This is a genomic window from Bacteroides sp. AM07-18 (assembly GCF_003602695.1).
GTDB classification, from domain to species: Bacteria; Bacteroidota; Bacteroidia; order Bacteroidales; family Bacteroidaceae; genus Bacteroides; species Bacteroides uniformis.
This window is the reverse complement of sequence record NZ_QTLM01000001.1, coordinates 563,325-620,995: the sequence shown is the minus strand read 5'-3', so window position 1 is coordinate 620,995 and position 57,671 is coordinate 563,325. Positions and strand designations below refer to the sequence as shown.

Below are 57,671 nucleotides of genomic sequence, written 5' to 3'. Positions count from 1 at the left end.
TGTCAGATGTAGGGCATGAGGACGAAATTTGTCGATGCTTGCCTGAAAGTTGAAAGTCGGTACCCGACTGGCGGTATTGATGGTACCGTTCAAAATAACAGAACCATTGGTGTCATCCAAGGCGACTTTTCCCGTGAAGCCTCCCTGCTTGTATTCTCCATCCAGGGTGATATTTTCGTAATTGTAGTCGCTGTAATCAATGGAGGCAACCAGCCCTTTCAGCAGTACGGATGGGTATTGGTTTTCGTAATGGCTGCTGTTGACATCCAGATTGAAAGTTACTTTACCCAGTTTTTTGTTACCCAGCATCTTGCCCAGCTCAAACTCTTTGGTTTTCACTGCACCGGAATAGGCAAAATAACCTTTATCTTTGTTAGAACTTAGTTTTACGTCAGTTTGGATGGTTCCGATGTCAGTGCGTACTTGTCCGTAAGTTACGAGGTCTGTGAAGTAGCCCGATACTTCTCCACGGAAGGAAACCGTTCCTAAGTGTTGCAGGACGGGAGGTACTCCATTATAGTTCTTGCTGAAATTCCGGACAAAGAAGGCAATTCCTTCCGGGGCTGCGTACAAATTGGACAAATTGCCGAATATATAAGCATTTTCCGGATGGGAAAGGTCTTGTAGTGATACGTCTCCCCTCAGATAAAAATGATTTCCGACAGAGACGGAAAGGTGCGGGCAATTCAGTTGATTGACAGTGCCGTCTGTCTGTACCTCTACTTGCAATTTTTCCTTAAAAGAACCAAAAGCCGGAACAAAAGCCGATAAATCCTGCAAGGCGATTTGAGAGGGCAGCAAATGGAATGAGAAACGGACATCTTGGGCAAGATTGTCAAACGCCCCCAGACTGTCATAATCCATGTGTATAGTATCCATTGCCAAAGAGGTGTTGGGGAGGTCGATGGCGAAATTTTCGATTTTCATCCGTTGGTCATTACCGATAACCTTTAGGCTTAGTTTCTTCAATTCAAATCCGGAATGTTCTTCTTCGATGCTCAGACGCTTGATGGCAGCATTGATAGAATCATTTTGCAATGCTTTTAGGGAGATGTTTGCAATAATGTTACGCAAGCGGAGATGCTGTGGATTGAACTTTCCCGGAGTCTCTTTCTCGGACAGCACATCATATGAAACCTTTCCGCGGCGTATCAGTAAGGAATTGATACGGAGATCCAGGTTGTTTTTCTTTTGAACCGTATCTTTGGATGCGAATGCGTCGAGTACAAACTGAAAATTAGGTTTATCCTTGGGAGTCTGCTTGTTCAGATTGATGTTAAAGCCGAACAATTGTATGTTACTGATGGATATTTTGCCGCTGAATAGGGGGAGAATATCGAATTTGGCAGAAAGACGGGTCACCTTCAGCATTTCCTTGCCGGACTGGTCGTCCAGGAGCAGATCGTCGATGATGATGCGGTTCAGCAATCCTATGTTTATTCGCCCAATGGAAATCTTGCTGTCCAGTATGGAAGCCAGTTCATTGGCAACAAATACAGACATTTGTCGCTGAACGGATGGAATGTTTAGCAACAATATGGTACCGATATACAATCCCAATACAATACCGAGTACCCAGCGTACTGTTTTTTTTAGCTTTCTGATAGGCGGTTAATTTTTATAATCAGCCAACAAAAATATGAAATAATACGTTATGAATCGTACTTTTATCACTACTTTTGCAGCGTTTAAACGTAAATAAACATTATGAGTACAATAATCTTGGGAATAGAATCTTCTTGTGATGACACTTCTGCAGCTGTCATCAAAGATGGTTATCTGCTTTCGAATGTGGTGGCCAGCCAAGCTGTGCATGAAGCATACGGCGGGGTAGTGCCTGAACTGGCTTCCCGCGCGCACCAACAAAATATAGTTCCGGTAGTGCATGAGGCATTGAAACGCGCCGGAGTAACCAAAGAGGAATTGAGTGCTGTGGCCTTTACGCGTGGACCGGGATTGATGGGGTCGTTGTTGGTGGGGGTATCTTTCGCCAAAGGGTTTGCCCGTTCATTAGGTATTCCTATGATTGATGTTAATCATTTGACTGGTCATGTGTTAGCTCATTTCATTAAAGCAGAAGGTGAAGATAATGTGCAGCCGGAATTTCCTTTCCTCTGCTTGCTGGTTTCCGGTGGAAACTCACAGATTATCTTGGTGAAAGCCTATAACGATATGGAAATTTTGGGGCAGACCATTGATGATGCCGCCGGTGAAGCCATTGACAAATGCTCGAAGGTAATGGGATTGGGATATCCGGGTGGTCCGATTATTGACAAACTGGCTCGGCAAGGTAATCCTAAAGCCTTCTCGTTCAGCAAACCGCATATTCCAGGGTTGGATTATAGTTTCAGCGGACTTAAGACCTCGTTTCTTTACTCTCTGCGCGACTGGATGAAGGACGACCCCGATTTCATCGAACATCACAAGACGGATTTGGCGGCATCGCTGGAAGCTACCGTAGTAGATATCTTGATGGATAAGTTGCGCAAAGCCGCCAAGCAATATAAAATAAAGGAAGTGGCTGTTGCCGGAGGTGTTTCTGCCAATAACGGATTGCGTAATGCTTTCCGTGAGCATGCCGGGAAGTATGGTTGGAAAATATTTATTCCGAAGTTCAGCTACACAACGGATAACGCTGCCATGATTGCCATTACCGGATACTTCAAGTATATGGATAAGGATTTTTGTCCGATGGAAGCACCTGCTTATTCGCGTGTGACTTTAGGATAATATATATAATAAGGTATGAAGCTGGAAGAAAAGGTAGGAGAGTTGCTGAAAGCAAAGAAATTGTCCCTTTCCACCGCAGAAAGTTGTACGGGCGGAGGAATTTCCGCTTTGATAACTTCCGTTCCTGGCAGTTCGGAATACTTTAATGGTGGTATAGTGGCGTATTCCAATGAAATAAAGATGTCTTTGCTGCATGTATCTGCCGAAACATTGGAAAAACATGGAGCGGTAAGTCGTGAAACTGTTACAGAAATGGTGAAAGGTGCGATGAAAACGCTGAAAACAGATTGTGCAGTGGCTACTTCCGGTATTGCAGGTCCTGGAGGTGGGACTCCGGAAAAACCGGTGGGTACGGTGTGGATAGCCGCTGCCTATAAAAATGAAATCGTTACCATGAAGCAGGAGGGAGACGAGGGAAGAAAGGGAAATGTGGAAAAAGCAATTCAAAATGCCCTTTTGTTGCTTTGTGAGAAGCTGAAATGAGGAAAAAATGCTATCATACAGTGAATTATTTTAAGAAAAACTTGTTTGGTAACGATAAAAGTGCTTACTTTGCGCTCTGTTTGAAATAGGCAAAAAAGAAAACTATAAAATTAAGATAGAAATGTCAAAGATTTGTCAAATTACCGGAAAGAAGGCCATGATTGGCAACAATGTTTCACACTCAAAGAGAAGAACAAAGAGAACCTTTGATTTGAACTTGTTTAACAAGAAGTTCTACTATGTAGAGCAGGATTGCTGGATCAGCCTTAGCATTTGCGCTAATGGTTTGCGCATTATTAATAAGAAAGGACTGGACGCTGCTTTGAAAGATGCGGTAGCTAAAGGTTATTGTGATTGGAAAAGCATTAAAGTTATTGGCTAAAGTAGAGGAGAATACTGATTATGGCAAAGAAAGCAAAAGGTAACAGAGTACAGGTGATTCTGGAATGCACAGAACACAAGGATAGCGGTATGCCGGGTACTTCTCGTTATATTACGACGAAGAACAGAAAGAATACCACAGAGAGATTGGAGTTGAAGAAATACAATCCGATTCTGAAGAGAGTGACAGTACATAAAGAAATTAAATAATAAATCTATAACTTATGGCAAAGAAAGCGGTAGCAACCTTGCACGAAGGAAGCAAAGAAGGACGTTCTTATACAAAGGTTATCAAAATGGTGAAGTCTCCTAAGACTGGTGCTTACATCTTTGATGAACAGATGGTCCGTAATGAAGATGTTCAGAACTTCTTTAAGAAATAAGATAAATACAGTGGCTGTAAAGCGCTGATGACTTATAAAGATCCCCCTTGTCGGTATTTCCGGTAAGGGGATTTCTTTTTAAAAAGAGGACGAAGTTTTTAATATTCGTCAGTTTTGTTATATCTTTGCTGAAAATGCGAAGATAGGCTGCACCTCGGCATAAAAAATGAACGGGTTCATTTTATTCTGCATCCGGTTTGCACTATCTTTGCAGGGAATGCGAAAATAGGTTGCATAAAAATAATTAGTGTATGGGATTTTTTAGTTTTTTCTCCAAGGAAAAAAAGGAAACATTAGATAAAGGATTATCTAAGACCAAAGAAAGTGTGTTTGGCAAGATTGCGCGTGCCGTGGCAGGAAAGTCAAAAGTTGATGATGAAGTATTGGATAATCTGGAAGAGGTGTTGATAACTTCGGATGTGGGCGTGGAAACGACACTGAAAATTATTGAACGTATCGAAAAGCGTGCTGCAGCCGACAAATATATGAATGCCACTGAGCTGAATCATATTTTACGTGATGAAATCGCAGCGTTGCTTACAGAGAATAATTCGGAGGATGTGGATGACTTTGAAGCACCGATTGCGAAGAAACCATACGTCATTATGGTAGTGGGCGTCAATGGTGTAGGGAAGACTACTACGATTGGCAAACTGGCTTATCAATTCAAGAAAGCCGGAAAGTCTGTTTATCTGGGTGCTGCCGATACTTTCCGTGCTGCTGCTGTGGAGCAGTTGGTGATATGGGGTGAACGGGTAGGTGTACCTGTTGTAAAGCAGAAAATGGGTGCTGACCCGGCTTCTGTCGCTTTTGACACACTGAGTTCCGCAACTGCCAATAATGCCGATGTGGTAATTATAGATACAGCAGGACGCCTTCATAATAAAGTCGGTTTGATGAATGAACTGACGAAAATCAAGAATGTGATGAAGAAGGTTGTTCCTGATGCTCCGAATGAGGTGTTGCTTGTGTTGGATGGCTCAACCGGACAGAATGCATTCGAACAAGCCAAGCAGTTCACTCTGGCAACGGAGGTTACGGCAATGGCTGTTACAAAGTTGGACGGAACAGCCAAGGGTGGCGTAGTCATCGGCATTTCAGACCAGTTTAAAATTCCGGTTAAATATATTGGATTGGGTGAAGGAATGGAAGATTTGCAGGTGTTCCGTAAAAAGGAATTTGTTGATTCACTGTTCGGGGAGAATGCATGAAACGGAAGACTATAGATATCATCACTTTAGGATGTTCTAAAAACCTGGTGGATTCGGAACATTTGATGCGTCAGTTGGAGGAAGTGGGATTCCATGTGACACATGATGCGGAAAGACCGAAGGGACAGATTGCCGTAATCAATACTTGCGGTTTCATCGGTGACGCCAAGGAGGAATCCATTAATATGATTCTGGAATTTGCGCAGGCCAAGGAGGAAGGAAACTTGGAGAAGCTTTATGTAATGGGTTGCCTTTCGGAACGTTATCTGAAGGAATTGGCCGTTGAAATTCCCCAGGTGGATAAATTCTATGGTAAATTCAATTGGAGAGAGTTGTTGCAGGATTTGGGAAAGGCCTATCATGACGAGCTGCACATAGAGCGCACATTGACCACTCCCAAGCATTATGCCTATTTGAAGATATCCGAAGGGTGTGACCGTAAATGTTCTTATTGCGCTATTCCCATCATTACGGGACGGCATGTGTCGCGCCCGATGGAGGAGATACTTGACGAGGTGAAGTATTTGGTTGCACGGGGTGTAAAGGAATTCCAGGTTATAGCCCAGGAGTTGACCTATTACGGAGTAGATTTATATAAGAAGCAAATGTTGCCCGAGCTTGTTGAGCGGATTTCGGATATTCCCGGAGTGGAGTGGATACGCTTGCATTATGCCTATCCGGCACATTTTCCGGCTGATTTATTCCGTGTGATGCGCGAGCGTGACAATGTATGCAAATATATGGATATTGCCCTGCAACATATCAGTGACAATATGCTGCAAAAGATGCGTCGCCATGTGACGAAGGATGAGACGTATAAGCTGATAGAACAATTCCGTGAGGAGGTTCCCGGTATTCATCTCCGTACTACACTGATGGTGGGGCATCCAGGAGAAACTGAAGCCGATTTTGAGGAGCTGAAAGAGTTTGTCCGTAAAGTGCGTTTCGATAGAATGGGGGCTTTTGCGTATTCGGAAGAAGAAGGGACGTATGCCGCTGCTGAATATGAGGATTCTATTCCCCAGGAAGTGAAACAAGCGCGCTTGGATGAGTTAATGTCTATTCAACAAGGCATTTCAGGGGAGTTGAGTGCGGAGAAAGTAGGCAGGCAGATGAAAGTAATCATTGACCGGCTGGAAGGCGAATATTATATTGGACGTACAGAATTTGATTCTCCCGAAGTGGATCCTGAGGTTTTGATTGAGCGTGGAGACAGGGCGTTGCATATAGGTAACTTTTACCACGTAGAGATAGTAAATTCCGATGATTTCGACCTTTTTGGACGAATAATTTAAAGATTTTTCCTTATCTTCTTGCATATGTGAAGAAGATTTGCTAATATAGCACCGTAGTTCAATTTAAAGGCTTACATTTTGAATAACAAAGAGTTTACTTCTGAATTGTCGCGGAGGTTAGGGTACACATTGAAAGATACTTCTGAGCTGGTTGCTTCATTGCTGGCAGATATGACACGGCAGTTGGAGGAGGGGAATATTATCTCTATACAAGGGTTCGGTACATTCGAAGTGAAAAAGAAGGCAGAGCGTATATCTGTGAATCCGACTACAAAGCAACGTATGCTGGTGCCTCCCAAATTGGTGTTGACCTATAAGCCGAGTACATTGTTAAAGGATAAGTTTAAGTAACCGGCTTTTAAAAAATCTCCCGTATTATGAATGAGAAACTGAACATACAAGACCTGATTGACACGCTGGCTGAAAGGCATGGCATGAGCAAGAAGAATGCGGATAGTTTTGTGAAAGAATTCTTCCAGCTGATTGAGGAGTCTTTGGAGAAGGACAAATATGTGAAGATACGAGGTTTGGGGACTTTCAAGCTGATAGATGTCGGGAGTCGTGAAAGCGTTAATGTGAATACGGGGGAAAGGTTTGAGATACAAGGGCATACAAAAGTGTCGTTTACACCGGAATCGGCTTTGAAAGATATTATCAATAGACCATTTTCGCATTTTGAAACTGTAGTTTTGAATGACGCTACGGTGCTTGAGGACACCCTGCAGGAAAATGACAGTGAAGATGATGAAGATACTGAAATCAAAACTCCGGAACAAGAGGTGGAGGAGAAGGTTGCCTTAGTGGAAGAAGCCACGATAGAAGAACCTTTGGTGGAAACTGTAGTCGAAGAGCCGTTAGTTGAGCCCGAACCGGAAGTTGAAGAGGAGAAACCGGAAAAAACTGAACCTGAAGCAATGCCTGAAAATATAGTTGCTGTTGAACCGGAACCGTCTGAGCCAGTGATAAAAGATACGGCAGATTCTTCGACTATGAAATATTTTATAGGCATCGTTGTATTTGTAGTGTTGTTGTGTGGTGGTGCCGTAGCTTTCATGTATTATCCGGACTTGCTTGACAAACTTACTGCAAAGCCTCTTGTAGAAGAGGTTGCAGACTCGGATGTGAAGGAATCTGTTACTGAAAAGGTGGATGTCCCTGCCGGTCAAGACAATATTGCCTTGACAGACAGCATTGTTTCAAAAGATGTTGTAGTTCCTGCCCGGACAGATATTGTGGCAGAAATTGTTGCTACAACAACTCCTGCGCTTACAACAACTCCAAAGGAAAATGTACAGGCACAGTCTCCCGCTCCTAAAAAAGAGCAGAAAAAGACAGTTGCACCGTTTGAGCCGGATTCTGTGGGGTATACGATTGTGGGAACAGAAACCACTTATACCATCAAGGAAGGGGAAACGCTGACTAGGGTAGCGCTTCGTTTTTATGGGACAAAAGCTCTTTGGCCTTATATCGTGAAGCATAATCCCGGCGTAATCAAGAATCCGGATAATGTACCTTATGGTACCACTATCAAGATACCGAAATTAGCCAAGAAGCAGTAAAAAATTACTGCTTCTTTTTTGTTAAATACTAAACTCTATGAAAGTAGTTTAATCTAAAAGGTTTCGCATAGTTTTTTAATAAAAATTAGTTGGTATGGTTAATTTATTCCCGTACTTTTGGGAGCGAAAAAAATAATTGCCGGTTCAAAACCGGATAAATGAAGAAATTAAACATTAAAAAATAGATTGATTTATGGCTGAAACAATTGACATCCGCGAACTGAATGAGCGGATTGAAAGACAAAGTGCTTTCGTTACCAATCTTACCACAGGTATGGACCAGGTCATTGTAGGACAAAAGCATCTGGTAGAGTCGTTGTTAATTGGTTTGTTGTCCGATGGACATGTGTTGTTGGAAGGTGTGCCCGGTTTGGCAAAGACTTTAGCTATCAAGACGCTTGCTTCGTTGATTGATGCGCAATACAGCCGCATTCAGTTTACGCCTGACTTGTTGCCTGCCGACGTAATAGGTACAATGGTTTACAGCCAGAAGGATGAAACGTTCCAAGTAAAAAAAGGTCCGGTCTTCGCAAACTTTGTTTTGGCTGATGAAATCAACCGTGCTCCGGCCAAAGTACAGAGTGCTTTGCTGGAAGCCATGCAGGAACGTCAAGTTACTATCGGCAATGAAACTTTCGGGTTGCCCAAACCATTCCTGGTGCTTGCCACACAGAATCCTATCGAGCAGGAAGGTACTTATCCGCTGCCCGAAGCGCAAGTGGACCGTTTCATGCTGAAAGTCGTAATAGACTATCCGAAGCTGGAAGAGGAGAAACTGATTATCCGTCAGAATATCAATGGTGATAAATTTGAAGTGAAGCCCATTTTGAAGGCAGACGAAATTATTGAAGCTCGTAAAGTGGTTCGCCAGGTGTATCTGGATGAGAAAATAGAAAAATATATTGTTGATATTGTATTTGCTACCCGTTATCCGGAAAAATATGATTTAAAAGAACTGAAAGACATGATTGGTTTCGGCGGTTCGCCCCGTGCTTCCATCAACTTGGCCTTGGCTGCCCGTAGCTACGCGTTCATCAAGCGTCGCGGTTATGTCATTCCGGAGGATGTGCGCGCTGTGGCACACGACGTACTTCGCCACCGTATCGGCTTGACTTACGAGGCGGAAGCCAGCAATATGACATCTGATGAAATCGTCAGCAAGATACTGAACAAGGTTGAAGTGCCCTAACGCATAATAGAGGTTTTCGTAAACTTGAGGTTTACAATCCTATACCTGAGGCTTAGCGTCGTAAACCTTAGGGTTGAGTACCGAAAACCTCACCCCTTTTCATAGGGAAGTTTCTGTTATAAACTAAATTGCGCTTGTGTGCTTAAATGAGATTATTAAAATAAATCAATGGAAACAACAGAACTTTTGAAGAAAGTCCGTCAGATTGAGATAAAGACGCGCGGATTGTCCAACAATATCTTTGCCGGGCAGTATCACTCTGCCTTCAAGGGTAGAGGTATGGCATTCTCCGAGGTGCGCGAGTATCAGTTTGGCGACGACATACGCGACATTGACTGGAATGTGACCGCCCGCTTCAACAAGCCTTACGTCAAGGTGTTTGAGGAGGAGCGCGAATTGACAGTGATGTTGTTGGTAGATGTTTCCGGTAGTTTGGAATTCGGTACGGTAAAGCAGATGAAGAAGGATATGGTGACGGAAATTGCCGCTACACTGGCATTCTCTGCCATTCAGAATAATGACAAGATTGGTGTCATCTTCTTTTCGGACCGGATTGAGAAGTTTATTCCGCCCAAGAAGGGACGTAAGCATATACTTTACATCATCCGCGAACTGATAGATTTTCATGCGGAAAGCCGGAGGACGAACATCCGTTTGGGATTGGAATATCTGACGAATGTGATGAAACGCCGTTGCACGGCATTTGTCTTGTCCGACTTCATCGACCAGGAAAGTTTCAAGAACGCCATGACCATTGCCAATCGTAAGCATGACCTGGTTGCCGTTCAGGTGTACGACCGTCGTGTGGAAGAATTGCCACCCGTGGGACTGATGAAGATTAGGGATGCCGAGACGGGACATGAGCAGTGGATTGACACCTCCTCGCGTGCCGTGCGCCGTGCCCATCATGATTGGTGGGTGAACAAGCAGGCGGAATTGAATGAAACGTTTACCAAGAGTAATGTCGACAATGTGTCGGTACGTACCGACCAGGATTATGTCAAGGCATTGATGAATTTGTTTGCGAAACGAAATTAATCGGAAAATGAAAAGATATTTATTTCTGATAGCGTTATTGATAGCATGGTCGGGAAGGGTAGTAGCCCAGTCGGTAACGGTAGATGCTACGATTGACTCTTTGCAGATTCTTATTGGAGAGCAGGCAAAGATAAAGCTTCAAGTATCTCTGGATGCCGATAAGCGTGCCATATTCCCGGTATATACCGATACGCTGGTGAATGGGGTTGAAATTATTGATGTGGCCAAGCTGGATACGCAACTGCTGAATGATGGCCGGCGTGCATTGATAACTCAAGAGTATACAGTTACCTCTTTCGACTCGGCTCTTTATTATCTGCCGCCTATGGAAGTGACAGTGGATAATGAGAAGTATCGCTCCAAAGCGTTGGCCTTGAAAGTATATTCGGTGAATGTCCCGTTAGACCCGGAGAATCCGGAACAGTTCTTCGGTCCCAAAACAGTGATGCAAGCGCCTTTTGCCTGGGAAGACTGGTATGGTCTTATGGCTTGTGGTGCGCTGATTATCCCGATAGGGATATTACTTGTCTATCTGATAATGCGCTTCTTCGACAATAAGCCTATTATCCGTAAGGTGAAGGTAGAACCTAAGCTGCCTCCCCATCAGTTGGCTATGCAGGAGATAGAACGTATCAAGAATGAGAAGGTATGGCAGAAAGGGGAACCGAAGGAATATTATACGGAATTGACTGATGCTCTTCGTACATATATAAAAGACCGCTTTGGTTTCAATGCTTTGGAAATGACTTCTACGGAAATCATAGATAAGTTGCTGGAAATGAAAGATAAGGAAGCAATATCGGATTTGCGTGAATTGTTCCAGACTGCTGATTTGGTGAAATTTGCCAAGCATAATCCATTGATGAACGAAAATGACGCTAACCTGATTAATGCCATTGACTTTATTAATGAAACCAAGGAGAAAGAAGAGGAGAATGCCAAGCCGCAGCCTACTGAGATTACCATTATCGAGAAACGTTCTTTGCGTACCAAGATTTTGCTGGGAGCGGGTATTGTGGTGTTGGCTGTAGCTCTTGCCTGTTCATTGATATATATCGGATTGGAGTTGTATAATTATTTTGCTTAATGCTGGAAAAGTGACTTCAATCGGATATACATGAGTGAAAAATGAAGGATGTTTGGAGCGAAGCTGAATTGTAAATCGTTAAATCGTACATAAATATGGTTTTTGCCAATATTGAATATTTATTTTTGCTGCTGTTGCTTATACCTTATATAGTATGGTATATTATGAAGCGGAAGAGTAGTGAAGCTACGCTTCAGATTTCGGATGCCCGTGTGTATGCCCATACCCCTAAAAGCTATAAGAACTATTTGTTGCATGTACCGTTTGTATTGCGGATAATTGCCTTGATACTGATTATTCTTGTTTTGGCACGTCCGCAAACCACCGATAGCTGGCAGAACAGTGAGATTGAGGGTATTGATATCATGCTTGCTATGGACGTTTCTACCAGTATGCTGGCCGAAGACCTGAAACCTAATCGGTTGGAAGCGGCGAAGGATGTGGCGGCAGAGTTTATTAACGGACGTCCGAATGACAATATAGGTATAACTTTGTTTGCTGGAGAAAGCTTTACGCAATGTCCGTTGACAGTAGACCATGCCGTATTGTTGAACTTGCTTAAAGATATGAAGTGTGGGCTGATTGAAGACGGAACGGCAATCGGTATGGGTATTGCCAATGCCGTTACCCGTTTGAAGGATAGCAAGGCAAAGTCGAAAGTCATTATTCTGCTGACGGACGGTGTCAATAATAAAGGTGATATTTCTCCTTTGACGGCTGCTGAAATAGCCAAGAGTTTTGGCATTCGCGTTTATACTATTGGGGTGGGAACCAATGGTATGGCTCCTTATCCTTATCCGGTAGGTGGAACAGTGCAATATGTCAATATGCCCGTCGAAATTGATGAAAAGACTTTGACACAGATTGCCGGAACAACGGAAGGTAACTATTTCCGTGCCACCAGCAACTCGAAGTTGAAGGAAGTGTACGAGGAGATAGACAAGCTGGAGAAAACAAAATTGAATGTAAAAGAATACAGCAAGCGCCAGGAAGAGTACCGCTGGTTTGCGTTGGCTGCTTTCTTGTGCGTATTACTGGAGGTACTGTTACGCAACTCTATATTGAAGAAGATACCGTAAAAACGGAGAATGTCTTTTAGTGTATCAGTCATTGCGTAGCCAAATTGTAAATTGTAAATTGTAAATTGCTAAATTGTAAATAAAAAGATGTTTCGATTTGAAGAACCTGCATATTTATACTTGTTGCTGCTGCTGCCTTTATTGGCGGCCTTCTACTTATACTCCAATTATCGGAGGAGGAAAGCCATTCGTAAATTTGGTGACCCTATACTGATGGCACAGCTAATGCCGGATGTTTCCAAATACCGTCCGGATGTGAAGTTTTGGTTGGTTTTTGCGGCTATTGGGTTGTTCACGGTACTGCTGGCACGTCCGCAGTTTGGTTCCAAACTGGAGACGGTAAAACGCCAGGGAGTGGAAGTGATGATTGCGTTGGATATATCCAATTCCATGCTGGCACAAGACGTACAGCCAAGCCGCTTGCAGAAGGCAAAACGGCTGGTGGCGCAGTTGGTAGATAAGATGCAGAATGACAAGGTCGGTATGATTGTTTTTGCAGGTGACGCATTTACCCAGTTGCCTATTACGAGTGATTATATTTCTGCCAAGATGTTTTTGGAGTCCATCGACCCTTCGCTGATTTCCAAGCAAGGTACGGCAATTGGAGCTGCAATAAATCTGGCTGCCCGGAGTTTTACACCTCAAGAAGGGGTGGGACGTACTGTTATTGTCATCACCGACGGTGAAAACCATGAAGGTGGTGCCGTAGAAGCTGCTAAGGCTGCTGCAGAGAAAGGTATCCAGGTCAATGTATTAGGGGTAGGTATGCCTGAGGGTGCCCCCATTCCAATAGAGGGTACTAATGATTATCGTCGTGATCGTGAAGGTAATGTAATCGTTACTCGCTTGAATGAGCAGATGTGTCAGGAAATTGCTCAGGCAGGAAATGGTATTTATGTGCGCGTAGACAATACCAATGGTGCACAGAAAGCGATTAGTCAGGAAATCAACAAGATGGCAAAGGCAGATGTGGAAACACAGGTGTACACGGAATTCAATGAACAGTTTCAGGCAGTGGCATGGATTATTCTGCTGTTGTTACTGACTGAGATGTTGATATTGGAGCGCAAGAATCCTCTGTTCCGCAACATTCATTTATTCTCTAATAAGAAATGATGCGTATGTTACAGAAAAAATATATTGGAATAGTTTTGCTGCTGTTAGTGGCAGCTTCAGCTTCTGCACAGAAGGCGGAACGCGATTATATCCGTAAGGGAAACCGTTTTTTTAAGGATAGCGTATATGTGGATGCAGAAGTGAACTATCGGAAGGCTTTGGAGGTAAACCCGAAGTCAACGGTTTCCATGTTCAACCTGGGAAATACATTGACCCAGCAGAACAAGCTGCAGGAAGCGATGGAGCAATATGTGGGAGCTACCAAGATAGAAAAGGACAAATCGAACTTAGCACAGATTTATCATAATATGGGAGTCATCTTTCATTCTCAGAAGGATTATGCAAAGGCGGTAGAAGCCTATAAGGAGTCGTTACGCAATAATCCGAAAGATGATGAAACGCGCTATAACCTTGCTTTGGCACAGAAACAATTGCAAGACCAGCAGCAGAACCAGGATCAGAATCAAGATCAGGATAAACAGGACCAACAGAAGGAGCAGGATAAACAGCAGGATCAGCAGAAAGACCAGCAACAGAATCAAGACCAGCAACAACAACCTTCTCAGCCGGAAAAGAAAGATAATGAGATGTCTAAGGAAAATGCCGAGCAGCTGTTAAACTCTGTCATGCAAGACGAGAAGGATGTGCAGGATAAAGTGAAAAAGCAGCAGGTACTTCAAGGAGGTCGTCTGGAAAAAGATTGGTAACAAACATAATAGGAATAATATATGAGAAAAATAGTTTTCTTATGGATAGCACTGATTGCAGTCAGTATGAATGCCTTTGCCGATGGCAAGGTATCGTTTACTGCGTCCGCTCCTGACGCTGTGGCGGTAGGAGACCAGTTCAGACTGTCGTATACGGTGACTACACAAAAGGTAAGGGACTTTCGTGCTCCTTCTATGAAGGGATTTGATGTGTTGATGGGGCCCAGCCGCTCGCAACAGAGTAGCGTGCAGATGATTAATGGGCAGACGACTTCAACCAGCAGTATTACATTCACTTATATTTTAATGGCGACTGCAGAAGGTGATTTTACTATTCCAGGAGCCACTATCACTGCTGATGGTAACCAAATGGTTTCGAATTCTGTACAAGTAAGGGTTCTTCCGGCAGATCAGGCTGCTAATGGAGCTTCTGGAAATGGTGGCAAACAGAGTGAGGGCACTGCCAGCCGCGCTTCTTCCGGGACATCTGTATCGAATAGTGATTTGTTTATTACAGCTACTGCCAGTAAGATGACGGTGTATGAACAAGAGGCTTTTCTGCTGACATACAAGATATATACCTTGGTGGACTTACGTATGTTTGATAATGTGAAATTGCCTGACTTCAAAGGATTCCATTCTCAGGAAGTAGAATTGCCTAATGACAGAAGATGGGGATTGGAGCATTATAAAGGTAGAAATTATCAGTCTACAATCTATCGTCAGTTTGTGTTGTTCCCGCAACAAGCCGGTAAACTGACAATTGATGCAGCACGTTTTGACGCTTCTATAGCCAAGGCTACACAAGTATCCGATCCGTTCGAGGCGTTTTTCAATGGAGGAAGCAATTACGTAGAGGTGAAAAAGACTATTTTGACTCCGCAACTGACAATTGACGTAAAGCCCTTGCCGGCAGGTAAGCCAGCCGATTTTTCGGGAGGAGTGGGAGAGTTCAATATAACTTCTTCTATCAATAGTACAAATGTCAAGACCAATGATGCTGTTACTGTCAAACTTGTCATTTCTGGTACTGGTAATCTGAAATTGCTTTCTAATCCGGAAGTTAAATTCCCCGAGGATTTTGAAGTATATGATCCGAAGGTGGACAATAAATTTCGTCTGACAAATTCGGGCCTCTCCGGTAGTAAGGTCATTGAGTATCTGGCAATTCCTCGTAATGCGGGAACTTATAAGATTCCTGCCGTAAAGTTCAGTTATTTTGATATTAATTCCCGTTCGTATAAAACGTTGACTACGGAAGAGTATGAATTGCATGTGGAAAAGGGAGCAGGCAATGCTGCTCAGACTATTGCAAACTTTACAAGCAAGGAAGAACTGAAAGTATTGAACGAGGATATTCGTTTTATCAAGCAGAATAACGTAACTCTGTCTCCCAAAGGTGATTTCTTCTTCGGTTCGTTGACGTATTGGTTACTTTATTTGATACCGGGTATTGCATTCATTACATTCTTTATCATCTATCGTAAGCAAATAGCAGCCAATGCAAATGTAGCAAAGATGCGTACCAAGAAAGCCAATAAAGTGGCGGTGAAACGTATGAAGCAAGCTGGTAAATTATTGGCTGAGAATAAGAAAGATGCGTTTTATGATGAGGTTTTGAAGGCTCTTTGGGGGTATATCAGTGATAAACTGAACATTCCGGTATCCCGTTTGTCTAAGGATAATATCGAAGAGGAACTTCGTAATTATGGTGTGAATGATGCGTTGATAAAGGAATTCCTCGATGCATTGAATAACTGTGAGTTTGCCCGCTTTGCTCCGGGTGATGATAACCAGGCTATGGATAAGGTATATTCAGCTTCTTTGGAAGTTATCAGTAAAATGGAAAACTCGATAAAACATTAATCAGGAGGAAATGGTAATGAATAAAATATTGTTTTTTACTCTTAGTCTAGTGATGGCAATTACTGCCTATGGGCAGAATTCTGCATCTGTAGATACATTACAGACTGCTAGTGACTCTACATCCGTCGGTTCACATGCGGAATTCTCTGCTGCAAGGCAAGAAAGCAATGTGACAAAGGTTGAAGGTGACAGCGCTTATATACGGAATGATTATGCTTCTGCCATTCAAATATATGAGAATCTGTTAAAGAAGGGAGAGGCTGCAGAGGTCTATTATAATCTTGGCAACAGTTATTATAAGGCAGATGATATAGCAAGAGCTATATTGAATTATGAGCGTGCCTTGTTGTTGGAACCTGGTAATGCTGATATTCGTGCAAATTTGGAGATAGCACGTTCTAAGACAATCGATAAGGTAATCCCAGTTCCTGAGGTTTTCTTTGTATCTTGGACTAAATCGTTGATTAATTGTCTTAGCGTAGACGCATGGGCTAAGTTGGGGATTGTGTTCTTTGTACTATTACTCGTTTCGTTCTATCTCTTTTTCTTTTCAAAACAGATTATGGGAAAGAAAGTGGGATTTATTGCAGGAATAGTATTCCTGGCTCTTGTTATATTGAGTAATGTGTTTGCTGCTCAGCAAAAAGGCGAACTGATGGAACGTAACGAAGCTATAGTGTTGGCACCTAGTGTCACAGTGCGTAGTACTCCCAGTGAAAGTGGTACAAGTCTGTTCATTCTTCATGAGGGACGTAAAGTTGAGATAAAAGACAACTCTATGCGTGAATGGAAAGAAATTCGTTTGGAAGATGGTAAAGTAGGGTGGATTCCAGCTTCTGCCATAGAAGGTATTTAAATTTTCCCTGTATTCTAAAAACAGCTCGTATAAACCCGATAATTCTGCTTTATACGAGCTGTTTCTGTCTATTTTTAGGAGCTTTTTCTCTGTACTTATAATTCTGCATACTTGAAAATGATTATTTTTTGGAGAGGCAATATTCTTTTTGAAAAAAGATAAAGAAATAGTTTGTTTTATCCTTTTTTTTCCTTAAGTTTATAGCGTGATAATAAAAAGTACAGAGTATTAACCATTAAATTTATGAATATGAGAACAATAACATTTAATGAATTACGTAAGATTAAAGACTCATTGCCTAGTGGTAGTATGCATAGAATAGCCGATGAACTTGGACTGAATGTTGACACTGTAAGAAATTTTTTCGGTGGACACAATTTTAAGGAGGGGAAAAGTGTTGGGATTCACTTGGAACCTGGACCAGATGGTGGATTGGTTATGATTGATGATACTACTGTTTTAGAGCGAGCTTTAAAAATTTTAGATGAAATGGCAGGTAAGACTGAAGAAGCTGTTCGAGCTTAAGAAGAGAAAGTTAGATAGAATCCCAATTGCTGACAACAATTGGGATTTCTTGTTTGTTTTAATCTCAAAATCAATGATATATGGAAGATAAATTAGTTACTTTGGCAATCTTAACGTACGCGAAAGCTCAAATATTGAAAAATGTTCTTGAAAATGAAGGTATTGAGACTTATATTCACAATGTAAACCAGATACAACCGGTTGTTTCTTCTGGCGTACGTGTACGTATTAAGGAGAGTGACTTACCTCATGCTCTGAAAATTACTGAAAGCTCTGCGTGGTTATCTGAAGAGGTAGTGGGGGGGAAGTCACCTAAACTGGAGAAGGTTAGTAATAAAGTGCTGATTCCAGTGGATTTTTCCAATTACTCTTTGAAGGCTTGCGAGTTCGGTTTCAATTTCGCTCAGAATATAGGTGCAGAAGTTGTTTTACTACATGTTTATTTTACTCCTATATATGCAACTTCTTTGCCATACGGAGACGTATTTAACTATCAGCTAAGTGATGAGGAGAATGTAAGGAGTATCTTACAAAAAGTTCATGCTGATTTGAATGCATTATCTGATAAAGTAAAAGAGAAGGTAGCTTCCGGCGAGTTTCCAGATATTAAATATACTTGTGTCTTGCGTGAAGGTATTCCTGAAGAAGAGGTACTCCGCTATACCAAGGAATATCGGCCACGCATTATCATAATGGGAACTCGTGGTAAAAGTCAGAAGGATATTGATTTGATCGGCAGTGTAACGGCTGAAGTGATTGAACGTAGCCGTGTACCGGTATTGGCCATTCCTGAAAATACTCCATTCAAGCAATTTTCTGAAGCTAAGCGTATTGCATTCATTACTAATTTTGACCAGCGTGATTTAATAGCTTTTGATTCGCTAATAAATAATCTGAAATCATTTAAGTTTTCAGTGTCTCTGATACATCTTTCAGATGTTCAAAATACATGGAATGAAATAAAACTGGCTGGTATTAAGGAATATTTTCAAAAACAATATCCACAATTGGAAATACACTATGATGTGGTAAAGAACGATAATTTGCTTAGTAGTTTAGACAGTTATATCAAGAGTAATCATATTGATATTATAACATTAACTTCTTATAAAAGAAATATATTTTCGCGCTTATTTAACCCTGGCATTGCCAGAAAGATGATTTTCCATTCTGATACACCATTGTTGGTAATTTATGGAAGACCGAATTAGGTGTTGAATATGGATAATATGGTTTCTGTTCAATATCAGCATTATGTTTAATATAGCGCTGGAATAATTTAATCTAATTTTAATTTCTTCTCTCCCTCACTTAAGAAATAACATTCTTTACTTAATGATATAACAATAATAAAAGCCTAATTAATAATTTAATTAGGCTTTTATTATTATGAAAGTATTACATCAACTTTTCAATTTCTTCGAATTCAGGGCCCATTTGCAAATTATAATACACTCTATACAGACCATTTAACCACAAATCTTTTTGATCAGGTTTCAGTTCTCTTGCCTTTTCATAATAAGGTTTTGCCTTTTCATAGAAAGTCTTCAGAGTAGCCTGGTCTTCTTTATACTTCGGATCATTAATATCTGTAGTTGCTTTTTCTGAGAAATCTTGTGCTTGTAAGCAGTAAATCAAGCCTAAATTAGAGTATGCTTCTGCATAATTAGGATCTACTTCTATAGTTTTTTTATAGAATTCAATAGCTTTATCATAGTCCTTCATATTGTGATAAAGGTAGCCTTTTACATACAAATAGAATGTATTGTTAGGATCTTTAGCCAACATATCATCAGCAAACTGCATAGCTTCGTCATATTTGTTGTTATTGCTATAATAATCAATCAAGTGACCGAAGAAGAATGAATGTTCAGGATATTTCTGGATACCTTCTTTTAAAGAAGCAATCCATTTAACAGTATCACCTTCAGCTTTCAATGCAGTAGAGATAAATTCCATAGCGTATTTCCCAACCTCTTTATCATCTTGTGCATAAGGAGCATACTTCAAAATACTAGGATAATCTTCCATCTTAGCAGCTGCTAAACTTGCATAATATGCTATTTGGGGTAATACAGTATCTGTTTGTAACAGATTTTCCTTTTCAAACATCGGGTTGATAGCAATATCAATGTATGTTGCAAAGAAATCTAATGCTTTTTTATTGTCTTCATTGGCTGCATCGCCTTCTTTCTGTGAGGCCAAATTAAAGAATTGGATACCGCCATTGATCAGATTACCGCGTTCTGCTAAAATTGTAGCAGAATTAGATTTTCTATATTTATTCTTGATTTTGCCCTTTTCATTGGGAATTTGTGCCAATTCGTCACATTTGAAGTAGAATTTACACATGTTCAATGCGCTATTATATACCTGAAGAGTGTCATAAGGTTTTCTCAGATAGGCATTTTCCATTTCTTTCTCACTTCTTTTTCTTTGGATAAGACCTGCTACATCCCACGTTTCGGCATTGTCCTTTGTTTCGGGATTGGTTAAAGCCTGATTTATCAGTTCCTCTGCTTTGGCAAAGTCAGGATTTACTCCGTTAGCAATACTTTTAGCCTCTTTTACGTTCTTTTCTTGGGCGAAAGTAAAGCTTGCGACAAGTAGTAAAACCATTGAAAATAATACTCTTTTCATGATTGTAGAAAATTTAAATTAATATTATGTCTATTCTTCATTTTCATTGTTTACCTCGTTCTGAGGGCTTTCAAGGGTATTTTCTTCCCCCTCCTCTATAAGTTCCTCTTCATTTTCTGAAGTGACTTTACATACAGAGCCGATTTCGTCATTACGTTTCTCAAGGTTGATTAGACGCACACCTTGTGTAGCACGTCCCATGATACGAACATCGGCGACTTTCAGACGGATGGTAATACCGGATTTATTAATAATCATCAAGTCATTTTCATCTGTAACAGACTTGATAGTTACTAATTTACCCGTTTTATCGGTGATATTCATTGTTTTCACACCTTTACCTCCACGATTGGTCTTGCGATAATCTTCAATATCCGAACGTTTGCCATATCCTTGTTCCGATACAACCATAATTGTTTCCGCTTCAGGATCTTTGATGCATATCATACCTACTACTTCGTCTTGACCGTCTTCATCCAATGTCATACCACGTACACCGGTGGCAGTACGTCCCATAACGCGCACAGCACTTTCATGGAAACGAATGGCACGTCCGTTACGGTTGGCAATGATGATTTCATTGTCACCGTTTGTCATACGCACTTCGATTACACGGTCGTCTTCACGGATAGTGATAGCATTTACACCATTTTGGCGAGGACGTGAATACTGCTCAAGCAATGTTTTCTTAATGACACCATTCTTAGTACAGAACAATACATAATGGCTGTTGATAAATTCTTGGTCGTTCAAGTTCTTCACGCGCAAATAGGCGTTTACAGCATCGTCAGAGTCGATATTCAACAAATTCTGGATGGCACGACCTTTCGAATTCTTAGTACCTTCGGGGATTTCGTATACCTTCAGCCAGTAACACTTACCTTTCTGTGTAAAGAACATCATGGTATTATGCATGGTTGCAGGATAAATATGCTCTACAAAGTCTGCATCGCGGGTTTCGGTACCTTTGGAGCCTACCCCACCACGGTTTTGCGCACGGAATTCGCTCAGCGGTGTGCGTTTGATGTATCCCATGTGCGAGATGGTGATAATCATTTCATCATCTGCATAGAAGTCTTCCGGATTGAATTCTTCTGATGAATAGACAATTTCCGAGCGACGTTCGTCACCATACTTCTCTTTTACTTCAATCAGTTCATCTTTAATGACTTTGCGGCAGAGTTCGTCATTGACAAGGATTTCTTCCAAATAAGCAATCTGCTTCTGAATTTCCTCATATTCGGCGTGCAGCTGGTCTTGCATCAATCCTGTGAGCTGACGCAAACGCATTTCAACAATGGCACGTGACTGAATTTCACTGAGTTGGAATCGCTCCATCAAACCTGATATAGCATCATTCGGGGTTTTAGCAGCACGGATAATCTTGATTACTTCGTCGATATTATCAGATGCAATGATTAATCCTTCCAGAATATGTGCACGTTCTTTGGCCTTGCGCAAATCATACTGAGTACGGCGGATGACTACGTCGTGTCTGTGCTCAACGAAGTATTTTATCAAATCCTTCAGATTCAGCAGACGTGGACGGCCATGTACCAATGCAACATTGTTCACACCAAAAGATGTCTGCAGCATTGTCATCTTGTAGAGCTTGTTGAGTACAACGCTGGCATTTGCATCACGTTTTACATCAATAACGATACGCATACCTTCACGGTCGGATTCGTCATTAGCATTGGCAATACCTTCAATTTTCTTTTCGTTGGCCAAATCGGCTATATTCTTAATCAATTCAGCTTTGTTGACACCATAGGGAATTTCTGTCACAACGATTTTATCGTGCGTCGAACCAGTCTCAATTTCGGCTCTAGCACGCATTATGACACGTCCGCGTCCCGTGAGATAGGCTTCGCGAACACCGCTCATACCGTATATATAGCCTCCGGTCGGGAAATCAGGAGCTTTGACATACGTCATCAGCTCTTCTATATCGATGTCATTGTTTTCGATGTATGCAATACAAGCATCAATAACCTCAGATAGATTATGGGTCGGCATATTGGTAGCCATACCTACAGCGATACCAGATGCACCATTTACCAAAAGATTCGGAATACGGGCCGGCATGACGGTAGGCTCTTGCAAAGAGTCATCGAAATTGTTCTGCATGTCAACAGTCTCTTTCTCAAGGTCTGTCATCATGTCTTCACCAATTTTTCGCAAACGACACTCTGTATAACGCATGGCAGCAGCGCTGTCACCGTCTACTGAACCGTAGTTACCTTGTCCATCTACCAACATGTAACGCATTGCCCAAGGCTGAGCCATACGTACAAGAGCTCCGTAAACGGACGAGTCGCCATGAGGGTGATATTTACCTAATACTTCACCTACAACTCTGGCTGATTTTTTATAAGGTTTGTCGGAGGTATTTCCTAATCCCATCATTCCGAAAAGAATTCTTCGGTGAACGGGTTTAAAACCATCTCTAACATCCGGAAGGGCACGTGAAACAATGACCGACATAGAGTAGTCAATGTACGATGACTTCATTTCCTCCTCGATGTTAATCTTTATAATTCTGTCTTGTTCAAGCATTTAAAAAGATTATTAATTATACATTTTCGGGTTCGTGAAAAACCACGCTAAAGTACTGCTTTTTTACGATATACAAAAGTTTTCCTCCATAAACTTTGTTGCCTGCAATATAAATATGGAAGTACTCCCTCCATTCCTCACCAAATTGCTATTAATATATAAGGTATAAAGTGGAAAAACAGATTTGAAATTTATGGCACGGGATTTGTATACTATTAAATCAGTTAAATATGATACGCTGAATTAATAAATGCGTATCTTTGTCGTGGATAACCTTTTTAATTGAGGAGAATTATAAAATATGAACAATCAATTTTCACAAAGAGTTTCAGACATAATTACTTATAGCAAGGAAGAAGCCAATCGATTGAGAAATCGCTATATTGGTCCGGAACACCTTCTGCTCGGCATGCTGCGTGATGGCGGAGGAAAAGCTATTGAAATATTGTTGAAACTTGATATAGATTTAAAACGAGTAAAAAGTCGTCTGGAGGGTTTCCTAAAGGATGCCGAGGACGATACTCTCTTGCCGGACGCTGAAGTGCCCTTGTCCCCGATGACGGCTAAGATATTGAAGATGTGTATGCTTGAAGCGCGTTTGCTGAAAAGTGCAACTGCCGATACGGAACATGTATTGCTGGCTATCTTGAAAGATGGCGACAATCTTGCTGCAACTGTTTTGGAAGAACACCGGGTGGATTATCAGGCTGTATTTGAACAGCTTTCGATGAAATCGACCAATCCGAATGCGGGAATGGGATTCACCGAGGATGATGAAGAGGATGAAGAAGATATGAATATGTCCCGCTCCTCCCGTACTGGGGGAGCTGGTTCGGCTTCGGCTGCACAGGCTGCATCCAGAAAGCCGTCCAATGATACTCCTGTGCTGGACAATTTCGGCGTAGACATGACGCGGGCTGCCGAAGAAGGCAAGCTGGACCCGGTTGTGGGTCGCGAACGCGAGATTGAACGTCTGGCGCAAATCTTGAGCCGCCGTAAGAAGAACAATCCTGTGCTTATCGGTGAACCTGGAGTCGGAAAATCTGCCATCGTAGAGGGTTTGGCATTGCGTATTGTGCAAAAGAAAGTTTCGCGCATTTTGTTTGAAAAGCGCGTGGTGATGCTTGATATGGCCTCTGTGGTGGCGGGAACAAAATACCGTGGTCAGTTTGAGGAACGTATCCGCTCTATCATCAACGAGTTGCAGAAAAATCCGAATGTCATCCTTTTCATCGATGAAATCCATACGATTGTAGGTGCCGGTGCTGCTGCCGGTTCCATGGATGCTGCCAATATGCTGAAACCAGCTTTAGCGCGTGGTGAAATCCAGTGTATTGGAGCTACCACTCTCGATGAATACAGAAAGAATATCGAGAAAGACGGTGCTTTGGAACGTCGTTTCCAAAAGGTGATTGTAGAGCCTACCACAGCTGAAGAAACGCTTCAGATATTGAAGAATATCAAGGAGAAGTATGAAGACCATCATAACGTGAGCTACACGGATGAAGCCCTGGAAGCATGTGTCAAGTTGTCAGCACGCTATATAACCGACCGCAACTTCCCGGATAAAGCTATTGATGCTTTGGACGAGGCGGGTTCGCGTGTGCATTTGACGAATATTAATGTTCCGAAAGAAATTGAGGAACAGGAAAAGCTGATTGAAGAGGCACGTAGCCTGAAGGCTGAAGCTGTAAAGTCACAGAATTTTGAGCTGGCTGCCAGCTACCGCGACCGTGAGAAGGAACTTTCTGTCCGCTTGGAGGAGATGAAGGTTGAGTGGGAAGCCCGTTTGAAGGATGACCGCCAAACGGTAGGTGAAGAGGAAATAGCCAATGTTATTTCAATGATGTCCGGTGTACCCGTACAGCGCATGGCGCAGGCAGAAGGACTTAAACTGGCCGGAATGAAGGAAGAACTACAGGCGAAGGTGATAGCTCAAGATGCTGCGATAGAGAAACTTACCAAAGCAATCTTGCGTAGCCGTGTAGGGTTGAAAGACCCGAACCATCCCATCGGAACCTTTATGTTCCTTGGCCCTACTGGTGTGGGTAAGACGCATTTGGCAAAGCAATTGGCAAAATATATGTTTGGCTCTGCCGATGCCTTGATACGTATCGATATGAGCGAGTATATGGAGAAATACACCGTATCTCGTATGATTGGTGCCGCTCCGGGATATGTGGGCTATGAGGAAGGCGGCCAGTTGACCGAAAAGGTTCGTCGCAAGCCGTATTCCATTGTCTTGTTGGATGAGATTGAGAAAGCCCATCCGGACGTGTTCAACATCTTGCTCCAGGTACTGGATGAAGGCCGTTTGACTGACAATTATGGCAGAACCATCGATTTCAAGAATACGGTTATCATTATGACCTCCAATATCGGTACGCGGCAGTTGAAGGAATTTGGCCGTGGCGTAGGTTTTGCGGCACAAAACCGCACGGATGACAATGAACATTCGCGCAGCGTGATACAAAAGGCTCTGAACAAGACCTTTGCTCCCGAATTCTTGAATCGTTTGGATGAAATCATTACTTTCGACCAGCTCTCTTTGGAGGCCATCACAAAGATTGTGGACATTGAGCTGAAAGGTTTGTACGAACGGGTTGAAGCAATTGGTTACAAGCTGGTTGTGGAGGATGATGCAAAGACATTCCTTGCTTCGAAAGGGTACGATGTACAGTTTGGTGCGCGCCCATTGAAGCGCGCCATTCAGAACCACTTGGAGGATGGACTTTCCGAGCTGATAGTGGCGGAGGAGTTACAGCCGGGTGATACGGTAAACGTATCAGTAGACAAAGAAAAAGACGAGCTGAGCATCAGGAAGGCATAAGCTGTTCTTTATAAAAACCGTCAAAATGTCAGTCCTTATGGGCTGGCATTTTTTTTGTGCTATATCTGCCGGAATAATTAAAAATATAAATCTAAAAAATATAAATGTAGTATGCAAAAAGGTAATATTGGGGTAACTACTGAGAATATCTTCCCCGTCATTAAAAAGTTCTTGTATAGTGATCATGAAATTTTTCTCCGTGAGTTGGTTTCTAACGCGGTTGATGCTACGCAGAAGCTGAAAACGCTCTCCTCTATTGGTGAGTTCAAGGGTGAAGTTGGCGATTTAACCGTACATGTCTCGCTGGGAAAAGATACCATTACGGTGTCCGACCATGGTATAGGTCTTACGGCTGAAGAAATAGACAAGTATATTAACCAGATAGCTTTCTCTGGCGCCAATGACTTCCTTGAGAAATATAAAAACGATGCCAACGCCATCATCGGCCATTTTGGATTGGGGTTCTATTCGGCTTTTATGGTTGCCAAGAAAGTCGAAATCATCACTAAATCCTATCGGGAAGGCGCCCAGGCTGTAAAGTGGACATGCGATGGCAGTCCGGAGTTTACGATTGAAGACACTGATAAGGCAGAACGTGGTACGGATATCGTTCTTTACATAGACGATGACTGCAAGGAATTCCTTGAAGAAGCGCGCATTTCCTCTTTGTTGAAGAAGTATTGCAGCTTCCTCCCTATCCCGGTTGCATTCGGCAAGAAGAAAGAATGGAAAGACGGCAAGCAGGTTGAAACTGCCGAGGATAATATCATCAATGATTCCAACCCGTTGTGGACGCTGAAACCCAGCGAATTGAAAGATGAAGATTATAAGAAGTTCTACCGTGACCTTTATCCTATGTCCGACGAACCTTTATTCTGGATTCATCTGAATGTGGATTATCCGTTCCACCTTACCGGTATTCTGTACTTCCCCAAAGTGAAGAGCAACATCGAGTTGAACAAGAATAAGATTCAGCTCTATTGCAACCAGGTATATGTGACGGATTCGGTGGAAGGTATTGTTCCCGACTTCTTGACCCTGCTGCATGGTGTGCTCGATTCACCGGACATTCCATTGAACGTTTCCCGTTCTTATTTGCAGAGCGATGCCAACGTGAAGAAGATTTCTACATATATCACGAAGAAGGTGTCAGACCGTTTGCAGTCTATCTTCAAGAATGACCGTAAACAGTTTGAGGAAAAGTGGAATGACTTGAAAATCTTCATCAACTACGGAATGCTTACGCAGGAAGATTTCTATGATAGAGCCAAGGATTTTGCCCTTTTCACCGATACAGACAGCAAATATTATACTTTCGAAGAGTATAAGACGTTGATTAAAGATAACCAGACGGATAAGGATGGAAATCTGATTTATCTGTATGCCAACAATAAAGATGAACAATACAGCTACATAGAGGCCGCTACGAATAAAGGATACAATGTGCTGTTGATGGATGGACAGCTGGACATTGCGGTGGTGAGCATGTTGGAACAGAAGTTCGAAAAGGTTCGCTTCACTCGTGTAGACAGCGATATTATTGATAATCTGATTGTCAAGGAAGACAAGAAGAACGAAGCGTTGGAAGCCGGCAAGCAGGAAGTTCTTTCTTCCATCTTCAAGAGCCAGTTGCCCAAGATGGATAAGACGGAGTTCAACATCACGGCGCAGGCTTTGGGCGAAAATGCCACTCCTATCATGATAACTCAGAGCGAGTACATGCGCCGTATGAAGGAAATGGCTAATATCCAGGCTGGAATGAGCTTCTATGGCGAAATGCCGGATATGTTTAACCTGGTATTGAATTCAGACCATAAGCTGGTAAAAGAAGTTCTGGCAGATGAAGATAAGGAATGTGTTGCTGCCGTTGCTCCGGTTCAGGCAGAGATGGATGAAGTGAACAAGCAGCGTACTGACCTGAAAAAGAAGCAGGAAGGCAAGAAAGATGAGGATATACCGACTGCCGAAAAGGATAAAGTGAATGAGCTGGATAAGAAGTGGGACGAACTGAAAACACAGAAAGAAGGCATCTTCGCCGATTATGCTGCCAAGAATAAGGTTGTCCGTCAACTGATAGATTTGGCACTGCTGCAGAATGGTATGTTGAAAGGTGAAGCTTTGAACAACTTTGTCAAGAGAAGCATTGACCTGATAAAATAAGCCCCTTTAAATTTGCATTTAATATATGCAAGGGTATTGTGATTCTTCGGAGTCGCAATACCCTTTTTTTATTCATTTTCACCAATTAGGGTGTGATTTTCTTCGTTGAATACGGCATTTTTAGAAACTATTGTTTATATTTGGGGCAATGAACATTTATCTTACTCGGAATAGCATAGTTATGAAAAGAGTTTTATTGTTTTTTTCGTTTCTTCTATGTGGCTTTATTTTACAAGCTCAGAAAGTGGGGCTTGTACTGAGTGGCGGTGGAGCAAAAGGCATGACTCATATAGGCATTATCCGGGCTTTGGAAGAGAATAATATCCCCATTGATTATATAACCGGAACCTCTATGGGAGCTATCATCGGTTCTCTGTATGCTATGGGGTATTCCCCGGACGATATGGAGGCGCTGTTGCGCTCTCCCGACTTTAAGCGTTGGTATTCGGGCAAAGTGGAGCCTAAATACGAGTATTATTTTAAGAAGAATCGTCCTTCACCGGAATTTTTTAATATCCGTTTTGCTTTTAGGGACTCGCTGCATATAAAGCCCCAGATACTTCCCACAAGCATGGTCAACCCCATACAGATGAACCTGGTATTTGTGGAATTGTTTGCACGTGCTACGGCTGCATGTGGCGGTAATTTCAACAAACTGTTTGTTCCTTTTCGCTGTATAGCATCCGATGTGTACAATAAAAAGCCATTGGTATTGAGTAAAGGGGATTTGGGAGATGCGGTACGTGCTTCCATGAGCTTTCCATTTGTCTTCAAACCGATAGAAATAGACAGTACGCTTGCTTATGATGGCGGCATTTACAATAATTTCCCTACGGATGTGATGCGGGAGGATTTTCATCCGGATGTCATTATTGGCAGTGTGGTAGCGGCCAATCCCGGTAAGCCGAAGGAGAATGACCTGATGAGCCAATTGGAGAATATGATTATGCAGAAGACCGATTACTCCATTCCGGACTCGTTGGGCATAGTCATGACCTTCAAGTACGATGATGTCAACCTGCTGGATTTTGACCGTCTGCAGGAATTGCACGATATAGGCTACAACCGTACTCTTAATATGATGGATTCCATCAAAAGCCGTGTTCACCGTAGGGTGAATGCTGATAATGTGCGTTTGAGGCGCCTTGTCTTCCGGAGTAACCTGCCTCAATTCCGTTTCCGGGATATCATTATTGAAGGGGCGAATGCCCAACAACAAGCCTATATCAAAAAAGAATTTCATGATGAGGAGCATGAAGTCTTTACTTATGAAGACTTGAAGCGCGGGTATTTTCGTTTGCTGGCGGATAATATGATTTCGGAAATAGTTCCTCACGCAGTGTATGATTCGGAAGCCGATTTATATCAACTGCATTTGAAGGTGAAGATGGAGGATAATTTTTCCGTGCGTCTGGGGGGCAGTGTCTCTACCACGAGCTCAAATCAAATCTATTTGGGAATAGGATATCAGAACTTGAATTATTATTCCAAGGAAATCACTTTTGACGGTCAGTTGGGTAAGATTTATAATAATGCCCAGTTGATGGGTAAGATTGATTTGCCTACCAACATACCTACGTCCTTTCGTTTTATTGCTTCAATCAGTACCTTCGATTACTACAAGAAGGACAAGCTGTTTTCCAGGAATGACAAACCTTCATTCAATTCAAAGGACGAACGTTTTGTGAAGTTGATGGTTGCCTTGCCGTTTTTGGCCAATAAGCGTGCGGAGTTCAGTCTGGGATATGGCCAACTGGAAGATAACTACTTTCAATCCAGTGTAATAGATTTCGATAAGGACCGTTCGGACAGAAGTACCTACAAACTTTTGGGAGGTTCCATCGGTTTCTATGGGAGCACCCTAAATACGCGGCAATACGCGACAAAAGGTTATCTGGAGAAACTGATAGCCCAGGTATTTACCGGGAGGGAAAGATTTGAACCGGGGAATCCGCAAGAAGGGTACAGTCCTTCTCCGCAAGAGCGGCAATCATGGTTACAAATCTCTTATATGAAAGAGGCATATCACACGATGGGGCCGAAATTCACCCTGGGATGGATGGCAGAAGCACTGTATTCATCGAAGAATTTCTCTGAGAATTATACGGCAACCATGATGCAGGCAGGAGAATTTGCACCGACTCCGCATAGTAAACTGATGTACAATGAAGCTTTTCGTGCCAACCAGTATGTGGCTGCCGGTATCAAACCCATATATGTTTTGAACGACATGTTCCAGTTCCGGACAGAATTTTATGGCTTTACACCGATTTTTCCGATAAAAAAGAATGCATTGAATAAAGCATATTATGGAAAAGCATTCTCCCGCTTTGAGTATATGGGAGAAGTTTCTGTTATTTGTCATTTGCCCTTCGGAGCCATCTCTGCTTATGTAAATCATTATAGCTCACCGAGAAGGGAGTGGAATGTGGGGATGACCATCGGCTGGCAGTTGTTTAATTATCGCTTTGTCGAATAAATTTCTTCAAAAAAAGTTTGTATATCGTTTGCTAATTCGGAAAAAGTACGTATCTTTGCACCCGTTAAACAAAGAGGCCGCGTAGCTCAACTGAATAGAGTAGCTGACTACGGATCAGCCGGTTACAGGTTTGAATCCTGTCGCGGTCACAAGTTTTCATAATTTTTTTAAGGGTCGCGTAGCTCAACTGAATAGAGTAGCTGACTACGGATCAGCCGGTTACAGGTTTGAATCCTGTCGCGATCACAAAGAACCTCCGCAAGTTTTCTTGCGGAGGTTCTTTGTTTTTACAGCAATGGCATATAGTTGATGTTCTCCCCTTGTATGGCACTGGCGCGTGTTCTCTATAATGAAACAAACTGTTTCCCTTAACTAAACACTTTGTTTCATTATGGAGAACACTTTGTTTCCCTTGACAGAACACTTTGTTCCATCATATAAAAACAAAGTGTTTTTCTCTGCTGAAACAAAGTGTTCAGTGTTGTGAACTAATAGATTAGCTGAAATAATAGTCTTGTCTTGATTGAGCTAGAGATGTCTTTTTCTCGATTTAACCAGATGTCTTTTTGCTTTATAACGTAATCAGTAGACTGTTTTGGGATTATTGTACTGATAAATATAGTCACATAGGAAAAAAAGAAGGAGTTAATTCCGTGTTTCCACAAAATTAACTCCTTGCATATCTGATATTAATATGTTGTATACTGGAAATTAATATCCTATAGGGGCGGTATAAGACCTTAGCATTTGATGTTCAATTCATCCAGAATCTTGCGCATGGCTTCGAAAGTAGTGATTCTGGTCGGCACCAATGGCAGGCGGAGCTTGTTCTCAATCATTCCCATTACATTCAGCATGGCTTTTACTCCGGCAGGGTTGCCGTCTACAAACAGAAGCTTGAATAATTCGGCAAATTTGTGGTGAATGGTCAATGCATTGGCATAGTCCCCTTGCAGTGCCAGACGTACCATACGGCTGAACTCACGTGGGAACGCGTTTCCGATGACCGAGATAATGCCGACGGCCCCCAGGGTAATCAGAGGGAAGGTGATGCCGTCATCGCCCGAAATAACGTCGAAATTGGCCGGTTTGTTTTTGATGATGTCATCCATCTGCGTGATGTCGCCCGAAGCTTCTTTGACGGCTATCACATTCTTGAAATCACGTGCAATGCGCAGGGTTGTTTCTGCCTTCATGTTCACGCCGGTACGACCGGGGACATTATAAAGCACAATCGGCAAATCCGTTGCTTCAGAAATGGCCTTATAATGCTGATATATACCTTCTTGTGAGGGCTTGTTATAATATGGAACAACGGAGAGAATGGCATCTACTCCGGTGAAATCGTCATTTTTCAGTGTTTCCACTATGGCCCGGGTGTTGTTTCCACCTACGCCCAGCAGGATAGGAATTCTTCCGTTCACTCGCTCGATGACCATTTTCTTGATTTTCTTTTTCTCTTCTTCAGTCAGAGTCGGAGTTTCTGCCGTGGTGCCGAGCACACATAAAAAGTCGGTATTGTTTTGAAGTTGATAGTCTACCAAACGCATCAACGCATCGTAATCAACGCTTTCATCCTCTTTAAATGGAGTAATCAGCGCTACCCCCATTCCTTTCAATCTTGTCTGTATCATGAGTATTATAAAGTAATCTCTAATTAAATGACTCGCAAAAGTACGAATTTTTTCGATTTACCCTACAAATATAAGCCATAAAAAAGCTTTTTGTGGAAATTTGTTAGGATAGCAATGCCAAAAACTCATCTTCGCTCATAATCTTTACTCCCAGTTTCTGCGCTTTCTCCAGTTTGGCAGGTCCCATATTTTCTCCGGCCAGGATAAAGCTGGTTTTGGAGGAGATACTGCCGACGTTTTTCCCACCGTTCTTTTCAATCATCTCTTTGTATTCGTCCCGTGAGTGGTGGGTGAATACGCCGCTGATGACAATGGACTGGCCCGCCAGTTTGTCGGTGTATCCGCTGAGGTCTTCTTCCGTCCGGTGGAGTTGCAGACCGTTCGATTTCAGCCGTTCCACCAGCTCTCTGTTGGCAGGATTGGAGAAGTAGGTTATAATGCTCTGCGCTATTTTTTCACCGATTTCATCGATGTTTTTCAGCTTTTCGAGGTCTGCGTTTTCCAGTTCTTCGATGTCCGTAAAGGACTTGGCTATCTTCTTGGCAACCGTTTCTCCCACGAAGCGTATGCCCAGTGCAAAGAGTACTCTTTCGAATGGCACTTCTTTACTTGCCGCAATACCGTTGACTATGTTTTCTGCCGATTTTTCGCCCATCCGTTCCAGGTTCTTGATGTCATCGGTTTTGAGCTGGTATAAATCTGCAGTATCCTTTATCAGTCCCAATCGGTAGAACATATCTACTGTTTCAGGTCCCAGTCCGTCTATATTCATGGCTTTGCGGCTGATGAAATGCTCTATTTTCCCTTTAATCTGCGGAGGACAAGCGGTTTCATTGGGGCAATAGTGGGCTGCTTCTCCTTCAAAACGTATCAGTTTGCTGCCGCATTCGGGACAATGGGTGATGAACTTCACTTTTTCACCGATAAGCATACTGCGGGCATCCTTATCGACACCGGTTATTTTGGGGATGATTTCACCGCCTTTTTCCACATACACCATGTCGCCTATATGCAGGTCCAGCCCCTCGATAATATCTGCATTGTGCAGGGAGGCACGTTTCACAATGGTGCCGGACAGTTGTACGGGGTCCAGATTGGCAACCGGAGTGACTGCGCCGGTACGTCCTACTTGGTAGGTAACCCTATTCAAGCGTGTCAGTGCACGTTCTGCCTGGAATTTGTATGCGATGGCCCACCGGGGGGACTTGGCTGTGAATCCCAAATTCTTTTGTTGTCTCAAGCTGTTGACTTTTAGTACAATACCATCAGTAGCTACCGGAAGGTTCTTACGCTCCGTGTCCCAATAATTGATGTATTCGAAGACTTCCTCCAGGCTGTGAGCTTTTCTGGTGTGCTCTGATGTTTTAAATCCCCAGCTGGCGGCGGCTTGCAGATTCTCGTAATGGCCGTCGCAGGGCAATTCCTCTCCCAATAGATAGTAGAGATAAGCATCCAGCTTTCTGGATGCTACGATGGTGGAATTCTGCAACTTCAAGGTACCGGAAGCAGCGTTGCGCGGATTGGCGAAAAGCGGTTCCTCACGTGCTTCTTTTTCCCGGTTCAGTTCTTCGAAAACCACCCAGGGCATCAGGATTTCCCCTCTGATTTCGAATGATTTAGGATAATCCCCATGGAGGACCAGTGGAATCGTTCGGATTGTCTTTACATTGTCCGTCACGTCATCGCCCTTTTCGCCGTCGCCACGGGTGACGGCACGCACCAGTTTGCCATCCTCGTAAGTCAGCGAGATGGAAGTACCGTCATACTTCAGCTCGCAGCAGATTTCAAAATCCTCATTCAACGCTTTCTTTACCCGTTCGTAAAAGTCGGTCACTTCGTTTTCAGAATAGGTGTTTCCCAATGAAAGCATGGGATATTTGTGTGCCACTTGTGTGAAGTTCTTATTCAAATCACTCCCTACACGCATCGTGGGCGAATTATCATCTTGGTATTCAGGATGTTCTTTCTCTAAGTCTTGTAGCTCGCGCATCAGGTCGTCAAACTCCTTGTCGGATATTTCAGGAGCATTCAGCACATAATAATTGTAGTTGTGCTGGTGTAATTCCGCACGGAGCTGGTCTATTTTTTCTTTTACAGTCATAGGGTTTTCGGATTGTTTGAACGCAAAAATACGGGTTTCTCCCCGAATATTTGTACTTTTGCAGCTTGAAATAGCTAAAATAAAGTTATATGCGCATTGACATTATCACAGTTTTGCCGGAGATGATTGAGGGATTCTTTAACTGCTCCATTATGAAACGTGCTCAAAATAAAGGGCTTGCAGAGATACATATCCATAATCTTCGTGATTATACGGAAGATAAGTACCGTCGTGTAGACGATTATCCGTTTGGCGGCTTTGCCGGAATGGTCATGAAGATAGAGCCGATAGAGCGGTGTATCAACGCCTTGAAGGCCGAGCGGGATTACGACGAGGTTATCTTTACGACCCCCGATGGTGAGCAGTTCAATCAGCCGATGGCAAATACTCTTTCCCTTGCCCAGAATCTCATCATTCTCTGCGGGCATTTCAAAGGGATAGATTACCGGATTCGCGAGCATCTCATCACCAAGGAAATCAGTATCGGCGACTATGTGTTGACTGGCGGAGAACTGGCGGCGGCTGTCATGGCAGATGCCATCGTCCGTATCATTCCGGGAGTGATTTCCGATGAGCAGTCTGCACTTTCAGATTCTTTTCAGGACAATCTGCTGGCCGCACCGGTCTATACACGTCCCGCTGATTACAATGGATGGAAGGTTCCGGATATTTTACTCTCCGGACATGAGGCCAAGATTAAGGAATGGGAGCTGCAACAGTCGTTGGAAAGGACCCGTAGATTGCGTCCGGATTTGTTGGGAGAGTAAGTTTACTGATGTAAATAAAAAGAAAAAGGACATTCGTCAATGAATGTCCTTTTTTATGAATATATATTGCGAATGGCAATCTCTTGTTATTCTTTATACCTCGAGTGCACCGATAATATCCTTTATAGACTGATAACCGTGTCTGTCAAGATAGTCATTTATTCCTTCTACCACTTTCACTGTAACCGCCGGATCAATGAAGTTTGCCGTACCAATCTGGATGGCAGAGGCACCTGCAAGCATGAATTCCACAGCATCTTTCCAGTTCATGATACCTCCCAAGCCTATGACGGGGATTTTTACCGCTTTGGCTACTTGCCATACCATACGTAAGGCAATGGGTTTCACGGCCGCACCGGACATGCCACCGGTTACAGTGGAGAGTATCGGACGCCTGCGTTCCGCGTCTATAGCCATTCCCAGCAGGGTATTGATGAGGGAAACACTGTCTGCACCGCCATTTTCGGCTGCGCGGGCTATTTCAGTGATGTCGGTAACGTTCGGGGAGAGCTTTACGATAAGTGTCTTTTTGTAAACTGAGCGCACGGCTTTCACCACTTCTTCGGCGCCCTTGGCGGTAACACCGAATGCCATTCCTCCTTGCTTCACGTTGGGGCAAGAGATGTTCAATTCTATGGCAGGAATTTTGTCAAGTTCATTAATGATTGCGGCTGTTTCGGCATAGTCTTCGATGGCAGAACCCGAAACATTCACAATCATGTTGGTCTGAATGTCCTTGATGCGGGGATAGATGTGTTCAACAAAGTAATGAACACCCTTATTTTGCAGTCCCACAGCGTTTAACATACCCGAAGGAGTCTCTGCCATGCGCGGATATGGATTGCCTTCACGTTTGTGAAGAGTGGTTCCCTTTACAATAATACCGCCTATTCGCGATAGTTCGATGAAATCGGCGAATTCTTCACCATATCCGAATGTTCCGGATGCAGTCATCACCGGATTATTCATTTGTAATTCACCAATATTTACACTTAAATCTGCCATAATAGTTTGTTTATATTAAAAACCGGACCTTCTTTACATACGCACAAATGACCTTCCGTGGTATTTTCTACACAGCATAGACAAGCGCCTATGCCACACGCCATCATATTTTCCAAAGATACTTCGCAACTGATGCCTTTACTTTTGGCATACTTTGCTACTGCCATCATCATCGGTTTGGGGCCGCAAGTATATATCTGCTCAAAGCACACCTTATTTAATATGGAGTGTTGTGTTACGTATCCCTTCTCTCCGTGGCTGCCATCTTCGGTGGTGGTATACACCTCGCCATAGGCGGCAAATTGTTCCAATTGAAGCAAATCTTTGTCACTTCTGGCACCCAGCAGGAATGTTGGCTTGCAACCTTTCTTGGCGAGCTGTTCGCCTAAATATAACATAGGAGCTGTACCTACACCTCCACCTACCAATAAGAGCTTGTCTGAGGCTTTTTCAGGCATTGTGAAGCAGTTTCCCAGCGGAAGCACTACATTGATTATGTCGCCTGCTTTTGCTTCGCCTAATCGCTTGGTTCCGTCACCTACGAGTTGGATTAAGAACCATACTTCGTTCCGTTGTCTATCTACATAATTGATGGAGATGGGGCGGCGCAAAAAAGTGGTAGGCGAGCCGTCCACGCGAATCTCTGCAAATTGTCCCGGAAGCATTTCCGGAAGTGGGGACGGAGAAGTCAGCTTCAACAACACATAGTTGGCATGCAAGCGGAGGTTCTCTGTCACTGTCAGATCTAAAATATACTTTTTCATATCTATAAAGAGGGATGTTCTTCTTTCGGGTGCAAAGATAGTGTAAACCGAGTGCAGAATAAAATGAACCCGTTTCTTTTTTATGCCGGGGCGTTAGTCTATTTCCATTCTCATTCCTTAATTTTCCGGTTTGAAAGTCTCGTAGGTATTGTCATCAAAGAAAATTCTTATTTCTGTGATTTTTCTGGGAGGTCTTTCTTTGTAGATAATCTCTTGTTTTACAATCTCTTTAGGCGATTTTAGGGCTGTCTCTAATGCAATTTCCTTGCGATTTTTAGATTCTTCCGGCCCGTTGGACAGATTTTCCGGATTCTCGGCGAATAAAGGATAGTCGAATCCATCGTTTTCGGGTGAATCCGGATTATTACTCATATTACCTTTTCCGGTAAGCAGCCACTCCAAGTTTATGTCGTTGTATCGTTGATGCAATCGGAGAATGACTTCCGTACTTGGATATTTGTTACGCGGACCCAAGATGTGAGAAATGGTGGCTTGGGCCACGCCGATACTCTCGGCAAAAGCTCCTGCTGTCAGTTTCTCCCGGTCCATAACCATTTTGAACCTGTCTTTTATACTCATGGTTTATGTGTTATTACAATTGTACATGTTATTTATTGGATTACAAAAGTAAAAAAACGACATCACAAAAGCAAATTAAAAATGTGATATTTTAAAGTTTACAGATGAAATGTTATTATTACAATATTCATCATTACAAATGCTATAATACAAATTACGAGTAAAATAGGTGTTTATCGTAAGTTTAATAAAATAATATATTTGTCTAGTTATTAGCATATTATATAGTTATTTTTTGATGGTAAATGCTGTATTACATTTGTTTGTCGCTCATTTTATATAATATATAATTTAATGATTTGATTAATTATCGTATATAATTGATATATACATATTTATCGATTATAATTACATGGGTTAACCCCTACTCTATTATTTTTGTAAACCATCAGTTTGCGATATTAAATATTACTTATTACATTTGTGTTTTCAAATATAATATCACATATGTTATAGTACACCCGTCATATAGATATTTATGTAATGTATTAAATTCACAATAGTCAATTATCCTAGTTGTGTATTACAACTATTGTACTCTTGAAAAGTGTAACAGATTTCATATATGACGATTTAAAGCTGAATTGCTCCATCTCTTCTTTTTACTAAAGGAGAAAAGATGTGACATAAATAAGAAAATAAGATGCTTTATTTATTTTCTAGTCTTCAAGACTTAAATCCTTGCTTTATTTCTGTATAATTGGTCGATTCGTTATAAAAACACGATTCTCAGAGCTTATAAATGAACGTAATTTGCTGTAAATATGATTATTATCTCCTATTTTACTGTCTATGCTAAGGGCCGAAATAGAAAAAAGGGGGATAAATCCCCCTAAAAATGACATAATGATATCAAATCAGTCTGTTTTATGCTTTTCCCTTTTTATGGAAAAGTATGCTGTATGGAAGTTAATGTAGAATCTTAAAGACCAATTCCCGGAGGATATCTCCATCGCTTAGGGAGGAATTTCCTACTCCTTTGGATTTGGCATCTGCATATCGAATTTCTCCGATTATCTGCATGGTCTTTACTCCGCTGTAACGGCGCATGGCACTTAGGTATTCGCGCGACTGCCAGGGAGTCTTTAATCCTATGAAACTGGCAATACCCTGCTCCGTCTTTTCGGGTGCATAATAAGCCAACATCAAGTTGGAGAAGAAGCCGAAAAGTAAAGATAAAGTCATCTGGATAGGGTTTGTTTTCGGATTTTCTTCAAAATATTTTATTATTTTATTGGCCTTTAGTATGTCTTTTTCTACAATGGCACTGCGAAGTTCAAAGTTATTATAATCCTTACTGATTCCGATGTTACGTTCTATCTGTTCGGGGGTGACGCGTGTCTGACCTTTTGGAAGAGTTATAATCAGTTTTTCCAGTTCTCCTGTAAGGCGGCTGAGGTCCGTACCTACGAAATCGGCAAGCATGGAGGTGGCTTTAGGATCCAAGTCTACACCTTTGCGCTTCATGTATGAGGTGATGAATGCCGGTAACTGGGCATCCTTCACCTTCTTGGATTCGAATAGAACTCCCACCTTCTCTATTTCGGCCGCCAGCTTCTTTCTTCTGTCCAGCACCCCATGTTTGTGGCATAGAACAAGAATGGTGGAGTTCAACGGTTTTTGCAGGTAGTATGAAAGCTCCTCCATGTTGCGGATGGCCTGCGCTTCCTTTACGACTACGACCTGGCGTTCGGACATCATCGGATAGCGCTTGGCCGCATTGATGACAGTGGCTATATCGACATCTGCACCATAGACTACGGTCAGGTTGAATTCCTTTTCGGTGTCAGTGAGAACGTTGTCTACAATATAGTCGGAGATGAGGTCTATGTAATACGATTCCTCGCCCATGAGATAGTAGACGGGGCGGTATTGCTTGGCTCTCAACTCTTTTAGAATATCATCACAGGTTGTTTCTTGTTTTGCCATATAATAAAGTAAGTGCTATACGAGGGATGTCCCGTAACCGATTACCAGTCGAACTTCAAGTGTTTTACGGTTTTCTTTTCATCAATAATCATGCGCAAGGATGCGATGCCGATTTCAACATGCTCCTTTACATAATTCTGGGTCACCAGATTGTCGCTTTTATCGGTTTTTACACCTTCCGGAATCATCGGTTGGTCTGAAACCAGCAGAAGAGCTCCCGTGGGAATATGATTGGCAAAACCGCAGCTGAATAGGGTTGCCGTTTCCATATCGACAGCCATGGCACGGGTTTTCTTCAGATATTCTTTGAATTCCTCGTCATGTTCCCAAATGCGGCGGTTGGTGGTGTATACGGTACCGGTCCAGTAGTCACGGGCATAATCGCGGATGGCAGAAGAAACGGCACGTTGCAGCATAAATGCCGGGAGTGACGGGACTTCAGGTGGGAAGTAGTCGTTGGAGGTACCCTCGCCACGGATGGCGGCAATGGGAAGGATGAGGTCCCCTATTCTATTTTTCTTGTCTATACCGCCGCACTTACCCAGAAACAGACATGCCTTGGGCTTGATAGCACTCAGCAAGTCCATGATAATGGCGGCATTAGGACTTCCCATACCAAAATTAATGATGGTCATTCCTTCTGCACTGGCAGATATCATGTTGGCATCTTTACCGAGAATGGGAACATTGAACTTTTCTGCGAAAATCTCTACGTACTTGTTGAAGTTGGTCAACAGAATGTACTCTCCAAAATCCTCCAGGTTACGCTTTGTGTAACGGGGCAGCCAATTGGCTACGATTTCTTCTTTTGTTTTCATAAGATTTCATTAAATTTGTGTTCCCAAAAGACGGAACCATTATTTAACTTACAAATGTAGTAAATGTTATCGTTAAACCTACCAGCATTCGATGCTAAAATTGCCGCAAGGAACGGAAAAAATGTTATTTTCGATGTAATCCGTCGTCGTTATGTCGCCTTGACCCCTGAAGAATGGGTGCGGCAGCACTTCGTCCACTTTCTTCTTGCTCACAAGGGGTATCCGCAGGCGCTTATGGCAAATGAGGTGCAGGTACAGCTGAACGGTACAAAGAAACGCTGTGATACAGTGCTCTATCGACGCGACCTTACCGCCCGGATGATTGTGGAATACAAGGCGCCTGAAATAGAAATCACCCAAAAGGTTTTCGACCAGATTACCCGCTACAACATGGTGCTGAAAGTGGATTATCTGATTGTCAGCAACGGGCTTCAGCATTATTGTTGCCGCATAGATTACGAGCACAACAGCTATACTTTTCTGCAGGATATACCCGAGTATCAAAACTTATAGGAGGAGCTACCAATAGCCCCCTTGCCTCTCTCATCTCATCGCATCATATACCATGCGTGATATGCGGGCGATGATGTTCGCATTGTCCTCATCCGTCTCGTATGAGTCCATGACGAAGGCGGCAATGTAGTATTTCCGGCCGTCGGGAAGGATAACGAGGCCGGCATCATTATCTGCAGTTTTCATACCGTCGGCATTGCGGTCGGAAGAGCCGGTCTTGTGTCCTACCACGGTTTTGGCTGGCAACATACCTTTCAGTTTGTTGGCACCGGTTTCAGTATCTATCATGGTCTGCCACAAGAAGTCTTTCAGCTCCTTGTTGGAGAACAACTCTTTTTCATCAGCCGTTCTCAGTAGTCGGACCATAGCGGAAGGAGTACTCCAGTTGCGGTATACAGCCTCGAAGCTGGAGTGCATGCCGTCTTCTGTTTCCGAGAGGTTGAAGGAGTCGATACTCAACCGGTGGATATAGTCATTGATATGTTTGATGCCTCCTGCATATTCTATCAAGATGTCGCAGGCATTGTTGTCGCTTTGGGAAATGCTGTATTGCATCAGTTCCCTAAGCGTAATCGTGAAATCCTGGTCGGGAAACTTCTTCCGCAGGGGGCTGTAGGTATTGGGCGGCATTTGGGATGCCTTTATGGAAACAATGCTGTCCAGACTGATGCTTTGCTTATCCATCTTGTCCAGTACGGCCAGTGCCACATGGAATTTGAATACACTGAGCAAGGGGAAGTGTACATGGTCGTTATACCGGAGCATGTCTCCTTTGTCTGTCCATACGGCTATACCAACGGTGGCTTTCTTGCCATTGAGCAGACTGTCAATCTGGTTTTCAAGTTCAGACATTTGCTGCGCCCGGACGACGGTAGCTATACAAGTGAATAAGGTAAGTATGGCGATGAAATATGCTTTCATAACTTCAATTTCTTTAAGAGGCAATTCGCACGTAAAGATACAACTTTTAGCAGCAAGTTGCTAAAATGAGTTATGGATTATGGGCTATAAGTGTGATAGCTTATAACCCATAATCCATAACTTGTAGCTCATCCTCCCTATTGTTTCTTACTGAACTTCTCCTGCAACTTCTGCATCAATTCGTAGAAATTAGGAATATAGACCGTGGCAAGCAAGGTATTCAGTGCCATACCGAACACTACGGCGGCTCCCAGTGCAATACGGCTTCCCGCCCCTGCTCCGGTTGCAAAAAGCAGCGGCATAACCCCGAATACGAATGCAAGCGATGTCATCAGAATAGGTCGCAGGCGGATATGTCCGGCCTGGAATGCCGCATCGCGGATTGAATTGCCTTGTGCACGAAAGTCACGTGCAAACTCCACAATCAGAATACCGTTTTTGGCAGACAAGGCGACAAGCAGAATGATTCCAATTTGTGTGTAGATGCTGACCGGAGTCCCCATGACATAGCATCCCAACATGGCACCGAGCAGTGCAACCGGAAGTCCCATTACGGCAGCTACCGGACTGGTCCAGCTTTCGTATTGTGCGGCGAGTACAAGGAAGGCAACCAGCAGTGCCATGACGAATACGACAGTCGTCGTGGTTCCCGCCTGCGTCTCCTGATAGGCTACCGAAGTCCATTCATAGCCGAACTCGTCTCCGAGATACTCTTTGATTAGACTTTCCATTTGCCGGATACCCTCTCCCGAACTACTGCCCGGAGCCACATTGCAGGTCACGGCTGCTGTGGAGTACATGTTATATCTGTTTATCTGGTCCATGCCTAACTGCTCTTCCACCCGGGTGAAGGAAGAGAAAGGTACCATTTCTCCCGATGCATTGGGAACGCTCAATTTCAGAACATCGTCGATGACACGCTGGGCACGGTCGCCCGCCCCCAATTTCACTTGGTAGATGTGTCCGAACTGTACATAGTCGTTGACGTAGGCCTCCCCCATATAGTAACCCAAGGCGGTGAATACACTGTTCAGCGGGATACCCATCAACTGTACCTTGTCGCGGTCTATATTCAAAAAATATTGCGGTACATTGGCTTGGTACTGGCTGCTGACCGATGCCAGTGCCGGATAATTGCGGTAATGCTCCATCAAGGTCTCTACAGCACGCTGCATCTCGGTGGCGCCGAGGTTGTGGCGGTCTTCCAATTGGAGTTGCAGGCCTCCGGTAGCTCCCAGTCCGGGGATGGCAGGCGGGACCATGGCAAATATCTCTGCTTCCTGGATGCCATATACTTCCATATTGAAGCGCTGTACTACGGCTTCAGCCGTATGTTCCTTTCCCTTGCGTTCATTCCAGTTTTTCAGTACGATGAAGTAAGTGGCCGCATTGCTTTGCTCTCCACCTCCCATCACGGAGAAGCCGGATATGCCGATGTAGTCCTTTATTTCGGGGTAAGAATCGAGAATCTTATTTATCTGCTTTCCTACGGCTTGGGTGCGCTCCAGGCTCGATGCAGGGGGAAGCTGTACCACTGCGAGGAAATAGCCGTCATCTTCTTCCGGAACAAATGTGGACGGCCATTTGACAAACAGCAGGACAGCAATCAATGTGAAAACCGCATATGAAACGATGGAAGCGACAGGGCGTTGGAGCAGGTACTCCACTATCCGGTCGTAGACTCCTTGTGTCTTGTCGTACAGATGGTTGAACCCCCGATATAGGGGATTTTTGGAAGGCCGGGTAGGTTGCAGCATCAAGGCACAGAGTGCCGGAGTAAGGGTCAGTGAGTTGAATCCGCTAAGTACGGTGCTGGCTGCAATGGTCAAGGCAAACTGTTTATACAGTTGTCCTGATATGCCGCTGACGAGTGTTGTCGGGATAAATACGGCAAGCAGCACCAGCACTACCCCGACAATGGGTCCGGTAATCTCTCCCATCGCTTCGGTCACAGCCTGGCGGGAGGTGTAGCGCCCCGTGTCCAGCAGACGCGTGGAGTTCTCCACCACCACAATGGCATCATCCACCACGATGGCCACGGCAAGTATCAGTCCGAATAGTGTCAGCGTATTGATGGAGAAGCCGAACAAGGACATGACGGCCAGTGTGCCGATGAGTGATACCGGAATAGTGATGCAGGGAATGACGACCGCCCGCCAGTTCTGCAGGAACAGGAAGATGACGAGAACTACCAGCAGGGTTGTTTCAAGGAACGTCACCATCACTTCGTCTATGGAAGCATGAATGACATCCGTAGTGTCCAGGGTTACATTGTATTGTATGCCTGCAGGGAAATTTTGCGAGAGTTCCTGCATTTTTGCCTTTACTCCTTTGGAAACGTCCAGCGAGTTGCTGCCAGGTTGCTGATAGATAGCGATGGCAGCGGTGGGTTTCCCGTCCAGTTGGGATACTACGCTGTAAGAGGCCGAGCCTAGGTCGATGTGCGCCACGTCGCGCAGACGGAGTATCTTCCCTCCGGCTTCGGTACGCAGGATGATGTTGCCGAACTCTTCGGGCGAGGTAAGGCGCCCTTTTACGGTCAGGCTGTATTGATAGGCATTTTTATTGTCTGTGCCGATGGGTTGCCCTACGTTACCTGCGCTGACTTCCACATTCTGTGATTGGATGGCTTGGTATACATCGGCCGGCGAAAGATAGCGGATGCGCATGGCGGCAGGGTCGAGCCAGATACGCATGGAGTAGTCCCCTGCTCCCATCACATTGACGGCACCCACACCGGGCACACGCGTCAGTTGGTCCACAAGATTCAGCTTGGCATAGTTGCTGAGGTAAAGTCCGTCGTAGTCTTTGCTGTCCGACGTCATCGTGAGGAACATCACGATGTTCGATGACTGTTTCTGCACCGTGACACCTTGTACCACAACGGGAGTAGGCAGTGACGACTGGGCCACGCTGACCCGGTTCTGAACTTGTACGGTAGCCATATCAATGTCCGTGCCTACGGCAAAAGTAATGGTAAGCGAGTAAGCGCCCGATGAGCTGGAGTTGGAGGACATATAAAGCATTCCGTCCACTCCGTTGACTTGCTGCTCGATGGGAATGCCGACGGTTTGTGCTACCGTCTGCGCATTGGCTCCGGGATATACGGCACTGACCTGCACGGTGGGTGGTGTGATGTCCGGATATTGGGCAATGGGCAGGATACCCAGTGTGACCAGTCCTGCTACGACGATGAGCAGCGCCAATACGGTAGCAAAGATAGGACGGTCTATGAAGAATTTTGAAAACATAGGCTTTGGTATTAATCAATTCATATTAGTTGTCGATGGGATGTACTTTCATTCCATCCCTTACCTTCATCAGCGCTTTGGTGACGTAGCGTTCCCGGGGAGTGATGCCTGCCCTTATCTGGCGTAGGCTGTCCCCTATCAGTTGTCCGGTTTCTATATGGCGGTAGCGCACTATATTCGAATCGTTGACTACGTATATGTATTTCCCCAGCTGGTCGGTGCCGATGGAGGCATCCGGCAGCAGGATGGCCTGCTGTTGCTCTCCGTAGGGCAAGATGATGCTGACGTAGAGGCCGCTTTTCAGAAGTCCTTTAGGATTGTCGAGACGGGCGCGGATGTTCAGAGTTCCGGTGTTCAAGTCTACGTTGGGCGAAAGATAATCCAGTTGTGCAGGATAAGTGAGAAGCCCGTCTTTGCCCAGGCTGACGGTTACTTGCCGGGGAATGCTGTCCCCTTGCTGCATCAGCATGGAGAGCCATTGGTTGTCTGCCACGTTGAAGTAGGTGTACAGATGGTCGTCCTTGTAGATGGTTGCCAGTGTGACGGGCTGCACGCTGCCGCCTACATAGCTTCCGGCATCCACCAGGTTACGGCTTACAGTGCCGTCGAAGGGGGCACGGACGGTGCAGTAGCTCAGATTGGTGCGTGCCGTGTTCAGGGCTGCTTCCGCATTGCTCACTGCAGCCTGCGAGGTTGCCACGTTGGATTGTGCTTGCAGCACTTGTATACGGCTTACAGCATCGCTTTTCACGGCCTCCTGCATACGTGTGTAGTTGTTTTGGGCGTATTCCAGGTTGGCGCGGGCAGTGTTGAGTTCTGCTTCTGCCTGCCGCACATTGTCTTGATAGACTGTCGGTTCGATGACAAAAAGCACTTGTCCCTGGCGTACCCGGCTGCCGGGAGCGTAAGCGATGGTCTGTAAGGTTCCGCTGACTCTGCCTACCAGGTCTACGGTCTTTTCAGAAGTCAGGTAGCCCGGATATTCTTTTGTCAGCGTGATGTTCTGCACTGTCGGACGGGCCACGCTTATCTCGGGAATGGGCATCGTTTGTGCCGTTTCTTTCCTTCCCCCGCATCCCGTTGCCAGCAATGGCAGGATGAGCAGGGTGATGTACATTTGATTTTTCATATACGGTTCGGTTTAGTTTATATTCTTATTTCTGATTCATTTCATATCCGCCTCCCAATGCCTGGTATAAGGCTATCAGATGCAGCAAGGAGCTGCCTTGTGCCTGCACCAGCTGATTTTCGTATGTCAGGAGTGAGCGTAGTGCGTCCAGTACGTTCTGGAAGGGAGTAAGTCCTTGTTTGTACAAATCGAGGGAGAGTTTCAGAGTTTCTTCTCCCTGGTTGCATACTTCGCGCATGGCAACAATCTGTTGGATGGAGTTGCGATAGGAGTTCATGGCATTATCCGTTTCCTGCACGGCGGTAAGCACTGTCTGGTTGAACTGGTGAATGGATTCATCGAGCTGGGCACGTGCCAGACGGGTGGCATTCACCAGTTTGGTACCGCTGAATAAGGTCCAGCTGATGCTTGGAGCAATTTCAAACGTCATACTGTTCCGTTTAGTCAAGTCCTTCAAGTCATGGGAGGAATAGCCGATGGAACCTTTTAGGAACACTTGCGGCAGCCAGTCACTTTGAGATGCGCCGAGTGTTGCCGCCTGCGCGTTGACTTGGCGTTCGGCTTGCCGTATATCGGGGCGGCGGAGCAGCAGGTCGGCAGGAACACCGATGCCTATGGGTTCCATATAGTCGGGCAGTTTGCTGGGCTTCTCCAATATGGGGCGGATATGCTGGGGGTAAGTACCGAGTAAGATTGCGAGCGTCGTGATGTATTGGTTGATGCCTGCCTCCAGTTGTGGGATGGAGGCTTTGGTACTGTAATATACGGATTTGGCTTGTGAAACGTCCAGTTTGGACACCAGTCCGGTTTTGTAGCGTACTTCGGTAATGTTAAGTACGGCTGCCTGGGTATGGCAATTGTGGGTCACTACACTTAGCTCTTGCTGCAGTTCGCGGAGTCCGATGTAGGCAGAAGCTATCTGGGCACAGAGGGATACCATGACAGAGGTATATTCCTCCTTGCTTGCCATGAAGGTTTCCCGCTGTGCCTTTACCCGTTGGCGGATACTTCCGAATACGTCCAGCTCCCAACTGGCGTTGAGCGAGGCGCTGTATGCACCGGTAATGGATTGCGGAAGTGCGTTGACATTGCCGCTGCTTTGCTGCCGTGCCCATCCTCCGTCCAATGAGATGGAAGGGAAAAAGCTGCCGCGTTCTATCCGCAGATTGGATTTAGCCATATCCATACGGTCCATGGCAGAAAGTACGGAATAGTTTTGAGTGGAGGCTACCGTAATCAATGAATCCAGCATCGGGTCATCGAAGGCTTTCCACCACTTGTCGTCAATGGGTGGTATTTGTCCGCTGAACAGATTGTCATCTCCGGGAATGGCATGGGAGGCGTCCTTTCCCCAGCCTTGTGGGAGTGGTTTCTCAAGATAGCGGTTGGCTTTCTGTGCCATAGCCGCAGGACATAGGCATAATATGAGCAACGCAGTGCTCCAAACTTTTATATTCATAAATAAAGGTTTAGGTGGTTATCTTTTTATGGGATTGATAACAACCTAAACCTTTATTTGTTTATGAGTATTTACTCGGTATACCCGAGTATCTTAGAAGGCATACCCGAAACCCACATTCAAGTAGATGGGATACATGGCAAAGGTAATTGTATTGAAATCTTTCTTGAAAATATCATTCAATCCCCATGTAAGGTCGGCAAATACACTCAGATGTTTGAAGGCACGCCAGTCTACACCAGCTTGCACGCCCCAGGCAAACTTGCGCAAATCATCCGAAAAGTCGTAAGTGGCAATGGCACCGTCGGAGAAGTTGACTTTCTTTCCGGTAGGATTACCTTCACGCAGATAACCTTCATATACATATCCGGAGAATTCCTCATCCATCAGGTAGGATACATATGCACCTGCTTTGGCTCGCAATCGTGAGTTGACTTTATATGCTCCAAGTACGGGGACAGTAATGTAGGCATTGCGTACTTTGGTTTTTACTCCTCCCGTCCAGTTACCTTTCAAGCGGTTACCGTCATTTCCTATGATTTCCATGCCATAGTTCTTTACTGTCGCTTTGGTAATCATATTTTTGGTTTCCAGTCTTACCCCGGTTATTACTCCCCATTTTTTAGTTTTTCCTAACCACTTGATGGCATTTCCTTCCAGCATAAGAGCTAAAGTAGGATTGTAGGCATCGATACTCCGTATTTCTACGGGCAATGGAAGCGGGGAAGTACCACCGATGCTGACACCGGCCCTTATCTCATATTCCCATCCGTGCAGGGCAGCGTTTATAAGCGTACGATTCTGATTCTCTTGAGCGTATAGGGCGGTTTGCATGTAAACTGCCAATGCGATAAATGCTACTATTTTCTTTATCATGTTGTATTCCAATTCTACAGGGTTCTTATTCGAAAATCAGTTCCACATCATCCACTAAAAGGGTACTTCCGGGCGCACCCTCGAAAGTTGCACCGTTCTTGCTGGATGCAAAAATGATACTTAGTTTATATTTTCCTTTTGCCAGTTTGGTTTCATCTATTTCTTTTCCATATCTCTGATAGTCAAAAGGAATGTCGAAAGCTTCCCAATCATCGGTTTCGTGGGGATTGGATATTAGAGCTAAAGCTACCATACTGGGATGTTCATAGTTCTGGTTTGGCAGATTTCCATCCAATATTACTTCCGTAACTTCTCCTGCTTCGTTGTAACTTTCGCCTTCATAAAAGATTGCATAGATGTTCATCACATCTTTACGGTCGGTGTATCCACCGTTTTCATAAAAACGTTCACCGGCTTTGTACTTGTACCAACCTTTTAGACGTGAGGGCTTATAACAGAAAGGAGTGCCGAAATGTGTGGCTTTCAATGGGCTGGTGAGAGCATTCGTCATATCAAACTCACCGATAAACAAATTTCCAGCAGCTATCGGCATACCTACCATTGCTCCCAGAGAGCCGGTAAGCCGAGTTTCTAATTTGGCACACTTTCCGTTTTTACCATTGTCATATTGTGACGTAGGGTAATTTTCAGTAGCTGATGAACTGGCTGCCCAGTTGAATCCTTCATTTCCACTGGCCCATGTCAGTTCCAATCCGTCTTGTTCTTCATAGAACTCCTGATATTTGTATTTGGGGTTAATTCCATTGATAAGTCGTATGTCTTCAAAATGGAATTCATTTGGGATGTCTGATACCGATTGTTCGCGTACACCGATGGAATATACTCGCTGCCAAGCCTTGTTCTCGGAAGTTACGGTATACTTTACCCTTTTTCCGTCAGAGAAATCGTGTTCACTACCACTTTCCGGACTAATGGTAGCGCCCGGCGTCAACTCAAACAGGGGGGATAGTTTGTTTAAAGGAGTGCCCTCTTTTACTTTTACTAATATGGGGTAGGCCTGCAGATTATCATTGTAAGACGGATTTAAATTGAAACGAGCGCTTGCCAGTACATCTTCTTCAAAAGAGATGCCTGTTATATCAGCTTCAGCATTGGGTGCTTCATCTTTTATGCACGATGCCATCAATATTCCGAAAAGTGAATAGAGTATGAATAATTTGTTTAGTCTCATGCTTTTTAATTTAATTCTATTAATTTTTCAAGCAACAAAACTACTTCTTTTTTCTCTAATAGCAGGTTTTTATGAGCTTATTTAACAAAAAAACGGCAATAGGTGCTTTACTATTGCCGTTTTATATATAGAAAATGTTCTATTTTTAATTATCTGAGCCGATATGTACGATTTTTCTTTTGGCTCTTACTGGCTTTTCCTTTACAACTTCCACTTTCTGTTCAGGAGTTATACCTGCTAATTCCGGGTCAATCATGATACGGCCACAATATTCGCAAACGATAATTTTCTTGCGTGAGCGGATGTCCAATTGTCTCTGGGGCGGAATCTTGTTGAAGCAACCACCGCAAGCATCACGCTGTACGTATACAATACCCAGTCCATTGCGTGAATTCTTACGGATACGTTTGAAGGACTGAAGCAGACGGGGTTCAATCTTTGTTTCCAGTTCTTTGGCTTTGTCTCTCAGCTTCTCTTCCTCTTGTTTGGTCTCGGAGATGATTTCGTCCAGTTCGCTCTTCTTTACGTCGAGGTCTTTTTGTCTTTCTTCCAGAGCAGCAGTGCTTTCTGCTACTTCTTGAGATTTTTCTTCCTCTTGTGCGGCAAATTCCTTGATACGCTTTTCGCAGAGTTCGATTTCCAATGTCTGGAATTCGATTTCCTTGCTTAAGAAGTCATATTCGCGGTTGTTGCGTACGTTGTCCTGCTGGTCTTTATATTTAGCTACAGAAGCCTTTGCGGTTTCAATTTCAACTTTCTTTCCTGCAATGGAGGATTTCAACTCGGCAACTTCTGCCTTGATTCTGTCTATACGGGTACTCAGACCGGCTATTTCGTCTTCCAAGTCCTGTACTTCCAGTGGAAGTTCACCTCTCAACGTCTTGATTTCATCGATTTTGGACAGCATTGTCTGCAATTGGAACAAAGCTTTCAACTTCTGTTCTACGGTTAATTCCTGAGGATCTTTTTTTGCTTCTTTAGCCATTTTACTTACATGTATTTTATGGGGTTTGTATTCACTTTGGTCATCTGAACCTCAAAATGAGGAAACAAATCCCGGATTATTGTATAAAATATTTCTTTCGTATATTGCTCACTTTCATAATGCCCTATTTCAGCCAATAATATATCGGTATCATGTCCGAAATAGTCATGGTATTTTATCTCGCCGGTGATAAAGACATCTGCACGGTTGCGGATGGCAAGCGGCATTAGGAAAGCGCCGGCGCCGCCACATAATGCAACAGTCTGTATTTCCCGCCCGAGGAGTTTGTTATGTCTGAGACACCCCACTTCAAAGGTTTTCTTTATCCGTTTCAGGAATTCAAGTTCTGTCTCCGGTACTTCCAATTCGCCAATGACACCGGATCCGGCTTGTGGCCATGAGTTTTGCAAGGGATAAATATCATAGACCGGTTCTTCATATGGATGTGCCGCAAGCAGTGCCTTGACAGTTGCCGCTTTTTTGTAGGCGGGTATGATTGTCTCAATACGTACTTCACGTTCGGTATGCAGCTCCCCTATCGCTCCACAGTATGGGGTGGCACCTTCCCGGGCTCGGAATGTCCCCTCGCCTTCCATGTTATAACTGCACAAATCATAGTTGCCGATATTGCCGCATCCGGCGTCGAACAAGGCTTTCCTCACGTCTTCCGCTTGGGCGGTCGGTACAAATGTGGTCAGCTTTACCAGCGCATTTTCCTTGGCTTCCAGGATACGGACATTCTTCAAACCGATTTTCTCGGCAATCTTGAAGTTCACTCCTCCCGGTGCATTATCCAGGTTAGTGTGCGCAGCATAAACAACGATGTCATTCTTGATGGCTTTCAAGATACAACGTTCCACATAATCCCTGCCCGTGATGGATTTATACCCTTTGAAAATGAGAGGGTGATGTGATATAACCACATTATATCCCAATGCAATGGCTTCATCCAGTACAGCTTCAGTAACGTCAAGACACAACAAAGCCCCTGTTGCTTCCGCATCTGTCAATCCGATTTGCAGGCCGGCATTATCAAATCCGTCTTGCAATGGCAGAGGCGCGAACCGTTCAAGGGCGCTTACTAATTCCTTAATTTTCATTGTGAACAGAAAATTTGGTTGCAAATATAGTAAAAAGCAATGGATTGAGAATGTTTTTTATTCTTTTTATAAAATATCAGTAACAAATTTGAGTAATAGACGGTTTTCTTCCAACAAAAACTCTTATCGAAAAATGTTTTATCACGAAAAAGACTATCTTTGCGAGCGATTATTATAAAACTAAATCTATGAAAACTAAAAAACTATTCGGAATTTTATCGCTCTTGATTATAATTGGTGTGACCTCTTGTAACAGTGATACTCCACAAGACAATGTAGAAAACATTAAAATGAAGGTCTCTTCCGAGATTGGCACTTACCAGCCTTGGGGAAGTGATCATTTCATTGATTGTATGTTGGTAAAGGAGGAAGGTAAAAATGAATATGAAGCGTTGGACTTTTTAGGAATTGCCGGGTTTGATTATAGCAAGGGGTATGAATACACCTTATTGGTGAAAAAAACAACTTTGCTCAACCCTCCCGCCGATGCCAGTAATATTGCATACGAACTGGTCGAGGTGTTATCAAAAGTCAGAGTAGCATATGAATATACAATAGAGGTTGATGGACCCAATCCTTTTATTCTTTCTCCTGATGGAGGAAAATATGAGATTCCTTTTGCATGCAAAAGAAAAAAATATGTAGCAGGCGAGTTTACTGAAGAAGAATATGCTCCTTTAAAAGGATTGAGATATAATATGGGGACCAATTATGGAACCTATACAAGCATTATAAAAGATGGTGATACAGTTGGATTATATAAGTTTGTAATCGAGGGTATTGAGCCTTATAATATGGAAGGAACTCCCTGGTGGTATTATGGTATTTATCCTGCTGATGCAGATTTTTTCTCTGAAACAGAGCCGGAACCTATCTACAAACAATTGTTTGAACAACCGCAAACGGAAGGTGAAGAACATTTTATATATCCGATAATATATGCTTCATCGGGTACGTTTGATTAGTTGGACACATTATTCTCCTTTATTATGAAAACATTACTTGTTTTGTTTCTTTTCCTTTTATCGTTATTGTCTTGTCAGGATACGAACCGTTCCGGTAAAGATGTATCTGAGGATATGGAGGAGCCGGTAGATACTACTCCCAAGGCTACGGCTATCTTTTGGGTAGACAAGGATAAAGATTATCAGGCTAAGAAAAAAGACGGTCCTCTTTCTCTACGCACCGTCAAGGCAAGGGTAGAGATTGATTCGCTGGGAAAAGTTAATCTGCTGGCATATACCAAGCCGCAAAGTCAACGCATCAAAAGTTACCTGCAGTATAGGCTTGAAGTATTCCGTGTAAAGAAAGTGATGTTGGACAGCGGCTTTGTGAAACCGGGCGTACAATATGTGCAGCTACGCTATCTCCCCGGAAAACTGGATGCCCACCGCCGTTGAAGTTATTTATGCTCCTTTTTTCCTTTCTTCTCTACCATCACCGGCAGTAGCTTGCCGTAGGCATCGAACGACTTGCGGGAAGCCAGAGAGATTGTAATCATCAGTGACAGCATGGAGGCGGTAAAGGTGATGACCATAATCATCATCTGATATTTGATGGCCACATTCGGGCTGCTGCCACCCAATATCTGGCCAATCATGGTTCCCGGAAAAGCAACCAGCCCCATCACGGATATATTGGCAATCAGCGGACTGAAGGATTTGATGATGGCTTGGCGGATGAAAGGTGCCTGTGCTTCCGCTTTTGTAGCACCATTGCCGAGAAGATACCGGTAAAGCTGTTGTTCCCGTTTCAGTCCACTATAATAGGTGTTGAGGGCTATGACGTTACTGGATAGCATGTTGCCCATCAGTATGCCGAAAATAGGGATGAAATACCGGGCGCTGAATACGTTTTCTACTCTCAGTACTATTCCGATAAAGTACAAGCCTACACATACTACACTGCATAAGAAACCTGCGGATATGGGCAGGAGCAGAATCTTCCTCTTCAATTGTGTTCGTGCCAATGCCGTCTGCGATGCTACAAATATCATGACAATTACCCATAGAAAGTTTATCCACGGGTTATCCCATAAAAAGAGGTAGTTCAAGTATATGCCGATGAAGAACAACTGGACAATCATGCGTGCCGTACCTATCACAGTAGCGCGCAACAGTCCGGTCTTGAACTTCCAGATGTAAAACAGCGGTATTAATAATAGCAATAATCCGATGCCCAGGCTGAGGTATGATATATCTATGGTTCCCAATAGTGTGTATGTTATTTCATGATTATATGTCGGTCACATCCGTTGGCGAATCTTTTGTCATGGGATACGGTCAGTATGGCACTTCCATTTTCTGTCTGCCTGCGGAAGAAAGAGAGTACTTTTTCCGCGGAACCGGAGTCGAGAGCGGAAGTCGGTTCATCGACAATGGTCAGTGGTTTGCCAATCATTGAGGCTACGGCTATCATCATCCGTTGGCGTTGGCCTCCGGATATTTCGTTCACCCGTTTGTAATATAACTCTTGTTCCAGACCCAAATCCTCGAAACATGCAAATAAACGGGTTTCAGAAAAGGGTGTACCCCGGTTTGCCTTTAAACCGAAGGGCAATTGTACCATGTCCTTTACCCATTCCAGCGGCAATGCCAGTTCTTGTGGAATCCATGCAGTCTGCTTACGGACAACGTCGACGTTTCCTTTATCCAGCAGAATGCCGTTCAAGACGATGCGTCCTTCTTTTAACGGAGTAAATCCAAGTATGGCATTCAGCAGTGACGACTTTCCGCATCCCGAAGGGCCGGAGATACTGGCTATCTCTCCCCTTTCCAATTGCAGGTTGAAACCCGAGAAAAGTATATCGTTGCCGTAGGCGATACTGGCATTTTCTATTTGCAGCATGGTGTTCCTTTAATCTTTCTGTATCGCAAAGATAGTGCAAAAAAATATTTGTGCTATCTTTGACGCACTAATTAATTCAGGAAAGAAAGACTATGATACAGAATGAACGGGATTGCCGCCACGAACATGTGCTTGACGTGGCAAGGCAAATGCTGACTGCTGCGCGCACGGCACCGAAAGGAAAAGGTATTGATGTGATTGAAGCTGCGCTGGTTACGGGTGAAGACATTAAGAAGCTGTCTGAAAAGATGGTCGCTATGGTTGAAGAGCACGGTATGAAGTTCTTTCTCCGTGATGCGGACAACATTTTGCAGGCTGAATGTGTAATTATAATAGGTACGCGCGAGCAGACGCAAGGTTTGAATTGCGGACACTGCGGTTTTCCCACTTGTGCCGGTCGTCCGGAGGGAGTACCTTGTGCTTTGAATACGGTGGATGTAGGGATAGCTGTAGGTTCGGCTTGTGCCATGGCTGCCGATTTGAGGGTGGATACCCGTGTCATGTTTTCTGCCGGACTTGCCGCTCAGCGTTTGGATTGGCTGAAAGGATGCAAGACTGTCTTTGCCATTCCGGTGAGTGCATCCTCCAAGAATCCATTCTTCGACCGGAAACCGAAGGAAGATAAGTGATAATTGACGAGTAGAGGTTTACAATCATAGAGTAGAGGTTTAGAAGTCTGAAGTAGAGGTTTGGCAATTCTAAACCTAAGGTTTATTCTCCCTCTCTCTGCTAACTTAAAAAGTAACGAATTAGAAAAGATAAATAATATGGGATATTTTGTAGGACTGCCGCTGGGTGGTGCCGCAGAGAAGGACTGTCAGGTGCGTTTTGGCAAGAATATGACTTTTCAGGTAGAGACACGTGCTCCCCACTTGCCTGCCGAATGGGCTTTGCAAAGCGGCATACAGCTTACATGGCCCCATGCGGGTACAGACTGGACCTATATGTTGGACGAAGTGCAGGAATGTTTTGTAGCCATTGCCCACGAAATAGCCGCCCGGGAGACATTGCTGATTGTAACCCCAGAACCGGATGAGGTGAAGAAACAGATTCTCGGCAGGGTGAATATGGAAAATGTCCGTTTCCTGAAGTGTGAGACGAATGATACTTGGGCACGCGACCATGGAGCCATCACCCTACTGGATGCTGACGGTGTATCTCTGCTCGACTTTAAGTTCAACGGGTGGGGATTGAAGTTTGCATCCGATAAGGATAATTTGATTACGCGTCGTGCGGTGGAGTCGGAAGTGATGAAAGGAAAGTATGTAAATCGCTTGGGGTTTGTCCTTGAAGGCGGTTCCATCGAAAGTGACGGCATGGGTACGTTGCTCACCACCTCCGAATGCCTGCTTTCGCCTAACCGGAACGGACAGATGAACCGGGTGGAAATTGAGGAATATCTTCGTTCCGTTTTTCACCTGCAACGTGTTCTTTGGCTGGACCACGGTTATTTGGCAGGTGACGATACGGACAGTCATATAGACACGCTGGCCCGTTTCTGCCCTGCCGACACGATAGCCTATGTACAATGCAAGGATGCGGATGATGAGCATTACGAAGAACTGCATCGCATGGAGGAGCAACTGAAGACTTTCCGTACGTTGAAGGGGGAACCTTACCGTTTGCTGGCTTTGCCCATGGCCGATAAGATAGAAGAGGAAGGGGAACGGCTTCCTGCCACTTACGCTAATTTCTTGATTCTGAATGATGCAGTGCTTTACCCCACCTATCGCCAGCCGGAGAATGATGCCCGCGCGGGGGAAGTGTTGCGGGAGGCTTTTCCCGGTTATGAAATTATCGGGATAGATTGCCGTGCTTTGATTAAGCAACACGGCTCTTTGCATTGTGTTACCATGCAATATCCTGTAGGGGTGTTGAAGTAATGTCGATTATACATAGTAAAACAATAAACCATAGAATAAGATGACAAGAAAAATAAAAGTAGGTATTATCCAGCAGGCCAATACCAAGGACCTCAGGACTAATTTAATGAATTTGGCCAAAAGTATAGAGGCATGTGCGGCGCATGGGGCTCAATTGGTTGTTTTGCAGGAGCTGCATAACTCTCTGTATTTCTGTCAGACGGAAAACACGCAGTTGTTCGAATTGGCAGAACCGATTCCCGGTCCTTCTACGGGATTCTATTCAGAGTTGGCTGCTGCCAACGATATTGTGCTGGTCACTTCTCTGTTCGAGAAACGCGCTCCCGGATTGTATCATAACACAGCGGTTGTTTTTGAACGTGACGGCAGCATTGCCGGGAAATACCGGAAGATGCATATTCCTGATGACCCCGCCTATTATGAGAAATTCTATTTTACTCCCGGTGATATAGGCTTCGAACCTATTCAGACATCTTTGGGCAAATTGGGAGTTTTGGTGTGCTGGGACCAATGGTATCCGGAAGCAGCACGTCTGATGGCGCTGAAGGGAGCTGAAATACTGATATATCCTACGGCTATCGGTTGGGAAAGCAGTGATACGGATGATGAAAAGGCGCGTCAGCTCAATGCTTGGATTATCTCCCAGCGTGGACATGCTGTGGCCAACGGCTTGCCGGTGGTTTCAGTGAATCGCGTGGGACATGAGCCGGATCCTTCCATGCAGACCAATGGTATCTTGTTTTGGGGAAATAGTTTTGTGGCCGGACCGCAAGGCGAGTTCCTGGCCCAAGCAGGAAACGAACGGCCGGAAAATATCGTTGTAGAGGTGGACTTGGAACGTTCGGAAAATGTACGCCGTTGGTGGCCTTTCCTGCGCGACCGCAGAATTGATGCCTATGCCGGATTGACAAAACGATTTCTTGACTGATAACGACGGGGATCTCTGGGGGAGAACTAACGGAATGTCACCCGTTTGTTCATTAGGAAATTGACACTTCCGTAGATGAATAATCCCAGGAACTGGGCAAGGTATTCGTTGCAGTCCAGTCCCTCCACCAGCCCTATGAGGAAAAGGAATTGCGCTCCGTAAGCCATTCCGAAAGCTATAGAAAAGAGCAGCACTTGTCGCCAAGTGTTGCTCTTTTTTTCTGTAGGGAATATCCAGTACTTGCACCAGATGAAGTTGTGTATCTGTGCAAGTATATATGCGGTTACATTGGAGAGCATATAGTTGATGTCCAGTTCGTCCATCATTACCCAAACGGTAACAGCCATAATCAAGGCATTCAGCGTGCCGATTACCGCAAAACGAAAAATGCGTGCAGACTCTTTCACTCTCCTACTCCGTACCTGCTTTTACTCTTTCACTTCAACAATCAGATTCAGTTCATCCAGCTGCTTCTGGTCAATAGCCGAAGGTGCATCCAGCATTACATCGCGTCCACTGTTGTTCTTGGGGAATGCAATGCAGTCGCGGATACTGTCGAGACCTGCGAAGATGCTGACCCAACGGTCCAGACCGTATGCCAGACCACCGTGAGGAGGTGCACCGTATTTGAAGGCATTCATCAGGAAGCCGAACTGCTCCTGAGCCTTCTCCGGAGTGAATCCGAGAATCTCGAACATTTTTGCCTGCAACTGTGCATCGTGGATACGGATGGAACCTCCACCCACTTCAATACCGTTGCACACCATGTCGTATGCATCTGCACGGACAGCTGCCGGGTCTGTATCCAGCAAAGGAA

51 protein-coding genes and 2 tRNA genes (2 of these 53 cut by a window edge) are annotated in these 57,671 nt (G+C 44.0%); 31 read left to right on the top strand and 22 right to left on the bottom strand.

Features of this window, described 5'->3' with window-relative positions; all coding sequences use genetic code 11:
• A protein-coding gene (locus DW096_RS02860; RefSeq protein WP_120028666.1) for a translocation/assembly module TamB domain-containing protein crosses the window boundary here: on the bottom strand, positions 1-1,503 show its 5' end (the start). It extends 2,970 nt beyond the left edge of the window; 1,503 of the gene's 4,473 nt are visible here — the first part of the coding sequence; its start codon is at positions 1,501-1,503; the stop codon falls past the left edge of the window.
• Between the two features lie 204 nt (positions 1,504-1,707).
• On the opposite strand from DW096_RS02860, the gene tsaD reads away from it, so the two are divergent.
• The 19 genes from tsaD to DW096_RS02765 all read left to right on the top strand — a co-directional run bounded on the left by tsaD (position 1,708) and on the right by DW096_RS02765 (position 18,716).
• Positions 1,708-2,730, top strand: a complete 1,023-nt coding sequence (gene tsaD, locus DW096_RS02855; RefSeq protein WP_005827731.1) for a tRNA (adenosine(37)-N6)-threonylcarbamoyltransferase complex transferase subunit TsaD — start codon at positions 1,708-1,710, stop codon at positions 2,728-2,730.
• Between the two features lie 15 nt (positions 2,731-2,745).
• The gene (locus DW096_RS02850) at positions 2,746-3,213 is read left to right on the top strand and encodes a CinA family protein (protein ID WP_117962528.1); all 468 of its coding nucleotides are present in this window, start codon (positions 2,746-2,748) and stop codon (positions 3,211-3,213) included.
• Positions 3,214-3,334: 121 nt separating this feature from the next.
• A complete protein-coding gene (rpmB, locus tag DW096_RS02845; protein WP_004291052.1) occupies positions 3,335-3,595 on the top strand; it encodes a 50S ribosomal protein L28 in 261 nt (86 codons plus the stop codon).
• 20 nt (positions 3,596-3,615) lie between these two features.
• Positions 3,616-3,804 (top strand): 50S ribosomal protein L33, encoded by a 189-nt coding sequence (gene rpmG, locus DW096_RS02840; protein ID WP_002560155.1) that lies wholly within the window; start codon positions 3,616-3,618, stop codon positions 3,802-3,804.
• Between the two features lie 14 nt (positions 3,805-3,818).
• The gene (locus DW096_RS02835) at positions 3,819-3,977 is read left to right on the top strand and encodes a DUF4295 domain-containing protein (protein ID WP_005827735.1); all 159 of its coding nucleotides are present in this window, start codon (positions 3,819-3,821) and stop codon (positions 3,975-3,977) included.
• Between the two features lie 251 nt (positions 3,978-4,228).
• Positions 4,229-5,188, top strand: a complete 960-nt coding sequence (gene ftsY, locus DW096_RS02830) for a signal recognition particle-docking protein FtsY (RefSeq protein WP_005827738.1) — start codon at positions 4,229-4,231, stop codon at positions 5,186-5,188.
• Positions 5,185-6,483 (top strand): 30S ribosomal protein S12 methylthiotransferase RimO, encoded by a 1,299-nt coding sequence (rimO, locus tag DW096_RS02825; RefSeq protein ID WP_005837204.1) that lies wholly within the window; start codon positions 5,185-5,187, stop codon positions 6,481-6,483. The genes ftsY and rimO overlap by 4 nt, the downstream gene beginning before the upstream one ends.
• A 78-nt stretch (positions 6,484-6,561) precedes the next feature.
• On the top strand, positions 6,562-6,834 hold the full coding sequence (locus tag DW096_RS02820; protein WP_005827742.1) for an HU family DNA-binding protein: 273 nt from the start codon (positions 6,562-6,564) through the stop codon (positions 6,832-6,834).
• Between the two features lie 26 nt (positions 6,835-6,860).
• Positions 6,861-8,042: an HU family DNA-binding protein gene (locus tag DW096_RS02815; protein ID WP_118931213.1), complete on the top strand. Its 1,182-nt coding sequence runs from the start codon at positions 6,861-6,863 to the stop codon at positions 8,040-8,042.
• Between the two features lie 193 nt (positions 8,043-8,235).
• On the top strand, positions 8,236-9,231 hold the full coding sequence (locus DW096_RS02810; RefSeq protein ID WP_005827745.1) for a MoxR family ATPase: 996 nt from the start codon (positions 8,236-8,238) through the stop codon (positions 9,229-9,231).
• A gap of 168 nt (positions 9,232-9,399) precedes the next feature.
• Positions 9,400-10,269, top strand: a complete 870-nt coding sequence (locus DW096_RS02805; protein WP_005827747.1) for a DUF58 domain-containing protein — start codon at positions 9,400-9,402, stop codon at positions 10,267-10,269.
• A 7-nt stretch (positions 10,270-10,276) separates the two neighbouring features.
• Positions 10,277-11,356: a hypothetical protein gene (locus DW096_RS02800; protein ID WP_035448568.1), complete on the top strand. Its 1,080-nt coding sequence runs from the start codon at positions 10,277-10,279 to the stop codon at positions 11,354-11,356.
• 95 nt (positions 11,357-11,451) lie between these two features.
• Positions 11,452-12,435, top strand: coding sequence for a VWA domain-containing protein (locus DW096_RS02795; RefSeq protein ID WP_117681144.1), 984 nt, complete (start codon positions 11,452-11,454; stop codon positions 12,433-12,435).
• Between the two features lie 87 nt (positions 12,436-12,522).
• On the top strand, positions 12,523-13,551 hold the full coding sequence (locus tag DW096_RS02790) for a VWA domain-containing protein (RefSeq protein WP_022402392.1): 1,029 nt from the start codon (positions 12,523-12,525) through the stop codon (positions 13,549-13,551).
• On the top strand, positions 13,548-14,258 hold the full coding sequence (locus DW096_RS02785; RefSeq protein ID WP_044468212.1) for a tetratricopeptide repeat protein: 711 nt from the start codon (positions 13,548-13,550) through the stop codon (positions 14,256-14,258). The genes DW096_RS02790 and DW096_RS02785 overlap by 4 nt, the downstream gene beginning before the upstream one ends.
• Positions 14,259-14,279: 21 nt before the next feature.
• Positions 14,280-16,124 carry a BatD family protein gene (locus tag DW096_RS02780; protein ID WP_118931212.1) on the top strand — a complete coding sequence of 615 codons (1,845 nt, stop codon included), beginning with the start codon at positions 14,280-14,282 and terminating at the stop codon, positions 16,122-16,124.
• Between the two features lie 10 nt (positions 16,125-16,134).
• Positions 16,135-16,980, top strand: a complete 846-nt coding sequence (locus DW096_RS02775; RefSeq protein WP_120028665.1) for a tetratricopeptide repeat protein — start codon at positions 16,135-16,137, stop codon at positions 16,978-16,980.
• Positions 16,981-17,229: 249 nt separating this feature from the next.
• Positions 17,230-17,505 (top strand): DNA-binding protein, encoded by a 276-nt coding sequence (locus DW096_RS02770; RefSeq protein WP_085929906.1) that lies wholly within the window; start codon positions 17,230-17,232, stop codon positions 17,503-17,505.
• Positions 17,506-17,585: 80 nt separating this feature from the next.
• Positions 17,586-18,716, top strand: a complete 1,131-nt coding sequence (locus DW096_RS02765; protein WP_035448565.1) for a universal stress protein — start codon at positions 17,586-17,588, stop codon at positions 18,714-18,716.
• Positions 18,717-18,903: 187 nt separating this feature from the next.
• Here the strand turns inward: DW096_RS02765 and DW096_RS02760 are convergent, their stop codons facing one another.
• Together DW096_RS02760 and gyrA are read right to left on the bottom strand one after the other, a co-directional pair.
• Positions 18,904-20,145: a M48 family metallopeptidase gene (locus tag DW096_RS02760; protein ID WP_005837195.1), complete on the bottom strand. Its 1,242-nt coding sequence runs from the start codon at positions 20,143-20,145 to the stop codon at positions 18,904-18,906.
• 30 nt (positions 20,146-20,175) lie between these two features.
• Positions 20,176-22,704 carry a DNA gyrase subunit A gene (gene gyrA / locus DW096_RS02755; RefSeq protein ID WP_016273790.1) on the bottom strand — a complete coding sequence of 843 codons (2,529 nt, stop codon included), beginning with the start codon at positions 22,702-22,704 and terminating at the stop codon, positions 20,176-20,178.
• A 301-nt stretch (positions 22,705-23,005) separates the two neighbouring features.
• Here gyrA and DW096_RS02750 point away from each other — a divergent pair, with 301 nt between their 5' ends.
• The 5 genes from DW096_RS02750 (at position 23,006) to DW096_RS02730 (ending at position 30,419) form a co-directional block, all read left to right on the top strand.
• Positions 23,006-25,534, top strand: coding sequence for an ATP-dependent Clp protease ATP-binding subunit (locus DW096_RS02750; protein ID WP_005837192.1), 2,529 nt, complete (start codon positions 23,006-23,008; stop codon positions 25,532-25,534).
• A gap of 111 nt (positions 25,535-25,645) precedes the next feature.
• Positions 25,646-27,694: a molecular chaperone HtpG gene (gene htpG / locus DW096_RS02745; RefSeq protein ID WP_022402396.1), complete on the top strand. Its 2,049-nt coding sequence runs from the start codon at positions 25,646-25,648 to the stop codon at positions 27,692-27,694.
• Between the two features lie 181 nt (positions 27,695-27,875).
• A complete protein-coding gene (locus DW096_RS02740; protein WP_117867056.1) occupies positions 27,876-30,173 on the top strand; it encodes a patatin-like phospholipase family protein in 2,298 nt (765 codons plus the stop codon).
• 75 nt (positions 30,174-30,248) lie between these two features.
• A tRNA-Arg gene (locus DW096_RS02735) sits at positions 30,249-30,322 on the top strand.
• A gap of 23 nt (positions 30,323-30,345) precedes the next feature.
• Positions 30,346-30,419: transfer RNA gene (locus tag DW096_RS02730), tRNA-Arg, on the top strand.
• Between the two features lie 494 nt (positions 30,420-30,913).
• Here the strand turns inward: DW096_RS02730 and dapA are convergent.
• Together dapA and ligA are read right to left on the bottom strand one after the other, a co-directional pair.
• Entirely contained in the window at positions 30,914-31,807 is an 894-nt protein-coding gene (gene dapA / locus DW096_RS02725) for a 4-hydroxy-tetrahydrodipicolinate synthase (protein WP_005827769.1), read from the bottom strand.
• 103 nt (positions 31,808-31,910) lie between these two features.
• On the bottom strand, positions 31,911-33,908 hold the full coding sequence (gene ligA / locus DW096_RS02720; protein WP_057097899.1) for an NAD-dependent DNA ligase LigA: 1,998 nt from the start codon (positions 33,906-33,908) through the stop codon (positions 31,911-31,913).
• Positions 33,909-33,997: 89 nt separating this feature from the next.
• Here ligA and trmD point away from each other — a divergent pair, with 89 nt between their 5' ends.
• On the top strand, positions 33,998-34,675 hold the full coding sequence (trmD, locus tag DW096_RS02715) for a tRNA (guanosine(37)-N1)-methyltransferase TrmD (protein WP_005837186.1): 678 nt from the start codon (positions 33,998-34,000) through the stop codon (positions 34,673-34,675).
• Positions 34,676-34,768: 93 nt separating this feature from the next.
• On the opposite strand, the gene DW096_RS02710 is transcribed toward trmD, so the two are convergent.
• From DW096_RS02710 to DW096_RS02690, 5 genes are all read right to left on the bottom strand, one after another.
• The gene (locus tag DW096_RS02710) at positions 34,769-35,680 is read right to left on the bottom strand and encodes a dihydroorotate dehydrogenase (RefSeq protein WP_009038379.1); all 912 of its coding nucleotides are present in this window, start codon (positions 35,678-35,680) and stop codon (positions 34,769-34,771) included.
• Entirely contained in the window at positions 35,668-36,444 is a 777-nt protein-coding gene (locus tag DW096_RS02705) for a dihydroorotate dehydrogenase electron transfer subunit (RefSeq protein WP_055288546.1), read from the bottom strand. Before DW096_RS02705 ends, DW096_RS02710 begins: the two co-directional genes overlap by 13 nt.
• 117 nt (positions 36,445-36,561) lie before the next feature.
• Entirely contained in the window at positions 36,562-37,023 is a 462-nt protein-coding gene (locus DW096_RS02700; RefSeq protein WP_005827779.1) for a helix-turn-helix domain-containing protein, read from the bottom strand.
• 909 nt (positions 37,024-37,932) lie between these two features.
• A complete protein-coding gene (holA, locus tag DW096_RS02695) occupies positions 37,933-38,952 on the bottom strand; it encodes a DNA polymerase III subunit delta (protein WP_005837183.1) in 1,020 nt (339 codons plus the stop codon).
• A 41-nt stretch (positions 38,953-38,993) separates the two neighbouring features.
• On the bottom strand, positions 38,994-39,770 hold the full coding sequence (locus DW096_RS02690) for an AMP nucleosidase (protein WP_005827785.1): 777 nt from the start codon (positions 39,768-39,770) through the stop codon (positions 38,994-38,996).
• A gap of 63 nt (positions 39,771-39,833) precedes the next feature.
• On the opposite strand from DW096_RS02690, the gene DW096_RS02685 reads away from it, so the two are divergent.
• A complete protein-coding gene (locus DW096_RS02685; RefSeq protein WP_005827787.1) occupies positions 39,834-40,283 on the top strand; it encodes a type I restriction enzyme HsdR N-terminal domain-containing protein in 450 nt (149 codons plus the stop codon).
• A gap of 30 nt (positions 40,284-40,313) precedes the next feature.
• On the opposite strand, the gene DW096_RS02680 is transcribed toward DW096_RS02685, so the two are convergent.
• The 8 genes from DW096_RS02680 to DW096_RS02645 all read right to left on the bottom strand — a co-directional run bounded on the left by DW096_RS02680 (position 40,314) and on the right by DW096_RS02645 (position 51,196).
• Complete coding sequence (locus tag DW096_RS02680; protein WP_057097900.1) at positions 40,314-41,204, bottom strand: CblA family class A beta-lactamase; 891 nt, start codon at positions 41,202-41,204, stop codon at positions 40,314-40,316.
• Positions 41,205-41,341: 137 nt separating this feature from the next.
• Complete coding sequence (locus DW096_RS02675; protein ID WP_057097901.1) at positions 41,342-44,455, bottom strand: efflux RND transporter permease subunit; 3,114 nt, start codon at positions 44,453-44,455, stop codon at positions 41,342-41,344.
• 25 nt (positions 44,456-44,480) lie between these two features.
• Positions 44,481-45,584, bottom strand: a complete 1,104-nt coding sequence (locus DW096_RS02670) for an efflux RND transporter periplasmic adaptor subunit (protein WP_118274940.1) — start codon at positions 45,582-45,584, stop codon at positions 44,481-44,483.
• 25 nt (positions 45,585-45,609) lie between these two features.
• On the bottom strand, positions 45,610-47,043 hold the full coding sequence (locus DW096_RS02665; RefSeq protein WP_035448557.1) for an efflux transporter outer membrane subunit: 1,434 nt from the start codon (positions 47,041-47,043) through the stop codon (positions 45,610-45,612).
• 93 nt (positions 47,044-47,136) lie between these two features.
• On the bottom strand, positions 47,137-47,919 hold the full coding sequence (locus tag DW096_RS02660) for a porin family protein (protein ID WP_035449279.1): 783 nt from the start codon (positions 47,917-47,919) through the stop codon (positions 47,137-47,139).
• 25 nt (positions 47,920-47,944) lie between these two features.
• Complete coding sequence (locus DW096_RS02655) at positions 47,945-49,111, bottom strand: PCMD domain-containing protein (RefSeq protein ID WP_005827802.1); 1,167 nt, start codon at positions 49,109-49,111, stop codon at positions 47,945-47,947.
• Between the two features lie 145 nt (positions 49,112-49,256).
• Entirely contained in the window at positions 49,257-50,096 is an 840-nt protein-coding gene (locus DW096_RS02650; protein ID WP_005827804.1) for a zinc ribbon domain-containing protein, read from the bottom strand.
• Between the two features lie 5 nt (positions 50,097-50,101).
• Positions 50,102-51,196, bottom strand: coding sequence for a Nif3-like dinuclear metal center hexameric protein (locus DW096_RS02645; protein WP_118930746.1), 1,095 nt, complete (start codon positions 51,194-51,196; stop codon positions 50,102-50,104).
• Positions 51,197-51,384: 188 nt separating this feature from the next.
• Between DW096_RS02645 and DW096_RS02640 the strand changes: the two genes are divergently transcribed.
• Together DW096_RS02640 and DW096_RS02635 are read left to right on the top strand one after the other, a co-directional pair.
• Entirely contained in the window at positions 51,385-52,161 is a 777-nt protein-coding gene (locus tag DW096_RS02640) for a DUF4377 domain-containing protein (protein WP_057281052.1), read from the top strand.
• 24 nt (positions 52,162-52,185) lie between these two features.
• Positions 52,186-52,596, top strand: a complete 411-nt coding sequence (locus DW096_RS02635) for a DUF4891 domain-containing protein (RefSeq protein ID WP_025836045.1) — start codon at positions 52,186-52,188, stop codon at positions 52,594-52,596.
• A gap of 2 nt (positions 52,597-52,598) precedes the next feature.
• On the opposite strand, the gene DW096_RS02630 is transcribed toward DW096_RS02635, so the two are convergent.
• Entirely contained in the window at positions 52,599-53,408 is an 810-nt protein-coding gene (locus DW096_RS02630) for an ABC transporter permease (RefSeq protein WP_005827813.1), read from the bottom strand.
• A gap of 11 nt (positions 53,409-53,419) precedes the next feature.
• The gene (locus DW096_RS02625; RefSeq protein ID WP_005827815.1) at positions 53,420-54,043 is read right to left on the bottom strand and encodes an ATP-binding cassette domain-containing protein; all 624 of its coding nucleotides are present in this window, start codon (positions 54,041-54,043) and stop codon (positions 53,420-53,422) included.
• Positions 54,044-54,135: 92 nt separating this feature from the next.
• Between DW096_RS02625 and DW096_RS02620 the strand changes: the two genes are divergently transcribed.
• From DW096_RS02620 to DW096_RS02610, 3 genes are all read left to right on the top strand, one after another.
• Complete coding sequence (locus DW096_RS02620) at positions 54,136-54,672, top strand: ferredoxin domain-containing protein (protein ID WP_005827817.1); 537 nt, start codon at positions 54,136-54,138, stop codon at positions 54,670-54,672.
• A 138-nt stretch (positions 54,673-54,810) separates the two neighbouring features.
• Positions 54,811-55,926, top strand: coding sequence for an agmatine deiminase family protein (locus DW096_RS02615; protein WP_005837171.1), 1,116 nt, complete (start codon positions 54,811-54,813; stop codon positions 55,924-55,926).
• A gap of 40 nt (positions 55,927-55,966) precedes the next feature.
• Complete coding sequence (locus DW096_RS02610; RefSeq protein WP_057281053.1) at positions 55,967-56,854, top strand: carbon-nitrogen hydrolase; 888 nt, start codon at positions 55,967-55,969, stop codon at positions 56,852-56,854.
• A 26-nt stretch (positions 56,855-56,880) separates the two neighbouring features.
• Here DW096_RS02610 and DW096_RS02605 read toward each other — a convergent pair whose 3' ends face one another.
• Together DW096_RS02605 and aspS are read right to left on the bottom strand one after the other, a co-directional pair.
• Complete coding sequence (locus DW096_RS02605) at positions 56,881-57,261, bottom strand: GtrA family protein (RefSeq protein ID WP_005827823.1); 381 nt, start codon at positions 57,259-57,261, stop codon at positions 56,881-56,883.
• A gap of 21 nt (positions 57,262-57,282) precedes the next feature.
• Positions 57,283-57,671 carry the final stretch of an aspartate--tRNA ligase gene (gene aspS, locus DW096_RS02600; protein WP_005837170.1) on the bottom strand. The gene runs 1,369 nt beyond the window's last position, so only the last 389 of its 1,758 coding nucleotides appear in the window; its start codon lies off the right edge, out of view; its stop codon occupies positions 57,283-57,285.

Coding starts and splice junctions, on each gene's coding strand:
- tsaD (WP_005827731.1), top strand. CDS start 1,708: ATGAGTACAATAATCTTGGGAATAGAATCTTCTTGTGATGACACTTCT.
- DW096_RS02850 (WP_117962528.1), top strand. CDS start 2,746: ATGAAGCTGGAAGAAAAGGTAGGAGAGTTGCTGAAAGCAAAGAAATTG.
- rpmB (WP_004291052.1), top strand. CDS start 3,335: ATGTCAAAGATTTGTCAAATTACCGGAAAGAAGGCCATGATTGGCAAC.
- rpmG (WP_002560155.1), top strand. CDS start 3,616: ATGGCAAAGAAAGCAAAAGGTAACAGAGTACAGGTGATTCTGGAATGC.
- DW096_RS02835 (WP_005827735.1), top strand. CDS start 3,819: ATGGCAAAGAAAGCGGTAGCAACCTTGCACGAAGGAAGCAAAGAAGGA.
- ftsY (WP_005827738.1), top strand. CDS start 4,229: ATGGGATTTTTTAGTTTTTTCTCCAAGGAAAAAAAGGAAACATTAGAT.
- rimO (WP_005837204.1), top strand. CDS start 5,185: ATGAAACGGAAGACTATAGATATCATCACTTTAGGATGTTCTAAAAAC.
- DW096_RS02815 (WP_118931213.1), top strand. CDS start 6,861: ATGAATGAGAAACTGAACATACAAGACCTGATTGACACGCTGGCTGAA.
- DW096_RS02810 (WP_005827745.1), top strand. CDS start 8,236: ATGGCTGAAACAATTGACATCCGCGAACTGAATGAGCGGATTGAAAGA.
- DW096_RS02805 (WP_005827747.1), top strand. CDS start 9,400: ATGGAAACAACAGAACTTTTGAAGAAAGTCCGTCAGATTGAGATAAAG.
- DW096_RS02800 (WP_035448568.1), top strand. CDS start 10,277: ATGAAAAGATATTTATTTCTGATAGCGTTATTGATAGCATGGTCGGGA.
- DW096_RS02795 (WP_117681144.1), top strand. CDS start 11,452: ATGGTTTTTGCCAATATTGAATATTTATTTTTGCTGCTGTTGCTTATA.
- DW096_RS02790 (WP_022402392.1), top strand. CDS start 12,523: ATGTTTCGATTTGAAGAACCTGCATATTTATACTTGTTGCTGCTGCTG.
- DW096_RS02785 (WP_044468212.1), top strand. CDS start 13,548: ATGATGCGTATGTTACAGAAAAAATATATTGGAATAGTTTTGCTGCTG.
- DW096_RS02780 (WP_118931212.1), top strand. CDS start 14,280: ATGAGAAAAATAGTTTTCTTATGGATAGCACTGATTGCAGTCAGTATG.
- DW096_RS02775 (WP_120028665.1), top strand. CDS start 16,135: ATGGTAATGAATAAAATATTGTTTTTTACTCTTAGTCTAGTGATGGCA.
- DW096_RS02770 (WP_085929906.1), top strand. CDS start 17,230: ATGAGAACAATAACATTTAATGAATTACGTAAGATTAAAGACTCATTG.
- DW096_RS02765 (WP_035448565.1), top strand. CDS start 17,586: ATGGAAGATAAATTAGTTACTTTGGCAATCTTAACGTACGCGAAAGCT.
- DW096_RS02760 (WP_005837195.1), bottom strand. CDS start 20,145: ATGAAAAGAGTATTATTTTCAATGGTTTTACTACTTGTCGCAAGCTTT.
- gyrA (WP_016273790.1), bottom strand. CDS start 22,704: ATGCTTGAACAAGACAGAATTATAAAGATTAACATCGAGGAGGAAATG.
- DW096_RS02750 (WP_005837192.1), top strand. CDS start 23,006: ATGAACAATCAATTTTCACAAAGAGTTTCAGACATAATTACTTATAGC.
- htpG (WP_022402396.1), top strand. CDS start 25,646: ATGCAAAAAGGTAATATTGGGGTAACTACTGAGAATATCTTCCCCGTC.
- DW096_RS02740 (WP_117867056.1), top strand. CDS start 27,876: ATGAAAAGAGTTTTATTGTTTTTTTCGTTTCTTCTATGTGGCTTTATT.
- dapA (WP_005827769.1), bottom strand. CDS start 31,807: ATGATACAGACAAGATTGAAAGGAATGGGGGTAGCGCTGATTACTCCA.
- ligA (WP_057097899.1), bottom strand. CDS start 33,908: ATGACTGTAAAAGAAAAAATAGACCAGCTCCGTGCGGAATTACACCAG.
- trmD (WP_005837186.1), top strand. CDS start 33,998: ATGCGCATTGACATTATCACAGTTTTGCCGGAGATGATTGAGGGATTC.
- DW096_RS02710 (WP_009038379.1), bottom strand. CDS start 35,680: ATGGCAGATTTAAGTGTAAATATTGGTGAATTACAAATGAATAATCCG.
- DW096_RS02705 (WP_055288546.1), bottom strand. CDS start 36,444: ATGAAAAAGTATATTTTAGATCTGACAGTGACAGAGAACCTCCGCTTG.
- DW096_RS02700 (WP_005827779.1), bottom strand. CDS start 37,023: ATGAGTATAAAAGACAGGTTCAAAATGGTTATGGACCGGGAGAAACTG.
- holA (WP_005837183.1), bottom strand. CDS start 38,952: ATGGCAAAACAAGAAACAACCTGTGATGATATTCTAAAAGAGTTGAGA.
- DW096_RS02690 (WP_005827785.1), bottom strand. CDS start 39,770: ATGAAAACAAAAGAAGAAATCGTAGCCAATTGGCTGCCCCGTTACACA.
- DW096_RS02685 (WP_005827787.1), top strand. CDS start 39,834: ATGTTATCGTTAAACCTACCAGCATTCGATGCTAAAATTGCCGCAAGG.
- DW096_RS02680 (WP_057097900.1), bottom strand. CDS start 41,204: ATGAAAGCATATTTCATCGCCATACTTACCTTATTCACTTGTATAGCT.
- DW096_RS02675 (WP_057097901.1), bottom strand. CDS start 44,455: ATGTTTTCAAAATTCTTCATAGACCGTCCTATCTTTGCTACCGTATTG.
- DW096_RS02670 (WP_118274940.1), bottom strand. CDS start 45,584: ATGAAAAATCAAATGTACATCACCCTGCTCATCCTGCCATTGCTGGCA.
- DW096_RS02665 (WP_035448557.1), bottom strand. CDS start 47,043: ATGAATATAAAAGTTTGGAGCACTGCGTTGCTCATATTATGCCTATGT.
- DW096_RS02660 (WP_035449279.1), bottom strand. CDS start 47,919: ATGATAAAGAAAATAGTAGCATTTATCGCATTGGCAGTTTACATGCAA.
- DW096_RS02655 (WP_005827802.1), bottom strand. CDS start 49,111: ATGAGACTAAACAAATTATTCATACTCTATTCACTTTTCGGAATATTG.
- DW096_RS02650 (WP_005827804.1), bottom strand. CDS start 50,096: ATGGCTAAAGAAGCAAAAAAAGATCCTCAGGAATTAACCGTAGAACAG.
- DW096_RS02645 (WP_118930746.1), bottom strand. CDS start 51,196: ATGAAAATTAAGGAATTAGTAAGCGCCCTTGAACGGTTCGCGCCTCTG.
- DW096_RS02640 (WP_057281052.1), top strand. CDS start 51,385: ATGAAAACTAAAAAACTATTCGGAATTTTATCGCTCTTGATTATAATT.
- DW096_RS02635 (WP_025836045.1), top strand. CDS start 52,186: ATGAAAACATTACTTGTTTTGTTTCTTTTCCTTTTATCGTTATTGTCT.
- DW096_RS02625 (WP_005827815.1), bottom strand. CDS start 54,043: ATGCTGCAAATAGAAAATGCCAGTATCGCCTACGGCAACGATATACTT.
- DW096_RS02620 (WP_005827817.1), top strand. CDS start 54,136: ATGATACAGAATGAACGGGATTGCCGCCACGAACATGTGCTTGACGTG.
- DW096_RS02615 (WP_005837171.1), top strand. CDS start 54,811: ATGGGATATTTTGTAGGACTGCCGCTGGGTGGTGCCGCAGAGAAGGAC.
- DW096_RS02610 (WP_057281053.1), top strand. CDS start 55,967: ATGACAAGAAAAATAAAAGTAGGTATTATCCAGCAGGCCAATACCAAG.